Annotated in this window: 53 protein-coding genes, 2 tRNA genes and 4 pseudogenes (2 of these 59 cut by a window edge); 31 read left to right on the plus strand and 28 right to left on the minus strand. The window is 64.4% G+C overall.

From position 1 onward, the window contains the following. On the plus strand, positions 1-198 hold the end of the coding sequence (locus SCLO_RS06590) for a hypothetical protein (protein WP_066515705.1). Its footprint begins 270 nt before the window's first position; only the last 198 of its 468 coding nucleotides appear in the window; its start codon lies off the left edge, out of view; it ends in the stop codon at positions 196-198. Between the two features lie 101 nt (positions 199-299). Here the strand turns inward: SCLO_RS06590 and recG are convergent, their stop codons facing one another. Beyond that, positions 300-2,363 carry an ATP-dependent DNA helicase RecG gene (gene recG, locus SCLO_RS06595; protein ID WP_066515500.1) on the minus strand — a complete coding sequence of 688 codons (2,064 nt, stop codon included), beginning with the start codon at positions 2,361-2,363 and terminating at the stop codon, positions 300-302. A 99-nt stretch (positions 2,364-2,462) separates the two neighbouring features. Here recG and SCLO_RS06600 point away from each other — a divergent pair, with 99 nt between their 5' ends. The 4 genes from SCLO_RS06600 (at position 2,463) to SCLO_RS06615 (ending at position 7,512) form a co-directional block, all read left to right on the plus strand. Continuing rightward, on the plus strand, positions 2,463-2,726 hold the full coding sequence (locus tag SCLO_RS06600) for an FAD assembly factor SdhE (protein WP_066515499.1): 264 nt from the start codon (positions 2,463-2,465) through the stop codon (positions 2,724-2,726). A gap of 66 nt (positions 2,727-2,792) precedes the next feature. Next, a complete protein-coding gene (gene mfd / locus SCLO_RS06605) occupies positions 2,793-6,269 on the plus strand; it encodes a transcription-repair coupling factor (protein ID WP_066515497.1) in 3,477 nt (1,158 codons plus the stop codon). Positions 6,270-6,377: 108 nt separating this feature from the next. Next, positions 6,378-6,788: a hypothetical protein gene (locus SCLO_RS06610; protein WP_066515496.1), complete on the plus strand. Its 411-nt coding sequence runs from the start codon at positions 6,378-6,380 to the stop codon at positions 6,786-6,788. Then, complete coding sequence (locus SCLO_RS06615; protein WP_066515495.1) at positions 6,760-7,512, plus strand: TorF family putative porin; 753 nt, start codon at positions 6,760-6,762, stop codon at positions 7,510-7,512. The genes SCLO_RS06610 and SCLO_RS06615 overlap by 29 nt, the downstream gene beginning before the upstream one ends. On the opposite strand, the gene SCLO_RS06620 is transcribed toward SCLO_RS06615, so the two are convergent. Next, positions 7,501-9,516: a putative bifunctional diguanylate cyclase/phosphodiesterase gene (locus SCLO_RS06620; RefSeq protein ID WP_066515493.1), complete on the minus strand. Its 2,016-nt coding sequence runs from the start codon at positions 9,514-9,516 to the stop codon at positions 7,501-7,503. The genes SCLO_RS06615 and SCLO_RS06620 overlap by 12 nt on opposite strands. 120 nt (positions 9,517-9,636) lie before the next feature. Between SCLO_RS06620 and moaA the strand changes: the two genes are divergently transcribed. The 3 genes from moaA to SCLO_RS06635 all read left to right on the plus strand — a co-directional run bounded on the left by moaA (position 9,637) and on the right by SCLO_RS06635 (position 11,577). Next, a complete protein-coding gene (gene moaA, locus SCLO_RS06625; protein ID WP_066515491.1) occupies positions 9,637-10,650 on the plus strand; it encodes a GTP 3',8-cyclase MoaA in 1,014 nt (337 codons plus the stop codon). Beyond that, positions 10,647-11,423, plus strand: coding sequence for an NAD kinase (locus SCLO_RS06630; protein WP_066515489.1), 777 nt, complete (start codon positions 10,647-10,649; stop codon positions 11,421-11,423). The genes moaA and SCLO_RS06630 overlap by 4 nt, the downstream gene beginning before the upstream one ends. A gap of 79 nt (positions 11,424-11,502) precedes the next feature. Then, a tRNA-Asn gene (locus SCLO_RS06635) sits at positions 11,503-11,577 on the plus strand. 590 nt (positions 11,578-12,167) lie between these two features. Here the strand turns inward: SCLO_RS06635 and istB (SCLO_RS06640) are convergent. Beyond that, on the minus strand, positions 12,168-13,028 hold the full coding sequence (gene istB / locus SCLO_RS06640) for an IS21-like element helper ATPase IstB (RefSeq protein ID WP_066522470.1): 861 nt from the start codon (positions 13,026-13,028) through the stop codon (positions 12,168-12,170). Beyond that, the gene (istA, locus tag SCLO_RS06645; RefSeq protein ID WP_096362064.1) at positions 13,025-14,287 is read right to left on the minus strand and encodes an IS21 family transposase; all 1,263 of its coding nucleotides are present in this window, start codon (positions 14,285-14,287) and stop codon (positions 13,025-13,027) included. The genes istB (SCLO_RS06640) and istA (SCLO_RS06645) overlap by 4 nt, the downstream gene beginning before the upstream one ends. 326 nt (positions 14,288-14,613) lie before the next feature. On the opposite strand from istA (SCLO_RS06645), the gene SCLO_RS06650 reads away from it, so the two are divergent. Further along, entirely contained in the window at positions 14,614-15,429 is an 816-nt protein-coding gene (locus SCLO_RS06650; protein WP_096362100.1) for a DNA-directed RNA polymerase subunit alpha C-terminal domain-containing protein, read from the plus strand. Here the strand turns inward: SCLO_RS06650 and SCLO_RS06655 are convergent. Then, positions 15,370-16,041 (minus strand): annotated as a pseudogene (locus SCLO_RS06655) (DDE-type integrase/transposase/recombinase); the annotation flags it as partial. The gene SCLO_RS06650 and the pseudogene SCLO_RS06655 overlap by 60 nt on opposite strands. On the opposite strand from SCLO_RS06655, the gene SCLO_RS06660 reads away from it, so the two are divergent. Then, positions 15,980-16,687, plus strand: coding sequence for a HipA domain-containing protein (locus SCLO_RS06660; protein WP_096362101.1), 708 nt, complete (start codon positions 15,980-15,982; stop codon positions 16,685-16,687). The pseudogene SCLO_RS06655 and the gene SCLO_RS06660 overlap by 62 nt on opposite strands. A gap of 9 nt (positions 16,688-16,696) precedes the next feature. Here SCLO_RS06660 and SCLO_RS23585 read toward each other — a convergent pair whose 3' ends face one another. Together SCLO_RS23585 and SCLO_RS06670 are read right to left on the minus strand one after the other, a co-directional pair. Continuing rightward, positions 16,697-16,915, minus strand: a complete 219-nt coding sequence (locus tag SCLO_RS23585; protein WP_231923367.1) for a hypothetical protein — start codon at positions 16,913-16,915, stop codon at positions 16,697-16,699. Continuing rightward, positions 16,881-17,486 carry a hypothetical protein gene (locus tag SCLO_RS06670; RefSeq protein WP_231923368.1) on the minus strand — a complete coding sequence of 202 codons (606 nt, stop codon included), beginning with the start codon at positions 17,484-17,486 and terminating at the stop codon, positions 16,881-16,883. Before SCLO_RS06670 ends, SCLO_RS23585 begins: the two co-directional genes overlap by 35 nt. Before the next feature lie 1,165 nt (positions 17,487-18,651). On the opposite strand from SCLO_RS06670, the gene SCLO_RS06675 reads away from it, so the two are divergent. Together SCLO_RS06675 and SCLO_RS24385 are read left to right on the plus strand one after the other, a co-directional pair. Next, a complete protein-coding gene (locus SCLO_RS06675; protein ID WP_083949208.1) occupies positions 18,652-18,945 on the plus strand; it encodes an Arm DNA-binding domain-containing protein in 294 nt (97 codons plus the stop codon). A gap of 57 nt (positions 18,946-19,002) precedes the next feature. Beyond that, positions 19,003-19,086 (plus strand): annotated as a pseudogene (locus SCLO_RS24385) (hypothetical protein); the annotation flags it as partial. A gap of 82 nt (positions 19,087-19,168) precedes the next feature. On the opposite strand, the gene SCLO_RS06680 reads toward SCLO_RS24385, so the two are convergent. Further along, positions 19,169-19,244: transfer RNA gene (locus tag SCLO_RS06680), tRNA-Ala, on the minus strand. A 246-nt stretch (positions 19,245-19,490) separates the two neighbouring features. Between SCLO_RS06680 and SCLO_RS06685 the strand changes: the two genes are divergently transcribed. Beyond that, on the plus strand, positions 19,491-20,417 hold the full coding sequence (locus SCLO_RS06685) for a DUF2171 domain-containing protein (RefSeq protein WP_083949207.1): 927 nt from the start codon (positions 19,491-19,493) through the stop codon (positions 20,415-20,417). Between the two features lie 137 nt (positions 20,418-20,554). Then, complete coding sequence (locus SCLO_RS06690) at positions 20,555-20,893, plus strand: DMT family protein (protein ID WP_066521389.1); 339 nt, start codon at positions 20,555-20,557, stop codon at positions 20,891-20,893. Between the two features lie 30 nt (positions 20,894-20,923). On the opposite strand, the gene queA is transcribed toward SCLO_RS06690, so the two are convergent. The 5 genes from queA to SCLO_RS06715 all read right to left on the minus strand — a co-directional run bounded on the left by queA (position 20,924) and on the right by SCLO_RS06715 (position 24,508). Further along, positions 20,924-21,958, minus strand: coding sequence for a tRNA preQ1(34) S-adenosylmethionine ribosyltransferase-isomerase QueA (queA, locus tag SCLO_RS06695; protein ID WP_066521387.1), 1,035 nt, complete (start codon positions 21,956-21,958; stop codon positions 20,924-20,926). Between the two features lie 25 nt (positions 21,959-21,983). Then, the gene (locus SCLO_RS06700; RefSeq protein WP_066521385.1) at positions 21,984-22,736 is read right to left on the minus strand and encodes a peptidylprolyl isomerase; all 753 of its coding nucleotides are present in this window, start codon (positions 22,734-22,736) and stop codon (positions 21,984-21,986) included. Between the two features lie 97 nt (positions 22,737-22,833). Beyond that, entirely contained in the window at positions 22,834-23,340 is a 507-nt protein-coding gene (gene coaD, locus SCLO_RS06705; RefSeq protein ID WP_066521379.1) for a pantetheine-phosphate adenylyltransferase, read from the minus strand. 1 nt (position 23,341) lies between these two features. Next, entirely contained in the window at positions 23,342-24,241 is a 900-nt protein-coding gene (locus tag SCLO_RS06710) for a polyprenyl synthetase family protein (RefSeq protein WP_066521376.1), read from the minus strand. Positions 24,242-24,247: 6 nt separating this feature from the next. Continuing rightward, positions 24,248-24,508 (minus strand): exodeoxyribonuclease VII small subunit, encoded by a 261-nt coding sequence (locus SCLO_RS06715; RefSeq protein WP_066521373.1) that lies wholly within the window; start codon positions 24,506-24,508, stop codon positions 24,248-24,250. A 166-nt stretch (positions 24,509-24,674) separates the two neighbouring features. Here SCLO_RS06715 and SCLO_RS06720 point away from each other — a divergent pair, with 166 nt between their 5' ends. Then, on the plus strand, positions 24,675-25,058 hold the full coding sequence (locus SCLO_RS06720) for a hypothetical protein (protein ID WP_066521371.1): 384 nt from the start codon (positions 24,675-24,677) through the stop codon (positions 25,056-25,058). 138 nt (positions 25,059-25,196) lie between these two features. After that, positions 25,197-27,371 (plus strand): phosphoribosylformylglycinamidine synthase subunit PurL, encoded by a 2,175-nt coding sequence (gene purL / locus SCLO_RS06725; protein ID WP_066521369.1) that lies wholly within the window; start codon positions 25,197-25,199, stop codon positions 27,369-27,371. Between the two features lie 79 nt (positions 27,372-27,450). Here purL and SCLO_RS06730 read toward each other — a convergent pair whose 3' ends face one another. Continuing rightward, positions 27,451-27,906, minus strand: a complete 456-nt coding sequence (locus tag SCLO_RS06730; protein ID WP_066521367.1) for a vgr related protein — start codon at positions 27,904-27,906, stop codon at positions 27,451-27,453. 64 nt (positions 27,907-27,970) lie between these two features. After that, entirely contained in the window at positions 27,971-28,441 is a 471-nt protein-coding gene (locus tag SCLO_RS06735) for a copper chaperone PCu(A)C (RefSeq protein ID WP_066521363.1), read from the minus strand. 176 nt (positions 28,442-28,617) lie between these two features. Here SCLO_RS06735 and dnaK point away from each other — a divergent pair, with 176 nt between their 5' ends. Together dnaK and dnaJ are read left to right on the plus strand one after the other, a co-directional pair. Next, positions 28,618-30,519, plus strand: a complete 1,902-nt coding sequence (dnaK, locus tag SCLO_RS06740; protein WP_066521399.1) for a molecular chaperone DnaK — start codon at positions 28,618-28,620, stop codon at positions 30,517-30,519. Positions 30,520-30,622: 103 nt separating this feature from the next. After that, positions 30,623-31,759: a molecular chaperone DnaJ gene (dnaJ, locus tag SCLO_RS06745; RefSeq protein WP_066521396.1), complete on the plus strand. Its 1,137-nt coding sequence runs from the start codon at positions 30,623-30,625 to the stop codon at positions 31,757-31,759. Between the two features lie 291 nt (positions 31,760-32,050). Here dnaJ and SCLO_RS06750 read toward each other — a convergent pair whose 3' ends face one another. Together SCLO_RS06750 and SCLO_RS06755 are read right to left on the minus strand one after the other, a co-directional pair. Then, positions 32,051-32,776: an extensin-like domain-containing protein gene (locus SCLO_RS06750; RefSeq protein ID WP_066521361.1), complete on the minus strand. Its 726-nt coding sequence runs from the start codon at positions 32,774-32,776 to the stop codon at positions 32,051-32,053. Position 32,777: 1 nt separating this feature from the next. Further along, entirely contained in the window at positions 32,778-33,542 is a 765-nt protein-coding gene (locus tag SCLO_RS06755) for an NUDIX hydrolase (RefSeq protein WP_066521360.1), read from the minus strand. 98 nt (positions 33,543-33,640) lie between these two features. On the opposite strand from SCLO_RS06755, the gene ku reads away from it, so the two are divergent. From ku to SCLO_RS06795, 7 genes and pseudogenes are all read left to right on the plus strand, one after another. Next, entirely contained in the window at positions 33,641-34,528 is an 888-nt protein-coding gene (ku, locus tag SCLO_RS06760) for a non-homologous end joining protein Ku (RefSeq protein WP_066521355.1), read from the plus strand. Next, positions 34,528-35,001, plus strand: coding sequence for an MgtC/SapB family protein (locus tag SCLO_RS06765; protein ID WP_066521354.1), 474 nt, complete (start codon positions 34,528-34,530; stop codon positions 34,999-35,001). The genes ku and SCLO_RS06765 overlap by 1 nt, the downstream gene beginning before the upstream one ends. Then, positions 35,001-35,834, plus strand: a pseudogene (locus SCLO_RS06770) (DNA polymerase ligase N-terminal domain-containing protein); the annotation flags it as partial. The gene SCLO_RS06765 and the pseudogene SCLO_RS06770, both read left to right, overlap by 1 nt. Positions 35,835-35,935: 101 nt before the next feature. After that, entirely contained in the window at positions 35,936-37,450 is a 1,515-nt protein-coding gene (istA, locus tag SCLO_RS06775; protein ID WP_096362065.1) for an IS21 family transposase, read from the plus strand. Continuing rightward, positions 37,437-38,165 carry an IS21-like element helper ATPase IstB gene (istB, locus tag SCLO_RS06780; RefSeq protein ID WP_096362194.1) on the plus strand — a complete coding sequence of 243 codons (729 nt, stop codon included), beginning with the start codon at positions 37,437-37,439 and terminating at the stop codon, positions 38,163-38,165. Before istA (SCLO_RS06775) ends, istB (SCLO_RS06780) begins: the two co-directional genes overlap by 14 nt. A 180-nt stretch (positions 38,166-38,345) precedes the next feature. Further along, positions 38,346-38,474 carry a serpin family protein gene (locus SCLO_RS06785; RefSeq protein ID WP_083949236.1) on the plus strand — a complete coding sequence of 43 codons (129 nt, stop codon included), beginning with the start codon at positions 38,346-38,348 and terminating at the stop codon, positions 38,472-38,474. Between the two features lie 225 nt (positions 38,475-38,699). Further along, positions 38,700-38,972 carry a hypothetical protein gene (locus SCLO_RS06795; protein WP_231923369.1) on the plus strand — a complete coding sequence of 91 codons (273 nt, stop codon included), beginning with the start codon at positions 38,700-38,702 and terminating at the stop codon, positions 38,970-38,972. On the opposite strand, the gene SCLO_RS06800 is transcribed toward SCLO_RS06795, so the two are convergent. From SCLO_RS06800 to trxC, 5 genes are all read right to left on the minus strand, one after another. Beyond that, positions 38,950-40,305: a PepSY-associated TM helix domain-containing protein gene (locus SCLO_RS06800; RefSeq protein WP_066522012.1), complete on the minus strand. Its 1,356-nt coding sequence runs from the start codon at positions 40,303-40,305 to the stop codon at positions 38,950-38,952. The genes SCLO_RS06795 and SCLO_RS06800 overlap by 23 nt on opposite strands. Positions 40,306-40,665: 360 nt before the next feature. Further along, entirely contained in the window at positions 40,666-40,872 is a 207-nt protein-coding gene (locus SCLO_RS06805; RefSeq protein ID WP_066522009.1) for a hypothetical protein, read from the minus strand. 461 nt (positions 40,873-41,333) lie between these two features. Further along, a complete protein-coding gene (locus SCLO_RS06810) occupies positions 41,334-41,540 on the minus strand; it encodes a cold-shock protein (protein WP_066522008.1) in 207 nt (68 codons plus the stop codon). Between the two features lie 261 nt (positions 41,541-41,801). Beyond that, entirely contained in the window at positions 41,802-42,116 is a 315-nt protein-coding gene (locus SCLO_RS06815; protein ID WP_066522006.1) for a DUF3817 domain-containing protein, read from the minus strand. Positions 42,117-42,377: 261 nt separating this feature from the next. Next, on the minus strand, positions 42,378-42,818 hold the full coding sequence (trxC, locus tag SCLO_RS06820; protein WP_066522000.1) for a thioredoxin TrxC: 441 nt from the start codon (positions 42,816-42,818) through the stop codon (positions 42,378-42,380). A 191-nt stretch (positions 42,819-43,009) separates the two neighbouring features. Between trxC and SCLO_RS06825 the strand changes: the two genes are divergently transcribed. Further along, the gene (locus SCLO_RS06825) at positions 43,010-43,591 is read left to right on the plus strand and encodes a peroxiredoxin (protein ID WP_407695327.1); all 582 of its coding nucleotides are present in this window, start codon (positions 43,010-43,012) and stop codon (positions 43,589-43,591) included. Further along, complete coding sequence (locus SCLO_RS06830) at positions 43,588-43,962, plus strand: ArsR/SmtB family transcription factor (protein ID WP_066521992.1); 375 nt, start codon at positions 43,588-43,590, stop codon at positions 43,960-43,962. The genes SCLO_RS06825 and SCLO_RS06830 overlap by 4 nt, the downstream gene beginning before the upstream one ends. A gap of 50 nt (positions 43,963-44,012) precedes the next feature. On the opposite strand, the gene SCLO_RS06835 is transcribed toward SCLO_RS06830, so the two are convergent. Next, positions 44,013-45,623: an ATP-binding cassette domain-containing protein gene (locus SCLO_RS06835; protein WP_066521991.1), complete on the minus strand. Its 1,611-nt coding sequence runs from the start codon at positions 45,621-45,623 to the stop codon at positions 44,013-44,015. Beyond that, positions 45,620-47,200, minus strand: a complete 1,581-nt coding sequence (cydD, locus tag SCLO_RS06840; protein WP_066521990.1) for a thiol reductant ABC exporter subunit CydD — start codon at positions 47,198-47,200, stop codon at positions 45,620-45,622. The genes SCLO_RS06835 and cydD overlap by 4 nt, the downstream gene beginning before the upstream one ends. A 90-nt stretch (positions 47,201-47,290) precedes the next feature. Here cydD and SCLO_RS06845 point away from each other — a divergent pair, with 90 nt between their 5' ends. From SCLO_RS06845 to cydX, 3 genes are read left to right on the plus strand one after another with little or no spacing between them, the layout of a single operon-like run. Then, positions 47,291-48,877, plus strand: coding sequence for a cytochrome ubiquinol oxidase subunit I (locus SCLO_RS06845; RefSeq protein WP_066521989.1), 1,587 nt, complete (start codon positions 47,291-47,293; stop codon positions 48,875-48,877). A 12-nt stretch (positions 48,878-48,889) separates the two neighbouring features. Further along, the gene (gene cydB, locus SCLO_RS06850) at positions 48,890-50,038 is read left to right on the plus strand and encodes a cytochrome d ubiquinol oxidase subunit II (protein ID WP_096362104.1); all 1,149 of its coding nucleotides are present in this window, start codon (positions 48,890-48,892) and stop codon (positions 50,036-50,038) included. A gap of 12 nt (positions 50,039-50,050) precedes the next feature. Further along, on the plus strand, positions 50,051-50,161 hold the full coding sequence (gene cydX / locus SCLO_RS06855; protein WP_083949071.1) for a cytochrome bd-I oxidase subunit CydX: 111 nt from the start codon (positions 50,051-50,053) through the stop codon (positions 50,159-50,161). Between the two features lie 93 nt (positions 50,162-50,254). Here the strand turns inward: cydX and SCLO_RS06860 are convergent, their stop codons facing one another. Genes SCLO_RS06860 through SCLO_RS06875 form a run of 4 tightly spaced genes read right to left on the minus strand, consistent with a single transcriptional unit; the run spans position 50,255 to position 55,190 of the window. Beyond that, positions 50,255-50,578 carry an ArsR/SmtB family transcription factor gene (locus SCLO_RS06860; RefSeq protein ID WP_066517033.1) on the minus strand — a complete coding sequence of 108 codons (324 nt, stop codon included), beginning with the start codon at positions 50,576-50,578 and terminating at the stop codon, positions 50,255-50,257. Further along, entirely contained in the window at positions 50,575-53,775 is a 3,201-nt protein-coding gene (locus SCLO_RS06865) for an efflux RND transporter permease subunit (RefSeq protein WP_066517032.1), read from the minus strand. The genes SCLO_RS06860 and SCLO_RS06865 overlap by 4 nt, the downstream gene beginning before the upstream one ends. Continuing rightward, positions 53,772-54,824: an efflux RND transporter periplasmic adaptor subunit gene (locus SCLO_RS06870; RefSeq protein ID WP_066517031.1), complete on the minus strand. Its 1,053-nt coding sequence runs from the start codon at positions 54,822-54,824 to the stop codon at positions 53,772-53,774. The genes SCLO_RS06865 and SCLO_RS06870 overlap by 4 nt, the downstream gene beginning before the upstream one ends. A gap of 27 nt (positions 54,825-54,851) precedes the next feature. Continuing rightward, positions 54,852-55,190: a rhodanese-like domain-containing protein gene (locus SCLO_RS06875; RefSeq protein ID WP_066517053.1), complete on the minus strand. Its 339-nt coding sequence runs from the start codon at positions 55,188-55,190 to the stop codon at positions 54,852-54,854. Positions 55,191-55,272: 82 nt separating this feature from the next. Between SCLO_RS06875 and SCLO_RS06880 the strand changes: the two are divergent. Beyond that, positions 55,273-55,960 (plus strand): annotated as a pseudogene (locus SCLO_RS06880) (NAD(P)/FAD-dependent oxidoreductase); its annotated part runs 179 nt beyond the window's last position; the annotation flags it as partial.

Genomic DNA, 55,960 nt, shown 5'->3' on the forward strand with positions numbered 1-55,960 from the left:
GCCAACGACCCCGGGATGGAAGTGTCGGTGGACGGCGGCGCGCATTGGGGACGGCTCGACCGGCTATGGCTGCCGACGCCGCTGGGCGGCGTGCGCCGCGCCGTCGCGGAAGACGTGACCCATGTGCGCTGGACCTTGCCCCCAGGCGCCTTTCCCGGCGCAACCGGACGCCTGAGCTACCGCGCCGTGGCGCGATGAAGGGCCAGCGATAGCCGAGGGGATTGCAGCCATTCGATCCCCCTCTGTCGGGGGGAGGATCGGCAGGTCCGCTTCCACCGCAAAGCGCCGAACCGGCCCCATCACCCGCTCCGCAGCAAGCCCACCGCCGCGTCCCGCTCGAACAAATAAAGGCAGGTCCGCGCCGCCTCTCCCCGCGCCTGCGTCAATCCGCCGTCCCGCTCCATCAGCAGGCGCGCGTCATCCCGCGCCGCGTCGATGAGGGCGGAGAGATGCTCCGGCGTCGCCAGTTTCAACTGCGCCTCGCCCGACTGGCGCGTGCCCAAAATCTCGCCCGCGCCGCGCAGCCGCAAATCCTCCTCGGCAATGCGGAACCCGTCATTCGTCTCGCGCATCAGGGCCAGCCGCGCCCGCGCCGTCTCGGAAAGCGCCCCGCCGCGCAGCAGCAGACAGACCGAAGCCTTGTCCCCCCGCCCCACGCGCCCGCGCAACTGGTGTAACTGGGCCAGCCCGAAACGATCCGCCCCTTCGATGATGATGAGGCTGGCATTGGGCACATCCACCCCCACCTCGATCACCGTGGTCGCCACGAGGATCTGCGTCCGGTTGCCCGCAAAGGCCTCCATCGCCGCGTCCTTCTCCGTCCCCTTCATCCGCCCGTGGACCAGGCCGACCCGATCCCCGAAGCGCATCCGCAGGGCTTCCGCCCGCGCTTCCGCCGCCGCCTGGTCGCTCGTCTCGCTTTCCTCGACCAGCGGACACACCCAGTAAGCCTGCCCCCCGCCCTCGACATGCCGGGCGAGCGCGTCCACCACCTCGTCCAGCCGCTGCGATGACATGACAAGCGTCTGGATCGGTTGCCGCCCCGGCGGCATCTCGTCCAGCCGCGACACGTCCATCTCGCCATAATAAGTGAGCGTCAGGGTGCGCGGGATCGGCGTCGCCGTCATGACCAGCAGATGCGGCGTCCGCTCCGCCTTCGCCGCCAGCATCATCCGCTGCGCCACGCCGAACCGATGCTGCTCGTCGATCACCGCCAGCGCCAGATTGCGATAGCGCACCGCCTCCTGGAAGATCGCGTGGGTGCCGACCAATATGTCGATGCTCCCGTCCGCCAGCCCCATCAGCGTGGCCTCGCGCACCTTCCCCTTCTCGCGCCCCGTCAGGATGGCGATCTCCACGGGAAGCCCCGCCACCATCCTGCGCAGCCCCTCATAATGCTGCCGCGCCAGGATTTCCGTGGGCGCCAGCAAGGCCCCCTGCGCCCCCGCCTCCACCGCGTTCAGCAGCGCCATCAACGCCACCAGCGTTTTCCCCGACCCCACATCGCCCTGCAACAGCCGCAGCATCGGCACGCCCTGCGCCATGTCGCCCTCGATCTCGCCAAAGGCCCGCCTCTGCGCGCCCGTCGGCGCGAAGGGCAGCTTCAGCATCGCCCGCAGCCGCCCGTCCCCCGCGATCGGCACGCCCCGCCGCTTGCGCGAGCTTTGCCGCACCAGCATCAGCGCCAGTTGCCCCGCGAAAATCTCGTCATAGGCCAACCGCTCCCGCGCCATGGCGTCGGACGGATCGGCATGGGCGCGGCCCAGCGCCTCGCGCCACGCCGGCCACCCCTTGCGCGCCAGCAGGCTGGGCTCGATCCATTCGGGCAGCTCCGGCGCGCGCTCCAGCGCCTGCCCCGCCAGATCGCGCATCCGGTTGTTGGTCAGCCCTTCGGACAGGCCATAGACGCTCTCCCGCGCAGGCACCGTCCCGGCCTCCTCGACCGGCAGCACATAGTCGGGATGCACCATCTGGAGATTGTCGCCATAGCTCTCCAGCTTGCCCGACACGAATCGCGGCTCGTTCAACGGCAGCAGCTTGCGCGGCCAGGCGCTGTTCCGCCCGAAATAGACCAGGCTCACCGCATGGCCGTGCGCATCCACCGCCTGCACCCGGAAAGGCGCGCGCGCGCTCCCGCTCGCCCGATAATCCACCGGCGTCAGCGTGATGCCGATCACCCGCCCCGCATCCGCCATGCTCAGTTCATCGGTCAGCCGCCGGTCGATGAAGCTCACCGGCAGGTGAAAGGCCGCATCCACCGCCCGCGCCAGCCCCAGCCGCTCCAACGGCTTCGCCAGCGCCGGGCCGACGCCTTTCAGGGCCGATATTTCGGCAAAGAGCGGATTGAGAATATCGGGTCGCATGTCTATCAGCTTGCCCTCTACCCCAGCCGGGGCGGTGGCACAAACACCCGATTTGCCACCCGATCGGCGCATTTGCCCTGCCCGCCAAAGGAACACATCATGAACGACAATCCCCGGATGCGCCGCATCAAGTTCCGGGCATGGCATCGCGGCACGCGGGAAGCGGACTATACGGTCGGCGGCTTCTTCGACCGCCATCATGCTGCATGGAGCGAAGAGGATATCGACTGGTTCGAACGCTTCATGGAAGAACAGGACGCCGACATCATGGGCTGGGCGCTCGGCACCATCCCGGTGCCCGATGAATGGAAGGGCCCGATGATGGACAACTTCCTCAAGCTCGATTTCGTGAAGATCGTCTAGGCAAGGCACATCGACGTGCTCCTGAGAAGGCAAGCACACGACCGAACCGGAACAATGCAAGCTGAAATGACTGATCTCCCCAAAATCCTGAAGGCCCAAACGCCCCTCACCCTTTCCGGCGTCCCGGCGGGTTTCCAGCCCTGGCTGCTGGCCGACATGGCGCGCGCCGCCTTCGGCTCCAATGGAGGCCGCGCCCTGTTCGTCGCGCCCGACGACGCCCTGATGCGCGCCGTGGCCGACACCGCCATCTACTTCGCGCCGGAAATCGAGATCGTCGAAATCCCGGCATGGGATTGCCTGCCCTATGACCGGGCCAGCCCCTCGCTGCGCAGCGCATCGGCCCGCCTCGCCGGGCTTCACGCGCTGCAAGCCGCTCCTGCGGGACCGCAACTCGCCGTCACCACGCTCAACGCCCTGACGCAGCGCACCCTCACCCCCTTCCGCGTCCGCCAGCTCGTCGCGAAGCTCGCCCCCAAGGAACGGATCGCGATCCAGCGCCTCGCCGACATGCTGCAAGCGAACGGCTATGTCCGCACCGACACGGTGCATGACCGGGGCGAATTTGCCATTCGCGGCGGCATCGTGGACCTTTTCCCCGGCGGCGAGGAGCAGCCCCTGCGCCTCGACTTCTTCGGCGACGAGATCGAGACGGTCCGCCGTTTCGACCCCGCTGACCAGCGCACGACAGGGAGCATCGACGGCTTCACCCTCCTCCCCGCCTCCGAAGCCCTGCTGGACGAGGACACGATCAAGCGTTTCCGCGGCCGCTACCGCGAAACCTTCGGCGCGACCGCGACCGGCGACCCGCTCTATCAGGCGGTGAGCGAAGGGCGGCGTCTCGCGGGCATGGAGCATTGGCTTCCCCTGTTCGAGGAGAAGCTGGTCCCCCTCACCGACCATATCGGCGCGAATACCGTCATCATCCTCGACCATGGCGTCGCGGGCGCGGCGGAGGCCCGTTTCGAGGCGATCCGCGACTATCACGCCAACCGCATCGCCGCGAAATCCTCCGACCCCGGCGCCTACCGCCCGCTGGACCCCAAGGCGCTCTATCTCGATGCGGGGGAATGGGAAGCCGTCGCCCGCGACTGGCCGATGCACGCCACCACGCCCTTCCACGAACCGGAAAGCGCAGCCGTCATCGACTTCGCCGTGGACGGTCCCCGCGACTTCGCCCCCGAACGCGCCCAGAACGCGAACGTCTACGAGGCTGTAGGAAAACATATCGCCGCCCTCCAGCGAGGGAAGAAGCGGGTCATCATCGCCTCCTATTCCAACGGCGCGCGCGAACGGCTCTCCGGCCTCCTCGCGGACCATGGCGTCAAAAGGCTCGCCGCCGCCGACGACTGGCAGGAGGCGCTGGGCCTCGCCGCCACCGGCGCCACAGTGCTTTCGGTTCTTCATCTCGATCATGGTTTCACCGCGCCCGATGTCGCCGTCCTCACCGAACAGGACATGCTGGGCGACCGCCTCGTCCGCCGCGCCCGCCGCAAGAAGAACGCCGACGCCTTCCTCCAGGAACTGGCCACCCTCTCCCCCGGCGACCTCGTGGTCCACCGCGACCACGGCATCGGCCGCTATGAAGGGCTGACCCAGATTCCCGTCGCCAAGGCCGCGCACGACTGCGTGGCGCTCGAATATGCGGGCGGCGACAAGCTCTACGTGCCCGTAGAAAATCTCGAAGTCCTCTCCCGCTACGGCTCGGAAAGCGAAGGCGTCGCGCTCGACCGCCTCGGCGGCGAAGCGTGGCAGCGGCGCAAGGCTCGGATGAAGGAACGCATCCGCGAGATCGCGGGCGAACTCCTCAAGACCGCCGCCGAACGCGCCCTGCGCCCCGCGACCGTCGCGGAGCCGGACGCGGCGGGCTATCCCGCTTTCGTCGACCGCTTCCCCTATCAGGAAACGGACGATCAGGACCGCGCCATCGGCGACGTGATCGAAGACCTCGGCGCGGGCAAGCCGATGGACCGCCTGGTCTGCGGCGACGTGGGCTTCGGCAAGACGGAGGTCGCCCTGCGCGCCGCCTTCGTCGCGGCGATGGCGGGGATGCAGGTCGCGCTGATCTGCCCCACCACCCTGCTCGCCCGCCAGCATCATATGAATTTCGTCGAGCGCTTCCGGGGCTTCCCGATCAACATCGGCCGCCTCTCGCGCCTCGTCCCCGACAAGGAGGCGAAGGCGGTGAAGGCGGGGCTGGCCGACGGCAGCGTCGACATCGTGGTCGGCACCCACGCGCTGCTCGCCAAGGGGTTGGAGTTCAAGCGCCTCGGCCTCGTCATCGTGGATGAGGAACAGCGGTTCGGCGTCACGCACAAGGAACGATTGAAGAACCTCAAGACCGATGTGCATGTCCTGACGCTGACCGCCACGCCGATCCCGCGCACGCTGCAAATGGCGATGTCGGGCCTGCGCGAGTTGTCCGTCATCCAGACGCCGCCGGTCGACCGCCTGGCCGTGCGCACCTATGTCATGCCGTGGGACGGCGTGGTCATCCGCGAGGCGCTGCTGCGCGAGCATTATCGCGGCGGGCAGAGCTTCTTCGTGGTGCCGCGCATTTCCGACCTCCCCGATATCGAAGAGTTTCTCCGCACAGAAGTCCCAGAAGTCCGTCCCGTCGTCGCCCACGGCCAGATGGCGGCGGGCGAAGTGGAAGAGCGCATGTCGGCCTTCTACGACAAGCGTTATGACGTGCTGCTCTCCACCACCATCGTCGAAAGCGGCCTCGACATCCCCAGCGCCAACACGCTCGTCATCCACCGGGCCGATCGTTTCGGCCTTGCCCAGCTTTACCAGCTACGCGGGCGCGTGGGCCGTTCGAAGACGCGCGCCTATGCATATTTCACGACCCCCGCCAACCGCGTCATCACCGAAACGGCGGAAAAGCGGCTGAAGGTGCTGTCCGACCTCGACACGCTGGGCGCGGGGTTCCAGTTGGCCAGCCACGATCTCGACATTCGCGGCGCGGGCAATCTGGTCGGCGACGAGCAATCCGGTCACATCAAGGAAGTCGGCTTCGAACTCTACCAGTCGATGCTGGAGGATGCGATCATGGAAGCGAAGGCGGGCGGCGTCGGCCTCGAACGCCCGCGCGACAGCTTCTCGCCCCAGATCACCGTCGATGCGCCGATCATGATCCCCGAAGATTACGTCCCCGACCTCGACCTGCGCATGGGCCTCTACCGCCGGATCAACGAACTGGAGGACCGGCAGGCGCTGGAATCCTTCGCCGCCGAACTGATCGACCGCTTCGGCAAGCTGCCCGCGCCGACACAGAACCTGCTCAAGATCATAGAGATCAAGCAGAACTGCCTTACCGCCAACATCGCCAAGATCGACGTGGGCGCGAAAGGCGCGCTGGTCAGCTTCCACGAGGACCGCTTCCCCAATCCGGCGGGGCTCGTCAGCTATATCCAGCGGCTGAACGGTGTGGCGCGGCTGCGCCCGGACAGCAAGGTCGTGGTCAATCGCGCATGGGCCGATCCCGGCGCGCGGCTGAACGGCGCGCTGCAACTGTCGAAGGGGCTGGCGAAGGCGGCGGGCTGACCCTTGCAGCCATTTGTCATGGCCCGGCAAAAAAGCAGAAACACATTCTTCCTAAATCCCGCAGGAACGACCGGGCGGCACAGCCAGGCTTCACCGCAGGAGAATGACATGAGTTTGACGCTTATCGCGCTGGCCGCCGCCGCCGCGACCCACACGGTTCAGATCGACCATGGCGGCACGCCGGTCGAGGCCACCTATACCGCCCGCGCGGACATCAGGACGCGCACCGTGGGCGCCCATACCCCCAACCGCACCGACATGCGCCGTTGCCACTGGAAGGCGACGATCATGATCGATCGGCAGTTGAGCCACAGTCCTTCGCTCGCCCGCGCCATTCCGGCCGACCGTGAATTTTCGGGCAGCGAAGCCGGCGCCTGCACGCCCGGCCGAGACATCGGCGTCCGCCAGATCGCGCAGCATCAGGAGAAAATCCACGCTCATCTCATGACGGTTGCACAGCGGGACCGGGGACCGCTATTGGCCGAACTCGATGCTATTCGGAATCTCGCCTCGAACTGACCGGACCTTTTGGGCGGCGCTCGCCTGCTGCGTCCTTGCCGCGGCGAACGCCGCTCCGGCTCATGCCCAATATGCCAGCGGCCTGTCCGCCACGGTGGAAGTCGCCAGCGACGAACGCCGTCGAGGCATAAGCTGGAGCGACGGCGATCCCGTCGTGCGTGGCACGCTGTCCCTGCCCGTCGCCGAGGGATTGAGCCTGGACGCCGCCGCCGTCTCCCTGTGGGGCAGCGACCGGCATGGCGGCGCGGATGCCGTCGCCGATCTGGGCGTGACCTATGCGCGGCAGGTCGGAGGCTGGCGGTTGTCGGCGGAGGGACGCTATCACCTGTTTCCCGGCGCATCCCATCAGGGCTATGGCGAACTGGGCGCGGGAGCGGGCTTCCTGATCGGTCCGGCCAGCATCGATCTCTCCGCCCACTATGCGCCCGACCAATCGGCCGTCGGCGGGGACAATCTCTATCTGGCGGCTTCGGCGGCGGTGGCCGTGCCCGGAACGCCCCTCACTATTTCGGCGCGCATCGGGCGCTCCTCGGGCGATGCCGACCATCCCGTCCGCGCCGCGCGGCTGCGCCCGGACGGCACTTATTGGGACCATGGCGTCAGCCTGGACTATCTGAAAGGCCGCTGGTTCGCCGGCCTGCGCTATGCCAACAGCAGCATCGACGGCCCGGACAGCGCCCACACCGGCGCCAGCCTGATCGCCCGCTTCGGCCTAAGCCTTTAGCACCAGCGCCAGCAATTCGTCGGACGACACGCCCGCCGACCGCAGGAAGCCCTGATAATAATCGCAGCCTTCATGGGCGAGCAGGTCCAGTTGCTGCTGCGTTTCCACGCCCTCCGCGATCACGCGCAGGCCAAGGGATTTCGCCATGTGGATCACCCCGCGCACGATGATCCGGTCCCGCGCCGTGCCCGAAATATCCTGCGCCAGTCCACTGTCGATCTTCAGATAATCGAGCGGCAGACTCTTGAGATAGGCCAGGCTGGAATAGCCGGTGCCGAAATCGTCGATCGCCACGGCCAGCCCCTCCGCCCGCAAGGCGGTGAGCAGCGCCGCGGCGGCGTCTACATCCTGAATGAGGCCGCTTTCGGTGATCTCCACCGTCAGGCGGGACCGGGGGAAACCCGCCCGGTCCACCAGATCGAGGAAATCCGACAGGAAACCGGGCTGGGAAATGTCCGCCGCCGTGACGTTGAGCGAAAGGCGCAGGTCCGACAGGGCGGGCGGCCATGCGGCGGCCTGCCGCAAAGCTTCCCCCTGAATATGCGCGGACAGCGGCAGCATATAGTCGGACCGCTCCGCCGTCGTGAACAGGATGCCCGCGCCCAGCGGCCCATATTGCGGGTGATTCCAGCGGGCGAGCGCTTCCACGCCGATGATCCGTTCTTCCGCCACCGGATATTGCGGCTGAAAGACGATGCCGATCTCTCCCCGGTCCAGCGCCAGGCGCAGATCGGTTTCCAACTGATCGGAATCGACCTGGCGGCTGCGCTTTTCGGCAGAGAGGATGCGTATCCCCTCCCCATCCGTGCGCCGCGCATCGGCCAGTGCCGTGCCCGCGCGCTTGAGCAACTGGGTCGCGTCATCCTCCAGCCGGGACTGGGCGATGCCGCAACGGGCGGTCAGCCGGATCAAATGATCGCCCGCGCTGAAGGGCCTGCCGATCGCGCCGATGATCTGCCGCGCCAGGAAGGTCGCCCGCTCGCATTCCGCCGCTTCGCCCGTCAGTCCGATCAGGAATTCCGTCCCCGCGATGCGCGCCACGGTGGCGCCATGCGCCACATCGTCCACCACGCGCTCGATCCGGCGCGCTATGCGGCCCAGCAAGGCGTCGCCGACCATTTGACCATAGGCCGCGTTCATCCGGTCGAACTGGCTGATCGAAAGCAGCAGCACCGTCGTCGCCAGCCCCGCCCGGCCCTCCAGCCAGTCCAGCGCGGCCTGCCGCGATCGCAAGCCCGTCAGATAATCGCGACCGACGCCATCCTGCTCCTGCCCGCCGTGCAGCCATTCGACATCCGCCACCGGGACGCCGTCGGCATAACGCAGATGATGGACCAGCCTGTCGCCCGCCCGCCCCGGCACGTCATGGGCGAAAGCAGCCGAGCGGCCGGACCGCCTCAGCTTCTGCAAGGCAGCCAGCGCCGCGCGCCGCTCCGGCCGCGCCAGACGACGCAGCAATCCGGAGGGCGCCATATGATCGCCGGGCAGATCCAGCTGCCGCGCCAGGTTCTCGCTCAGCCGCAATTCGCCGCGCTGGCGGTCCATCTCCCAGTAAAGCGCGTCGCCCCGCCTGATCCGCTGGGCGCGGCGGCTGTGCATCGCGCCGCCGCCGAGCCGCTCGACCAGACGGTCCGCAGACCATAAGGTCGCATCGAGCGCCGCCTGCGTGAACGGCCCGGTCAGGAAATGCGTGGCGCCGGCCGTCAGCAAGGCGGGTATCCTCGCCGTCTCGGCGGCATCCACCAGCACTACCAATGCTCCGCCGCCCGCCTCTATCGCGGGCACCAGCGTCGCCAGCAGTTTGCCGGCGTCCGGCCCATGGCGCATGTCGATCAGCGCGATTTGCGCGTCGCTCCGCAAATAGCGCTGGGATGCATCGGATGCGCGCCGCGCGCCGATGGCCTTCCATCCGGCCGCCTGCACGGCATGGCACAGCCTGTCCCGATCGCGCGGGGAAAGAATGAAAACGCTGCGCTGCCCCTCGGGCGCGGCTGTCCCGCTCACACAATCGACTCCTTGGGGATCGGCATCGCTCCCCCTTAACAGCCATCGGTTACCGACCTCTTGACCGTCCCGCAACCGGCAGTGCTTGCACCCGTCCGGTCCATCGCCTAGCTAGACGACATGGCCATGGTCGATCTTTCCCGCGCGCCCATGACCGACGGCCTTGGCCGCCGGATCGATTATCTGCGGATCTCCGTGACGGATCGCTGCGATCTGCGTTGCCGCTATTGCATGGCCGAGCGGATGCGCTTCCTGCCCAGGAACCAGGTGCTGACGCTGGAGGAAATCGCCCTGCTGGCCGATCTTTTCATCGCGCGCGGCGTCCGGAAGATCAGACTGACCGGGGGTGAGCCGCTGGTGCGCCGGGACATGCCCGATCTGGTGCGGCGGATCGGGCGGCATCTGGGCGATGGGCTGGACGAGCTGACGCTGACCACCAACGGCACCCGACTGGCCGAGCATGCCGAAGCCCTGCGCGACGCGGGCATGGGGCGGATCAACCTCAGCCTGGACAGCCTTTCGCCCGAACGCTTCGCCCATATCACGCGCGGCGGCGATATCGCCAGGGTGCTCCACGGCCTCGACGCGGCGCATGAGGCGGGTCTGGCCGTCAAGATCAACATGGTCGCGCTCAAGGGCGTGAACGAGGACGAAATCCTCCCCATGCTCCATTGGTGCGATGGCCGCGGCTTCGATCTGACGCTGATCGAAACCATGCCGCTCGGGGATACCGGCCAGGATCGCACCGATCATTATCTGCCGTTGACCCGGGTGGTCGAGCATATCCGGCGACATCGGGCTCTGACGCCCCTCGCCGATCGGACAGGCGGACCCGCGCGTTATCACGCTGTCGAGGGGATGGGTATCCGGCTGGGTCTCATCACGCCCCTCACCCGGAATTTCTGCGCCGACTGCAACCGGATGCGCATGACCTGCGAGGGCAAGATCTTCATGTGTCTGGGCCATGAGGATCATGTCGATTTCCGCGCCGCGCTACGCGAAGGCGGCCTCGCGGCAGTTCATCCCCTGATCGACCGTGCCCTGCGCCTGAAGCCCGCGCGGCATGATTTCCGCATCGGAATTGGCGCTCCCGCAGCCGCCATTCACCGTCATATGAGCGTTACGGGCGGATGAACGGCGAAGCCCGGCGCGCCCTCGTCGCCTCCCCCACTCCGGCAGCGAAGGCGGCGGAAGAAAGACTTCGCGCCGCCTATGATTTCGTGCCGTTGGAGGAAGCGAACATGATCGTCGCCCTGGGCGGGGACGGCTTCATGTTGCAAACGCTCCATTCCATGCTCGAAAGCCGTCGGATCCTGCCGATCTTCGGCATGAATCTGGGAACGGTGGGTTTCCTGATGAACGAATGGCGGCTGGAGCGGCTGGAGCAACGGATGCAATCCGCCAAGCCGTTCAAGGTCACGCCGCTGCGGATGACCGTGGACACGGTGGATGGCGAGAGCTTTTCCATTCCCGCCATCAACGAAGTGTCGCTGCTGCGCGAAACCCGCCAGACCGCCAGGCTGGAAGTGGAGGTCAACGATCGCACGGTGCTGCCCGAACTGGTATGCGACGGCGTTCTGGTCGCGACCCCGGCCGGATCGACCGCCTATAATCTGTCGGCGCACGGGCCGATCCTTCCTCTCGGTTCGGGCCTTGTCGCCCTGACGCCGATCAGCCCCTTTCGTCCCCGGCGCTGGCGGGGGGCGATCCTGCCGGAAAACACCGCGATCCGCTTCACCGTGCTCGATCCGGTCAAGCGCCCGGTCAGCGCCGTGGCCGACCAGCGCGAGGTCCGCGACGTGGCGCGCGTGGAGGTCGGCATCGATCGCGCGACCCCTTTGACGCTGCTTTTCGACCCGGAACATACGCTGGACGACCGCATCGCCGCAGAGCAGTTCATAGCCTGAAATTTTCCTCGGATTAGCGCTTGCCATTCCGCAAATCCCGCTGCTATAGGCGCGGCCTGCCCGGTGAAAGCCGGGCTGCTCCCCGATAGCTCAGCGGTAGAGCATTCGACTGTTAATCGAATGGCCGTAGGTTCGAATCCTACTCGGGGAGCCAACGCCTTTTCAGGTGGCTTTGTCGTGCTTTTTCAGCACCTTAGCGTTCGACACCTCCTTTTGTTCTTATCACCATAGCTCGTAAGTCGCTGATTTCCTTGACTATCTCATTGCTTACTTGGTTCGAATTCGACTTGGGTTCACCATGGGTGAGAAGAGGTCACGGGGTTGCCGAACAATGCTCCCACTTCTCGTGACATATTGACGGACCTGCACTCAGCATAGGTGCCACTTCCTTCGCTTTGGGCCAGTGCAAGTAGAGTATCGGGCTACAGCTTCTTGCTCCCCCACATATTTGCCTTGCACATTTCTATCCCGCAATAGGCAAGGCACCACAGATGCCGGTCGAGGCACTGGTGGCGCCGCTTGCGGCTCCACCAGTGCCGGTTAGATCGAGAAGTGTGTATTGAGAGCAATTCTCAAAGGCTTCCGCCGGGCGCAAACGCCCTTTGCCTGCCTCCAAAGCGAATCACAGAAACAGGTCTCACCAACCGTGCCTGAAAGGCAAAGGGGCTGTCAACGGGCACCGAAGATTCCGCAAAAGTGGGCATCTAAAATTCCCTAGTTTGGCGGGAGGGTTTGTGTCGGTGATCAGCCGTGATGGAGATCGGGCTTTTCCTTTGCTGGCGGGCGGCCGCGCCGTTTCGGCAAGGGCGGCGGGTTGATGGACGGTGCCATGCGCGCATGCTCGGGCAGGAGGTCGGCGTGCTGTCGCATGCGATAGCTGGAGCCCTCGATCTGGATGACCACAGCGTGGTGAAGAAGGCGGTCGAGCAGCGCGGTGGCCACCACCGGATCGCCAAAGACATCACCCCATTCGGCGAAGCCGCGGTTGGATGTCAGGATCATGGCACCCTTTTCGTATCGGGCGTTGACGAGCTGGAAGAAGAGATTGCCGCCGCCGGGCGTGACGGGAAGATACCCGATCTCGTCGACGACGAGCAGGGAGGATCGGCATAGGAAGCGGATCTTCTCGCGCAACGTGCCCTCGCGTTCAGCCTTGGTCAGTGAAGCGATCAGATCGGCGAGCGGGATGAAGTAGACGCTCTTGCCCGCCTTCACGGCCTCGACGGCAAGGGCCGTGGCGATATGGCTTTTCCCGGTACCGGGCGGGCCCAGCAGATGCACCACCTCGGCCCGGTTGATGAAGTCCAGGCCAGCGAGCGCCAGGATGCGGTTCCTGTCGAGCGATGGCTGGAAGGAGAAGTCATATCCGTCCAGCGTCTTGATGATCGGCAGCCTTGCCATGCGCAGGGCTGCCTTGATCCTGCGGTTCTCCCGGAGCGACAGTTCTTCGTTCAGCAATATGTCGATGGCCTCGATGCCATCGATTTTGCCCTGCTCTATGCCGCGCAGGGTGGCGTCGAGCATCTCCAGGGCGCGTGGCATTTTGAGATGGACGAGGCTGCGGCGGATATTATCGACGCGGGATGCGGCACCCCCATGGTTCATGGCCGGTCTCCCCGCGCCAGTTGGCTGCCGATCGCCTGATAGATGGCCAGGGAGCGCACGGCGACATGCTCGCCTACACGACCGATGGCGATTACCTCTTTGCCATGGATACGGCGCTTGGCGCCGCTGCTGCCTGTCCGATGCGCAGGATCGATCCTGTACTGCCGACGCCCCTCAAGAACCGGGTGCTCGGCAATGACCTGGCCCAGGTCTACGATCCGGATCTTGTCGGGTAACTGCTGGATTTCGACGACGCGCCGGGTGCGATCGGGAACGCTGTAGTAATTGCCGCCGACCGAGACCATCCCATCGTGGCTGACGCGGCGCTCCAGCTTCAGAACAGCGTCAAAGCGGCCCGCCGGGAGCAGCTGCAACTCAGGCTGCTCGGCGGCGAAGGCTTCAGCAATAATCCGCTGCGTCGTGCCGTGGACACGGACGTTGGCGACGGTATCGAGCCAGTCGATCAGCTGGACATTGAGATCGTCCAGATTGCGGAAGCTCCGGCCCAGGAAGAAGTCCTTGCGGATATAGCTGAATGGCCGCTCGACCTTTCCCTTGGTCTTGGCCCGATAGGGACGGCAGGCGCGCGGCACGAAGCGATAATGCCCGGCCAGAGCCAGCAATGATCGATTGTAGATGATGTGGCCCTGATCATCTTCCCCGGTCACAGCGGTTTTCATGCGATCGTAGAGGATCTCGATCGGGACGCCGCCGAGCGCTTCAAAGGCCTGCATATGACAGCGCAACAGGCTTTGGAGATCCTGATGCATGACGTAGCGCGCAAACAGGAAGCGCGAATGTCCCAGCACCAGGCTGAACAGCCAGACGATCCGGCTGACGCCGGGCTCATCGGTAAATTCGACGACGAACCGGGCAAAGTCGACCTGTGCCTGCACGCCAGGCGGCGTCTCGAACCGAACCTCAAAGGGCTTGGGGCCGTTTTCCGGCCGGATCGCTGCCAGGAACCGCTTTACCGCGGTATAGGCGCCCATATATCCCAGCTCACGGATTTCCCGCGTCAGGCGCGCCGCAGTCAGATCGGGAAAGGCCGTCACTCGCTCACGCAAAAATTCCAGATAGGGTGCCAGTTTGTTCGGTCGACCCAGCATGCGAGGGCCGTAAACCGGGGCCTCGATGCCCCGTTCGATATATTTTCGGATGGTCTTGGGATCGCGACCAGTGCGTCGGGCAATGGCGGATATCGATACGCCCTGCCGATGTAGTTCGAGGATCATCATCAATTCTCCAAGTCGGATCATCGGCCCCGTCTCCGCGTCTGCAAAGGAGATGAGGACAATGTCGGCTCATCTCATTCTGCCGGGGCTAGCCCCGGCAGAATGAGATGAAGGGGCCACCAACTAGGGAATTTTCAAAGCCCACTTTTGCGGAGAATTGCACGACCGATGACAGGGGCCATCATCTGTCGTCCGGGAGGTCCCGGAGGGTGCCTGCGGTTTAGCTGTCGTTCGTCAGTTCTCGACGCGGCCGACGACGATCCTTTGTCGCCGTTCAGCATAAATTTTTCGAGCCTTAGGTGCTGACGGTCCGCTTTTCGATTTGTGCCGATAGCGGTGGTACCGATAGTATGCCGGAGATGAGATCGAAGCAGCAAATCATTGCAACGTATGACACACTTCCCGCTGATCGCTCGCCGATGGACAGTGTGATGGCGGCCATCAATGGGTTGAGCGAAGGTCCGCCGCCGGTATTTGTCGCTGTAGATCTCTTGCGACCGTATCCGATCCGGGACTTAGGTCCTCCAGACTGGTTGATCGTTTCAGTGGGTTCGGAACAGTCCTCGTCCTTTCAGGCTAATTGGCGCGACGTGATAAGGGTGGCTCCGCAAGAGGCCTCAGTCGTGCTGCTGTCTCAAGGAAATATTTTGGATGTCCCACACGAGGTGGCTCAACACGTTGATCTCACCGGATGGCACGGCAACGGATTAGACCGTCGTATCGATTCGGTTGCGCGCCGGATTGCAGGGGGGACATCGATATGGCGCCAAGACGATGTGGAGGGCGATGCTTTACGAAGAGGTGCGCTGATCCACGTCGGCGATGGCACCACGATGCTCAACCCGAAGCTGCTTGTTAAGATCGTCGACCTTAGTCTGTCGAAGGGCGCGCAACGCGTGATACGACAACAGAACATTATCTATGTCGGCGACCTCGTTCAGATGACGGAGGCCGAGCTTCTAAGAATACCCGATTTTGGTCGTAAGAGGTTGGGAGAGATCAAAGCCGCACTCCAAAATCTCGGGCTTATGCTTGGTGCCATCATACCCAGCTGGCCACCCGAAAATTTCGAAGCACTGTTAGGTGATCGCGATGCGGCAGAGAAACTAGTTGTTCAGTCCCGGCATCTGGTGGATTGGGTTGACGATGAACCGTTCTGGCTCTGACGTCCAGATCTTGGCGATGTATTCGTAGGGTGTGAGCCCGCTGAGCGTTTTGAGCCTTCGGGCGAAGTTGTAGGCGGCCATGAAGTCAGCGAGGTGCGTCCGGAGTTGCTGATGGCTGTCGTAGTGGAAGCGTTTGACGGTCGCCTCCTTGATGGTCCGGTTCATCCGCTCGACCTGGCCGTTGGTCCACGGGTGGTTCGGTTTGGTGAGACGATGCTCGATGTCGTTTGCCTCGCAGATCATGTCGAAGCGCATCTGGCGTGACCATGCGGTGTTACGGTTGCGCGGCTGCTCGGCGAACTGGATGCCATTGTCCGTCAGGATCGTGTGGATGCGGTAGGGCACCGCTTTCAGCAGGTGTTCGAGGAACTCCCACGCCGTTCGGCGATCCGCCTTGTCGACGAGTTGCGTGACGGCGAACTTGCTGGTGCGGTCGATGCCGACGAACAGGTACAGCTTGCCTTCTGCAGTTTGCACTTCGGCAATATCGATGTGGAAGAAGCCGATCGGATAGCGTTTGAAGCGTTGTCGCTTTGGCTTGTCACCTTCGATGTCGGGCAGGCGAGAGATCGTAAAATTCTGGGAAGGCGAATATCCCGAGCTCGCCGCCAATGAGTATTTCTGCCTGCGAGCAGCCGAGCGCTGTGGCCTGGAACTGCCGCGCTTCCGATTGTCGGATGATGGCCGCGCTCTTGTGGTCGATCGGTTTGATCTGCGCGCCGACGGCCACTATCAGGGCTTCGAAGACTTTTGCGTTCTGAACGCGCGTTCGACCGCCGATAAATATCGCGGCTCCTACGAAACCGCGATCCTCAAGCGCTTCCGTGACTTTGCGTCGGCCGATACCGTCGCCGATGGCTCGGAACGGTTGTTCATGCTGATCGCACTCAATTGCATGGTGCGCAACGGCGACGCTCACCTGAAGAATTTCGGCATGCTCTATGATGACATCGATGGACCGGTGCGTTTGGCACCCGTCTATGATATCGTGACGACCACTGCCTATCTCCCGGCTGATGCCATGGCGCTTACGCTCAACGGATCGACACGCTGGCCGGCCCGATCCCAGCTCCAGGCTTTCGGTGAGACGCGGCAGATCGGCACGCCGGCAGCCATTCGCGCCATCCTCGAGCGCGTGGAAACCGCGATCGCGGAAACAATCCCTGAGATCGAGACCTATGGCGGCGACCATCCCAGCTTCGCCCAGATTGGCGCGCGCATGATCGCGGCCTGGCATGAAGGGCTGGCAAAGCACTGAGCTTATTTCTCACCTTCGTAGGTCATGACGACATCTGCCAATGTTTGCGGACGTGCCGCCGGAGAAGATCGGCGTGATCTGGGCGGCGCCTGAATCGACAAGCCCCGCGATCGCCTGAACGACGAACCAATCTTTTTCGACAAAGGCCTCGTCGACCGCAAGCGCGCCGGCAACACGACCGAGCGTCCATGCGTCAGATGCGCTCGAGAACGACATAATTGCCATCATAGCCGATGCGGCGGCTGATACGGTCCTTGACCGCCAAGGTTCGGCCGGTTGGCACCTGGGTGGAACGGCCGCTATTATAGGCACGATCGAAGCTCGATGGGTCGACCGATTTGCCGAGCCGCCCGAGCGCCTCAGCGGCAAGGCGCTTGATCCCTACGACCGGGACCGGCTTGCCGCTGAAAGGCGAAACCGCTGCCTTGGCATAGAGGCCGTAGTCGATCTGGATGAGTTTGCCGGTTCTGGTCGCCTGGCGTAGCGCGCGTCCGACCGCATCGTAGCTTCCAAACTCGCCAAAGTCGCGACGCAGGAACACGTTGCGCCTGGAACGACGCACACGATGCTCGACAAGGTCCGCGATCGATGCCGACGATTTCGTAGCGCCGCTCCGCGCCAATCGGTAACGCCCGCGGCCGACCCGCACGATCTTACGCGTCTTGACCAGATCGCCGAGTGCACGGCCGATCGAGTCATAGTTCGCGTCGAGCGGCAAATCGGTGCGCGCAACGGTGCCGCCATCGGCCATACGCTCCAGAATCTGATCGGTCAGGGTCGACATAGCGGCTACCAACATACGACGTTTCCGACATTCGGAAGCGTCGAAAGTTCCATAATTCAAGAGGCGCTTCGCCATATGCCGATCGCAGAACGCTGGTGGCGCACCATAACCTATTAGTATTCGCAGCATTGGTGAAGCCGCTGCGCCAGCACCCGAAGCAGCGGACCTTTTCCTCCTTTGGTTTCGACGCATCAAGCGCCGCTCGCAAGACGCGACGACCGCCCTCCAAAAAACTGCTTCCTTTGCGGGACAGCTCGAAGTTGGCTTCGACTGAGGCAGAACTCCGGCCGATGCTCGCATGTGAATGCGAGTCGCGAGCATAGTGCGGTCGCCCAAGCTGCAGACGCAGCTACGGCAGCTATCAGGAACCACCAAAAGCGGCACTGGAGTGCCGAAAGCGGAACCACCAGTGCCTCAACCGGCTCCGGGAATGCCCTACCTGTTGCGCGCCATCTCAATTCGAATCATCTTGAGCTTGATCGAACGCGGACCGAAGGCGCTACACACTTCAATGAGCGATGAACCCTTCGATCCGGTGCCACGATCAAAAGTTGATGAAGGAAGCTCCCGGCTCAGCGCCAGAGTGTTGGATGAACGAACCAGGAAGCAGGCGGTGCTACATGCCCGTCGGGGTCTTTGAACCCGCCTGCCAATGCGCCACGGAATTCCAATGCACCAGCCTGAGCCGGGAGCGACACATAAGCTCATGACCAAACGTCACGGGCGTTGGATGAACGAACCGGGAAGCACGCAGTGCTACATGCCCTTTCAGGGTCCTTGAACCTGCGCGCCAACGAGCCACGGAATTCCACTGTCTGAAAGCGCACGGCCGGAGCAAATGATGACAGGCGACCGCTCGCAATGGAGAGGCCGCCTGGAGGATACCCCATGCCCATGATGGGGACGGGATCAAAACTCTACGACCTCTGCATTCTTGAATGCGGAGCGATAGATCGCGACTAATTGTCTTGTCTTTACTGTGGGATTCTTGAAGAAGTTCGAAATGTGATCTATTTGGGGAGCCAAATCCTTGTTTCTGGCGGTATCAGCCAGTGCCCAAACCCTTGCAAATCCGTTCCTTTCCCCTCTAGCATAGTCTCATGCGGAATCATCGGGGATCATCTGAGCGCCCCCATTACGGAGGCACTACGGGGGGCATCGGGGCACGACATGTTGACAGATGTTCGATGCCGAAGGAGAAGCCTTACAAGCTCTCCGACGCGCACGGCCTCATCTCTATGTCATGCCATCTGGCACCCGCTCTTGGCGATTGAAATATCGCTTTGGCGGCAAGGAACATCGGCTGACATTCGGCACCTACCCCGACATGACCTTGGTCGAAGCGCGCGGGGCTCGCGAGGCGGCGCGCAAACTCCTGCGGGAAGGCACCAATCCCAAGGTCGACAAGAAGCAACGCCAGGCTGTTGCCGCTATAGAGAACGGCAACACGTCCGAAGCGATCGCGCGCCAATAGCATGCCCAACAGGAGAAAATCCGGGCGCAGCGCTATGCGGGACAGATTCTCGATCGACTGGAAGCAGACGCGTTCCCGGCGATCGGAGCGCTACCCATCAAAGCCATTACGCCCGCACTGCTATTGGCGCTTATCCGCGCCCATCTGGTTCAACAGCCTTTGCGCAACTGTCAGCTCATGCTGGCGCGGATCAGCGCGGTTAATCAAGGCGTTAGAAGGAAAATGGTGGAGCCGAGGGGGATCGAACCCCTGACCTCGTCATTGCGAACGACGCGCTCTCCCAGCTGAGCTACGGCCCCAAGAGGCGCTGCCTATAAGCGAGGCCTTCGTGCCATGCAACGATCTTTTTTCAGCGTGTATCCGCCGCCGTCCTGATCTCGATCAAGCCTGCGGAGCGCGCGGTTCGCCGCCGCTTCGACAGGGTGGTGGAAACAAGGGATATTACCCCCGCGTAACGCCCGGAACGAAGGACAGGGTCGCTCATTGGAAGAGGGACGAAGGCGGCGCACTGGTCGCCGACGCAACAGCAGACAAGGAGAAGGACCATGGGTTACCAGGGCGGACGCCGCTATGGTGATGATTTCTATGCCGGACAACCGCGCTACGGCGGTTCGGGCCACTGGCGCGAGGATCGCGGTTATCGCTATGGCACGCGAGGGCAGTTCGGCGGCGGACGGGCCTATCGATCGCCGCCGCCCGATTACGATCCGGACGAGCGCGGCTTTTTCGACCGCGCAGGCGATGAGGTGCGCAGCTGGTTCGGCGATGAAGAGGCCGAACGCCGCCGCGAATATGACGATTATTACAACCGCCCCTATGGCGATCCGCGCGACCAGAGCAGCCGGGTAGGCTATGCCTCCGCTTCGGGGAGCGAGCGCTATCTGCCGAACCGGGGATACGCGCCCTTCACCGGGGAACGTAGCGGTTATGGCGCCGAGGATCATGGCTATCGCACCCGCTCATATGGTCCGCAGCATGACTATGGCGAACATCATGACGCCAATTATCATGCGTGGCGCCAGCAGCGGATCAGCGAACTGGACCGCGACTATGCCGAATATCAGCGCGAAAATCGCGAGCGCTTCGACAATGAGTTCGCAAGCTGGCGAACCCGGCGCGGCGAACAGCGGCAGGCGCTGTCGCAGGTGCGCGAGCATATGGAAGTGGTCGGCAGCGACGGCGAGCATGTCGGCACCGTCGACAAGCTGCGTGGCGACCGCATCGTGCTGACCAGGAGTGACGAGGATGCAGGCGGGATGCATCATTCCGTCCCCTGCTCCTGGATCAAGGCGATAGACGCGCAAAGGGTGACGTTGGAAAAGACGGCCGACGAGGCGCAATCCGCCTGGCGCACGGAACGGGAGCGTTCGGTGTTGAGCGGCGATCTGGGCGACGATGCCTCTTCATGGAATGACGATGATGGATATGGCGGCGGGCGAAGCGGCGCCGCTGCGAAAAGCCGTTATCGCTGAACAGGCGACAGGGTCGCGAAGGGAAGGGTCCGGTCCTTGACCGGGCCCTTTTTCATGAGCGCACAAAAGCAGGGGCTTGCTTTTTCGGTTAAGGATGCCACGGGCGGTATCGAGCCCCTTTTCCATATAGGCCGCCCATGCCGACCGTCCTGCTGCTCCTCCTGTCCAATGTCTTCATGACCGTCGCCTGGTATTGGCATCTCAAGGGCGGGATGAACAAGCCGCTGCTGCTGGTGATCCTCATCAGCTGGGGGATCGCGCTGGTCGAATATTGCTTCGCGGTTCCCGCGAACCGCCTTGGCTATGCCCATGGCTGGAGCGCGGGGCAGCTCAAGATCACGCAGGAGGCGATCGCCCTGCTCATCTTCGGCGGGTTCATGGTGACGGTATTGGGCGAACCGCTGCACTGGCGGCATCTGGCCGCCTTCCTCTGCATCATGGCCGCGGTCGGTTTTCTGTTCGTGGGACGAAACTGAGCCGACGGCCCTGCGGGGATTTCCTTTCGGTTATTCGCCCGGCAGCAACAAGGACGAATCGCCATAGCTGTAGAACCGATAGCCCTGCGCTATGGCATGGGCATAGGCAGCCTGCATCCGATCCCGCCCCATCAGCGCGCTGACCAGCATGAACAGCGTCGATCGGGGCAAATGGAAATTGGTCATCAGGCCGTCCACCGCCCGGAACCGATAGCCCGGCGTGATGAAGATGCGCGTTTCATCCTCGAAGGGACGGATGACGCCATCTTCGCCGGACGCGCTTTCCAGCAGGCGCAGGCTGGTGGTGCCGACCGCTATCAGGCGACCGCCAGCCGCCCGCGCCGCGTTCAGGCGGTCAGCGGCGGCCGCATCGATCCGTCCCCATTCGGCATGCATCCGGTGGTCGTCCGTATCGTCCGCCTTCACCGGCAGGAAGGTGCCCGCGCCGACATGCAGGGTCAGCGTTTCCGTCACGATTCCGGCGGACGCCAGCCCGGCCATCAGGTCCGGCGTGAAATGGAGCGCGGCGGTGGGCGCGGCGACGGCGCCGTCCTCGCGGGCGAATATGGTTTGATAGTCTGACTTGTCGCGCTCGTCGGTGGAACGCTTGCTGGCGATATAGGGGGGAAGCGGCATCCGGCCCGCCCGCTCCAGCAGCAATTCGACCGGCTCCTCCCCCTCGAAGTGCAGCGTGACGCCGCCATCCTCGTCGCGCGGCCCGGCGATGGCGGTGACTCCTGCGCCAAAGTCGATCCGGTCGCCATCGCGCACGCGCTTCGCGTTGCGCAGGAACGCCTGCCATTGCCGCAGACCAAGCCGCTTGTGCAGGGTCGCGCCGATCTTCGCCGCGCCCCGCATCCCTTCAAGCTGGGCGGGGATCACGCGCGTGTCGTTGAACACCAACACATCCCCTGCACGCAGCAGACCGGGCAGGTCACGCACGATTCGATCCTCAATGGGCGCGTTGCCCGCCACCAGCATCAGCCGCGCCGAATCGCGCGGAGACGCAGGCCGCAGCGCGATGCGCTCCGCCGGCAGGTCGAAATCGAACAGGTCTACGCGCATGATGGTCCGTCGCGCAGCCCAGCGCTTATTGCCGGGGCTGGGCCGAGGTGGGCGACGGGTCGGCAGGCACGCTGGCCGAAGGCTGCGCCGGAGAGATCGGCGCGGTCACTGGCGCCCTGCCGTCGCTTTCGATCGACGCCTGAAGGATGGTCGAGGGATTGGCGGGCGGCTCGCCCGGCACGATGGCGTCCACATATTGCATCCCTTCGATCACGCGGCCGAAGACGGTATATTTCTTGTCGAGCTGAAGCCGGGGCAGCAGCACGATGAAGAACTGGCTGTTCGCGCTGTCCTCCGACTGGGCGCGCGCCATGGACACCGCGCCGCGCACATGGGGCAGCCAGTTGAACTCCTGTTTGAGGTCCGGCAGCGTCGAGCCGCCCGTCCCATCACCCTTGGGATCGCCCCCCTGCGCCATGAAGCCGGGAATCACGCGGTGGAATTTGAGACCGTTATAGAAGCCCTGCCGCGTCAGTTCCTTGATCCGCTCCACATGGTTAGGCGCAACGTCGGGACGGAGCTGGATGCGAACGCGCCCGCCGGTGGACAGGTCCAGATCCCACACATTCTGCGGATCGACCGGGATACTGGCGGCCGGAAGCTGCGGCGTGCCGGACTGTTCCAGCGCCTTGGCGTTCTTTTCCGCGACGGCGGACCTCTCCGCCTTCTTGAGTTCCTCGGCCTGTCCCTGTCCGCCGCCCTGGGCCAGGGCGGCACCGCTGGACGCATAGAGGGCGAAGCCGATCGCCACGGTCTTGAGCGCCGAAATGAAACGCATGGATGAGCTTTCCTGACTGACTGATGCCCCAATGGCGAAGTTGCCCCTGATAGCGCGCTCTTCGCGATTGGCAACTGAACGAAAGCTGAGTCGAGCCTTATCCGCCCTTGCGCCCCAGTCTGGCCACGCGTGCCTCCACGTCGTCGCGCACGGCGGGGCTGACGAATTTGTGGATCGGGCCGCCGTAAAGCGCGATTTCCTTGACCAGGCGCGAGGCGATGGGCTGCAAGGACACGTCCGCCATCAGGAAGACGGTTTCGACGCGCCCGTTGATCTGCTGGTTCATGCCCGCCATCTGATATTCATATTCGAAGTCCGCAACGGCCCGCAGGCCCCGGATGATGACGCTGGCCCCCTGCGATTCGGCGAAGTCCATCAGCAGCGAATTGAATCCGGTGACGACGATCTCCGTATCGATGTCCGCGCATTCGCGACGGACCATCTCCAGCCGCTCCTCGTCAGTGAACATGGGCGATTTGGAGATGTTGGTCGTGACGCCGATCACCAGCTTGTCGACCAGCTTCGCCCCCCGCCGGATGATGTCCATATGGCCCAGCGTGATCGGATCGAACGTGCCGGGATAGACCCCCACCCTCTGTTTCATGCTAACGGTCCCTCTCCACGATATAATCCGCGATGGCGCGCAGCAGGTCCGCGCGCGCGCCAAAGCCGTGCAGATGCGCCTTGGCCTGATCGACCAGCAGCCGTGCCTGCTCCCTCGCCCGCGGCGCGCCCAGCAGGGAAACGAAGGTTTCCTTGCCCGCCGCCGCATCCTTCCCCGTCGCCTTGCCCGCGGTGGCCGCGTCGCCTTCGACGTCGAGCAGGTCGTCCGCGATCTGGAAGGCGAGGCCGATGTCGCGCGCATAGCCGTGCAATCCCTTGCGCCCGTCCGGCGGGATGCGCGCCGCTATAGCTGCCGCCTCGACGGAGAAGCCGATCAGCGCCCCGGTCTTGAGGTTCTGGAGCCGCGTCACGGTGGCCAGGTCGAAGCGGCTCTTTTCCGCCTCCAGATCCATCATCTGGCCGCCCGCCATGCCCCCTGCCCCGCTCGCGACCGCCAGCGCCTTCATCAGTTCCACGCGGACGAAGGGATCGGGATGGGTCTGCTCGTCCGCCAATATCTCAAAGGCGAAACTCTGGAGGCAATCGCCCACGAGGATGGCGGTGGCTTCATCATACGCCTTGTGGACGGTCGGCTTGCCGCGCCGCATGTCGTCGTCGTCCATGGCGGGCAGATCGTCATGCACCAGCGAATAGACATGGATGCACTCGACCGCGAGTCCCACGCGCAGCGCCGTTTCGGGCGAGATGTTGAACAGGTCGCAGGCCGCGTGCACCAGGAGCGGACGCAGCCGCTTGCCCCCGCCGATGGCGGCATGGCGCATCGCTTCGTAAAGCCGCCGCCGCGCATCCTGCGGCACGGCGAGCAGCATGTCGAACGCACGGTCGATCGCCGCCGAAACCTGCGCGGCCCGTTCGACAACCAGCGCGGCCGATGCCGTCATGCCCCGTCAGTCCGCACCGAAGGATTGCGCGCCGGTCACCGCACCGCTCGCGTCGAGCGTCAGCTTGCGAATGCGCGCTTCGGCCGCCTGCAACCGTTCCATGCACTGCTTCCGCAGGGCTTCGCCCTCGCCATAGAGGGAAATCGACTCGTCCAGAGGCACATCCCCATTTTCCAGCCGCCGCACGATGGATTCGAGCGCACGGAGCGCCTCCTCGAACGAAAGCGCGTTGGGGTCGGTCGGCTGCGTCATGCTATCTTCGGCCATGTTTCTGCATTGGCCCCCGCCGCCCGCGCGGTCAAGTACGCATGGCATCCATGGCGCCATCGCCCGCCTGTCATGGTCCGGTCATGCTGCCGCGCAAGAACATAACAAGGAAGTTACCATTTTTGCGTTGACGCCGCTTGTTGCAAGTGCACATAGAAGGGCCGCTATGAAATATTATCTCCCCCTGACCGCCGTCGCTGCGCTGACCCTGCTGTCGGCTTGCAACAATAATGACGAACCCGAAGTCGTGGGCGGCCCCGCCGACCCGATGGCTTCGCAGCTTGCGAATGCCGCGCCGGTCGAGCTGCCGCCGTCGGTCAAGAACAGCTTCCAGTTCCGCTGCAAGGACAATAGCCTCGTCTTCGTCGACTTCCTGAGCGATGACAAGACCGCGAACCTGCGCACCGAAAAGGACGGCACGCCCACCAAGCTGACCGCCGCCGAAGCGGGCCAGCCCTTCGAAGCCGAAGGCGGCTACAAGGTCGAAGGCAATGGCAAGCAGGTCACCATCACCCTGCCGGGCAAGAGCGCGTTGAGCTGCAAGGCCTGATCCTTTCCAGTAACCCATGGCGACAGGCCGGGCTTCTTCACGGAAGTCCGGCCTTTTTCATGGGTGGTGCCGCCATTCGTCCTCCCCGCCGCGCCGCAAGGATTGTCTATCCCGCCCCACGCGGCTAAAGGCGCGCTCATGTCCAGCACCGCCGCATCCATCACGCCCCAGATCGTCGCCGAACATGGTCTGTCCCCCGAAGAATATGACCGCGTTCTGAACGCGCTCGGCCGGGAGCCGAATCTCACCGAACTGGGGATTTTCTCGGTCATGTGGTCGGAGCATTGCTCCTACAAGTCGAGCCGTATCCACCTGAAGAAGCTCCCCACGCAAGGCCCGCAGGTCATCTGCGGCCCCGGCGAGAATGCGGGCGTGGTCGACATCGGCGACGGGCAGGCGGCGATCTTCAAGATGGAGAGCCACAACCATCCCTCCTACATCGAACCCTATCAGGGCGCGGCGACAGGCGTGGGCGGCATTTTGCGCGACGTGTTCACCATGGGGGCGCGGCCAGTGGCGAACATGAACGCGCTGCGCTTCGGGCGGCCGGATCATCCGAAGATGAAGCATCTCATTTCCGGCGTGGTGCATGGCATCGGCGGCTACGGCAATTGCGTGGGCGTGCCGACCGTGGGCGGGGAAGTCAATTTCCACCCGGCCTATGACGGTAACATCCTGGTCAACGCCATGACCGTGGGCGTCGCGGACACGGACAAGATTTTCTATTCGGCGGCTTCAGGCGTCGGCAATCCGATCGTCTATGTAGGGTCCAAGACCGGCAGGGACGGCATCCATGGCGCGACCATGGCTTCGGCGGATTTCGGCGAGGACAGCGAGGAAAAGCGTCCCACGGTGCAGGTCGGCGACCCCTTTACCGAGAAGCTGCTGATCGAAGCCTGCCTGGAACTCATGGCGTCGGACGCCATCGTCGCGATTCAGGACATGGGCGCTGCGGGCCTTACCTCTTCCAGCGTGGAGATGGCGTCCAAGGGCGGCGTCGGCATCCGGCTGGACATGGACAAGGTTCCGCAGCGCGAAACCGGCATGACGGCTTATGAAATGATGCTGTCGGAGAGCCAGGAGCGGATGCTGATGGTGCTCCAGCCGGGCAAGGAAGCCTTTGCCGAAGCGATCTTCCGCAAATGGGAACTGGACTTTGCCGTCATCGGCGAAGTCACCGACACGGGCCGCATGGTGCTTGTCCACCATGGCGAGACGGTATGCGACATTCCGCTCGCCCCGCTGGCGGACGACGCGCCGCTCTACGATCGCCCGGCGATGCCGAAAGAAGAATATAAGCGCTGGTCCGGCGTCCAGCCGACCGGCGACATCCCGGCGTCCGACATCGGCGCGGACCTGGTGAAACTGATGGGCAGCCCCGACATCGCCAGCCGCCGCTGGATCTGGGAGCAGTATGACCATGTGGTCGGCGCGGACACGGTGCAGCGTCCCGGCGGCGACGCGGCGGTGGTGCGCGTCCACGGATCGCAAAAGGGCATCGCGATCAGCACCGATTGCACGCCGCGCTATTGCTATGCCGATCCCTATGAGGGCGGGAAGCAGGCCATTGCGGAATGTTATCGCAATATCAGCGCGGTCGGCGCGACGCCGCTCGCCGTCACCAATTGCCTCAACTTCGCCAATCCGCAGCGGCCGGAGATCATGGCTCAGTTCACCGGCTGCCTCGAAGGCATGGGCGACGCCTGCCGCGCGCTCGACTTCCCGATCGTGAGCGGCAATGTCTCGCTCTATAACGAATCCAAGGCGACAGGCGGCGGCTCCGCCATCCTGCCCACGCCCGCCATCGGCGGCATCGGGCTGCTCCAGGACATCGACGTGATGGCGACCGTCGCTTTCAAGGCGGAAGGCGAAGCCATCTGGTTGATCGGTGGCGAGGGGTCGCATCTGGGCCAGTCCATCTGGCTGCGCGAGATCGCGGGCCGCGAGGCGGGTGAAGCGCCGAAGGTTGATCTGGCCGCCGAGCGCGCCCATGCCGAAACCGTCCGCGCGCTGATCGCGGAGGGCCAAGTCACGGCGGTCCACGATATTTCCGACGGGGGCCTGCTGGTCGCGGTGGCGGAAATGGCGCTGGCTGGCGGGATCGGCGCGGAACTGAACAGGACGCTCACCACCGCCAGCGCGTTCGGCGAGGATCAGGGGCGCTATCTGGTTTCCGCGCCCGAAGGCATTGCCATCCCCGGCGCGACCCGTATCGGCACGACCGGCGGCGGCAAGGTCGCGGGCGTGGCGCTCGATGCGTTGCGCTCGGCCCATGAAGGCTTCTTCCCGAACCTCATGGATGCGGAGTTGTAAATCCGGCCTTTAACATAAGCCGTGCTCCTGCACAGGCAGGAGCACGGCGCCGCTTGAAATGAACGGGTTTCACCTTTCCTCACCGGAAAATAGCGAGCAGGCTTTCATATTGTTCCAGCTCCGGCGCGCCGGGCACCACCGCGCCTTCCCGCAGAAGATAGGCGTGGCGCACGATTTCGGCCTGTTGCTCCAGCCCATATTGCGGCAGGCGCAGGCCGGGTTTCAGGCTGTAGCTGTATCGGCAGAAGGGATGCCGCCTGATCGGCAGGAAAATGCCGCTCTGGCTTTGCCAGACATGACAGAGTTCATGCAGGAACAGGCCCCGCAACATCAGGTCGGCGCGACTGAAATCCTCGCACCAGAAGGGGCAGGCGGGATGGAAATGGATGTGCCCGGTCGGCGCCATGACCGTCCTGCGCGGCTGGAAGGGGAACCATTTCCGCCGCCGGACCTCGACGACCGACAGGTCGATGCTGTCATGATAGATCGACCGCGCCAACGCGATTTCACCACGGGTCAGGAGTCTGGCCGTCATCGGTAGAATCTAGGCGCTCCCCCCGCCGGGGACAAGCGCCGCACTCGTCCCCGCACCGTCCGGATCAATGCTGCCGATGCGCGTCCGTTTTCGCTGCCGCCGTCGCCGCTTCGGGTTTGCGGATCACCGCGTCCGCCAGCAGGCGGTCGCCGTTCGAAAGCAGGAAGGTAAGCTGCATCTTGCCCCGGCTGATCGCGGTGTCGTTGACGCCCCACAGCATCAGATGCTTGCCGCCCGGCGCGAAGGCGACCTTGCCCTTGGCCGGAATATCGACGCTGGAGATCGGCTTCATCGACATCATGCCGTTCTCGCTGACGCTTTCATGCATCTCCACCTTCAGCGCATAGTCGGTCAGCACGCCGCGCAACTGCACGTCGCTCGCCCCGCCATGGGCCACGAAATATCCGGCCGACGGCGTGTCCTTGTTGGGGCTGAGACGCACCCATGCCTGGTCGATATAGGTCGGCGCGGGGTCGCCGCACGCGCCGAGGGTCAAAGGCGCTGCAAGGGCCAGGAGGGGAAGGATCGCGCGCATTGGAAGGCCCTTTCGAACTGTCTCGTTTCCGGTCGCCCGCATAGGTAATCGCCGCAGCTTCTTGTGCCAAGAAAAAGCGCGCCTATATCCGACACGCAAACGGCCTTGCCTTGGCGCTTTCGTGAGGTATGGGGCCGTCAACCGCTGAATATGATTTGGGGTTCAAAGAGGAAAAGATGACAAAAGTAATCGGTATCGATCTGGGCACCACCAACAGCTGCGTGGCTGTAATGGACGGCGGCAAGCCTAAGGTGATTGAAAATGCGGAAGGTGCGCGCACCACGCCCTCCATCGTCGCCTTCGCCAAGGACGGCGAGCGACTGATCGGCCAGCCCGCGAAGCGGCAGGCCGTCACCAATCCGGACAACACGGTTTTCGCGGTGAAGCGCCTGATCGGCCGCCGGTTCGACGATCCCACGACGAAGAAGGACATGGAACTGGTCCCCTATTCGATCGTGAAGGGCCCCAATGGCGACGCATGGGTCAATGCGGGCGGCAAGGATTACAGCCCGTCGCAGATCTCCGCCTTCACGCTCCAGAAGATGAAGGAAACCGCCGAAGCCTATCTGGGCGAGACGGTGACGCAGGCCGTCATCACGGTTCCCGCCTACTTCAACGACGCCCAGCGTCAGGCGACCAAGGACGCGGGCCAGATCGCGGGCCTCGAAGTTCTGCGCATCATCAACGAACCGACCGCGGCCGCGCTCGCCTACGGGCTTGAGAAGCAGGACGGCAAGACCATCGCGGTCTACGACCTGGGCGGCGGCACCTTCGATATTTCCATCCTCGAAATCGGCGACGGCGTGTTCGAAGTGAAGTCGACCAACGGCGACACGTTCCTGGGCGGCGAGGATTTCGACTCGAAGCTGGTCGAATATCTGGCCGAGGATTTCAAGAAGGCGGAAGGCATCGACCTCACCAAGGACAAGCTGGCGCTTCAGCGTCTGAAGGAAGCCGCCGAAAAGGCGAAGATCGAGCTGTCCTCGGCCCAGTCGACCGAAGTCAACCTGCCCTTCATCACGGCCGACCAGAACGGTCCCAAGCATCTGGTGAAGACCATCACCCGCGCCGATCTGGAGCGCCTGGTGGCCGACCTCATCAAGCGGACGATGGAGCCATGCAAGAAGGCGCTGGCCGACGCCGGCATTTCGGCGAGCGAGATCAGCGAAGTGGTGCTGGTGGGCGGCATGACCCGCATGCCCAAGGTGCGCGAGGCCGTGAAGGACTTCTTCGGCAAGGAACCCCACACCGGCGTCAACCCAGACGAAGTCGTCGCCATGGGCGCGGCGATCCAGGCGGGCGTGCTACAGGGCGACGTCAAGGATGTGCTGCTGCTCGACGTGACCCCGCTGTCGCTGGGCATCGAGACGCTGGGCGGCGTGTTCACCCGCATGATCGACCGCAACACGACGATCCCCGCCAAGAAGTCGCAGGTCTATTCGACCGCCGACGACAATCAGCAGGCGGTGACGATCCGCGTGTTCCAGGGCGAGCGTGAGATGGCGGCGGACAACAAGCTGCTGGGCCAGTTCGACCTGGTCGGCATCCCGCCCGCGCCGCGCGGCGTGCCGCAGATCGAGGTGACGTTCGACATCGACGCCAACGGCCTCGTCAACGTCTCCGCGAAGGACAAGGGCACCGGCAAGGAGCAGCAGATCCGCATCCAGGCTTCGGGCGGCCTGTCCGACGCCGACATCGACCAGATGGTGAAGGACGCCGAACGCTTCGCCGAAGAAGACAAGAAGCGCCGTGAGGCGGCCGAGGCGAAGAACAACGCCGAAAGCCTGATCCACACCACCGAACAGCAGCTTGCCGAGCATGGCGACAAGGTGGACGCAGCCCTCAAGTCCGAGATCGAAACCGCCATCGCGGCTGCCAAATCGGCGGTCGAGGGCGGCGACGCCGAAGCCATGCAGTCCAAGGCGCAGGAACTCGCCACGGTCGCCATGAAGCTGGGCCAGGCGATCTACGAGAAGGAGCAGGCCGCTGCGGCTTCTCCGGACGCCGAAGCGCCGAAGGCCGACGACGACGTGGTCGACGCCGAATTTTCGGAAGTGGACGAGAACAACAAGGCGTAAGCCCGATGAAACGCTTCTCGACTTCGCCCTGCGCGGACGGCATGGTGCCTGACCAGCGCGACCGTTCGGGGCGAAGCCGGGGAACGTGCGCGCCGGGGGCGAGATGACTACCGAAATCGACTATTATTCCCTGCTCGAAGTGGAACGCACGGCGGACGCCACCACCATCAAGAGCGCCTATCGCAAGCTGGCGATGAAATATCACCCCGACAAGACCGGGGGATGCAGCGACGGCGAGGCGAAATTCAAGGCCGTCTCCGAAGCCTATGAGTGCCTGAAGGACCCGCAGAAGCGCGCGGCCTATGACCGCTACGGCCATGCGGCCTATACCAATGCCCAAAATGGCGGCGGCGGTTTCAGCGGTGGGCGCGGCGCGGGCGGCTTTTCCGATCTGGGCGATATTTTCGAAACGATCTTCGGCCAGGCCGGGTTCGGCGGAGGCGGCGGGCGTCAGGCCCAGCGGCGCGGCGCCGACCTGCGCTACGACATGGAGATCACGCTCGACGAAGCCTATCACGGCAAGCAGAGCGAGATCGAGATCGAAGTCTCCGCCCCCTGCGACGCCTGCGAGGGATCGGGCGCGCAGCCGGGCACCGGTGTCAAGACATGCCACACCTGCGGCGGCCATGGACAGGTCCGGGCGCAGCAGGGTTTCTTCGTGGTCGAACGGACCTGTCCGTCCTGCCATGGCGCGGGGCAGGTGATCGAAAGCCCCTGTCGCTCCTGCCGGGGCGAAGGGCGCGTGGACAAGCCCAAGACACTTTCCGTCAATATCCCGGCGGGCGTCGACGAAGGCACCCGCATCCGCCTGTCGGGCGAAGGCGAATGCGGCGCGCGGGGCGCGCCATGCGGCGACCTCTACATCTTCCTGCACGTGAAGCGGCATCCGATCTTCGAACGTGACGGCACGACGCTGTTCTGCCGCGCGCCGGTGAGTTTCACCACGGCTGCGCTGGGCGGCGTCATCGAAGTGCCGGGTCTCGACGGCAACCGGCATGAAATCAGGATTCCAAGCGGCATCCAGTCCGGCAAGCAAATCCGACAGCGCGGCGCGGGCATGCCCGTGCTGAACGGACGCGGGCAAGGCGACCTGGTGATACAGGTCGATGTGGAGACCCCCACCAAACTATCCGCCCGCCAGCGCGATCTGCTCGAAGCCTTTCGGGAAACGGAAACGGGAGAGGAATGCCCTCAATCCACGGGGTTCTTTAGCAAACTCAAGGAATTGTGGGGCGATTGAGGTTTTGCATTATGGTCGGTTTCGGCCAATTGCGGACACTCCTTCATCCGTCCGGGCTGAGCGAACCCTTCGACTGCCTGCCAAGGCAGGCGCTCAGGACAGGCTTCGACAAGTTCAGGGCGAACGAGAGGAAGTGTCTGGAATCACTCAAATTGAAGTGTTCCGTGCTCCTGAAGGCCGGAGCCCAGATCAGATGGCAGAACTGGGCTCCTGCCTTCGCAGGAGCACGGTGCATGTTAGAAGCAGGCATGTCCGCTCCCCACCCAATCCGAACCCCACAGAAGCTTCGTTTCAACGGCAGGCCCGCCAGCCCATTTCTCCCCGCTCCGCCTGATCGAGATGGAGATGATCGCGGTGGGCGGCGTTATAATCGGGTGACAGCACAGTGGAGAACAGGTCACAGGCCCCGTCCCGCACGGCACGCAGGAAAACCGCGTCCTTATCGTCCCCCTCCCAGTCGTCCACCACACTGATGCGCCGGCCATCCTCCAGTATGAAACCCGATATGTCGATCGCATCGGCGGTGGCATGTTCGCTGAAATCGCCGCTGTCCCGTCCGTACATGCGACGGCAGCTATGGGCGCCGAAATGGGTGATCTTCCGCACCGCTTGCCCCAGCAGGCGCTGCGCGGCAGGCTGGACCACTTGCCATTCCCACAGCTTGAGCGCCGCCGCGACGGGACAGGAAGTGGCGACCGATTGGGGCGACAACGCCACGGCTTCGCCATCAGACTTCAACTTCACCCCGTCGCGAAAGGCGCAGCGCCCCTCCCCGCGCGGCGGCATGGCGTCATAGGCGATCCCCGCCTTGTCCAGCAGCGCCCGGCAGGCCAGCGGATCGCCGGTCAACCCCGCCAGCTTGCGCCCGGTGAACAGTCCGACAGACTGGGCAAGGTCCAGCTTCGTCCATGGCAGATCCTGCGGTCGTTGCCGCAGGAGGGCCCAACCGACCAGCAGGAGCGCCAGCAGCGCGGCCAACAGGATCGACCATCGCAAAAGACGGAAGAAGGAGCGCATCCTATCGCCGGATGGCGGTCGCGACCGGCTCCGAGGTAATCGGATAGCCCAGATGGGTGGGAATGCAGATATGAGGCACGCCGTCGCGATCCTCGATCCATGGCGTCACCTTTTCCGGCGGCGTGGCGGCGGCGTGGGCAGCGAGCGCTTCGAAACTGTCGAATTGCGCCAACCGCTCCAGATTGCGGCGAGTGGGGAAGATGATAAAGCCCTCCCCCGATGCACACCGAGCCAGCGTTTCGCGAGCACTGCTCCAGAACAGGCGGGTGTTTTCAGTGCCATCCACGCTAGCCTCCTGCCCGCCAGGCGCCTTCGCCAGATAGAAGCGGGCATCGAATATCCGCGATGTCGGGCGACTGGGCAGCCAGCGGGTGAAGGGCAGCAGGGCGTCGAGCGCCAGTTCCAGTCGATGCGCCTCGACCAGCGCGGACAATTCCGCCCCTTCCGCGAGCGCGCGGCGCATCTTCGCCAGCAGGGCCGGCTCGGGCGGCGCGGCAAAGCCGATGCCGATCCCGCTTTCCTCCAGCGTTTCGCGAATAGCGGCGACCCGCGCCGCCGCGTCGTCGGGCTCCAGCCGCGGCGCGAAAGCCGCTGCCAGCGCCCGGTCCCCCTCGTCCACCGCGCCGCCCGGGAAAACCAGCGCGCCCCCGGCAAAGGCCATGCTGCGCGCGCGCTCCATCATCAATATGTCTGCCGGGCCATGGGGCTTGTCCCGTACGATCACGACCGTCGCCGCCGGTCGGACCAGATTATCGGTATCGGTCATGCCATCTGCTCTACGCCCCTGGGCCAACGGCAGTAAAGACCCGCCCCCATGGGAACTTCCCGCGCCTTCGCACGCTGATAGGCGCGAAAGGTTCGTCCATGGCTGCGCGCGCATATTGGCAGGGCCAGATCAGGCTGGCGCTGGTGTCCATTCCGGTCGAAATCTATCCGGCCACGCGGTCGGGCGCGGCGGTGTCCTTCCGCCAGATCCACGAGCCTTCGGGCAAGCCCATCCGCTATGAGAAGGTCGTGACCGGCATCGGGCCGGTGGACCGCGACGAGATATTGAAGGGCTATGAGGTTTCGAAGGGCAATTATGTCCTGCTCGACGATGAGGAGATCGAGGCGGTCAGGATCGAGAGCCGCAAGACGCTGGACCTGGTGCAATTCGTCGATGCAGACGCCATCGACGTGCTCTATTATGAAAAGCCCTATTTCGTGCTGCCCGCCGACGATCTGGCGGAGGAAGCCTATGCGGTGCTGCGCGATGCGCTGCGGCAGACGAAGAAGGTGGGGCTGGGCCAATTGTCGGTGCGGGGACGGGAACAGCTCGTGTCGCTCAAGCCTTGCGGGCGCGGACTGGTGCTGGAACTGTTGCGCTATGCCGATGAGGTGACGAAGGCGCAAAGCTATTTTCGAGGACTGCCCGATGAAAAGGCCGATCCCGACATGCTCGACCTTGCCACGACGATCATCGAGAAGAAGACCGCGCCCTTCAAGCCGGAGGAATTTCACGACCGCTATGTCGATGCGCTACGCGCGCTGATCGAGAAGAAGAAAAAGGCCAAGGGCAAGCGCATCATCGAGGATGTGGAGGAACCGGGCACGCAGCGGGGCGGCAATGTGATCGACCTGATGGCCGCGCTCAAGAAATCGGTGGAAGGCGGCAAGCGCACGCCCGCGGCGCGTAAGGCCGCGGCTGCGCCCAAGGCGAAGGCGAAAGCACCGGCCAAACGGGCGGCCCCGGCGAAACGCAAGAAGGCGTGATGGAACTCAATCCCGCCATCCCGCTCCATGTCATCGACTGGCCGGTCCTCACGCGGCTGGGTGTGGCGGCCCTGCTGGGTCTGCTGCTGGGCCTGGACCGGGAACTCAGGGGCCATGCCGCCGGGATGCGGACGCATGGCATCATCTGCTTCACCTGCGCGCTGATGACGATCAGCGCCATCGCCCTGCACAAGCAGCTTCATGGCGAGGGCAATATCGACCCGCTGCGCGTGTTCGAGGCGTCCGCCGCCTTCACCGGCATCATTGCGGCGGGCCTCATCATGTTCAACAAGGGAGAGATCAGGAACCTCGCCACCGCCGCCCACATCTGGCTGGCGGGCATGATCGGCATCGCCAGCGGTGCGGGGCAATGGCCGCTGGTGGCGAGCGCGGCCATCGTCGCGGTGGTCATGCTGACGCTGCTGCGGGTGGCCGAGGACCGCTGGCTCGATGCGGAGAAACGGAACGACTGATGGCCCGCAAGAACGCCCTCGCCCCCTATAACGCCAAGCGCGATTTCGCCCGCACGCATGAGCCCAAGGGCGTGATGGCGAAGAAGGGAGGCAACAGCTTCGTGGTGCAGAAGCATGAGGCGACGCGGCTTCACTGGGATTTCCGGCTGGAGGTGGACGGCGTGCTCAAAAGCTGGGCCGTGACCAAGGGACCGAGCCTGAATCCCGCTGACCGACGGCTGGCGGTTCGAACGGAGGACCATCCGCTGAGCTATGGCGATTTCGAAGGGACCATTCCCAAGGGCGAATATGGCGGCGGCACGGTGATGCTGTGGGACCGGGGCAGATGGGAGCCGGTCGAGGGCAAGAGCGCGGCCGACATCGACAAGGGGCATCTGCATTTCATCCTGCATGGCGAGCGGATGAAGGGCGAATGGCTGCTGGTGAGGATGAAGGGACGGCCGGGCGAGAAGCGCGAGAACTGGCTGCTCCGCAAGATCGAGGATGGCGAGGCGGACACGGATCGCGTTCTAGTCGACCGGGCGCTGACCAGCGTGCTGACCGGGCGTTCGATGGCGGAGATCGCCGCCGACAGGGAGGGGACACAATCGCTGGCCGGGGCCAAAGGCCAGGCCTTCGCGCAGAAGATGCAGGCGGCGCGGGAACATAATGCGGCGCTGAAGCCTGAGGGACGCAAGGGCACGCGACCGAAAACAGGGGCGCTGCCGCGCTTCGTCAAGCCGCAGCTTGCGACGCTGGTGGACGCGGTGCCGGAGGGCCATGACTGGCTGCATGAGATCAAGTTCGACGGCTATCGCGCGCTGATCGCCGTGGCGGGGGTGAGGATCAGCGTGCAATAGGCACCCCCTTCGTGGGGTGATCGGCGTGCAAAAAGGACCCCTTCATCCCGGGGATTTAGTCGGCCGACTGGTTTTGATCAGTTGGCGAGAACGGGATGTTGATCGTGGAGACAGTGGTTCGGATTCGGCGTGAGCATGCAGGGGGGAAGGCGATCAAGGCGATCGCGCGCGACCTTCGTTTGTCGCGGAAGGTAGTCCGCAAGGCGATCCGGTCGCCGGAGGCGGCGTTCAACTATCAGCGCAAAGTCCAGCCGCTGCCGCGGATCGGTCCTTATCAGGATCGTCTCGATGCGCTGCTTGAGGAGAACGAGGGGCGCGGCCGCCGCGATCGGCTACGGATGACGCGTATCCATGACCTGCTGGTGCGCGAGGGGTTCGATGGATCCTATGATGCGGTGCGCCGCTATGCGGCGCGCTGGCGTGCTGCGCGGCGGAAGGATGCTGGCGAAGGCGCACCGGCGTTCATCCCGATGACCTTCCAGCCGGGTGAGGCCTACCAGTTCGACTGGAGCCACGAGGATGTGGAGATCGCCGGCAAGCCGATGCGGGTGAAGGTGGCGCATATGCGTCTCTGCGACTCGCGCGCACCCTATGTCCGGGCCTATCCGCGCGAGGGCCAGGAGATGCTGTTCGATGCCCATGCCCGGGCGTTCGCGTTCTTCGGCGGTGTGCCGCGACGCGGTATCTACGATAATATGAAGACGGCGGTGACGGCCGTGTTCACCGGCAAGGAGCGTGTGTTCAACCGCCGCTTCCTGATCATGACCGATCATTACATGGTCGAGCCGACCGCCTGCTCGCCGGCGGCGGGATGGGAGAAGGGCCAGGTCGAGCAGCAGGTCCAGACGATCCGAGGCCGCTTCTTCCAGCCGCGACTCCGGTTCGCCAGCCTGGCCGAGCTCAACGGGTGGCTGGAGGCCGAGTGCCGGCGCTGGGCCGAGCATCATGCCCATCCCGAACGCGGGGATATTACCGTCGCCGAGGCGCTGGATATGGAGCGACCGGCCCTGCAGCCGATCCTGGCACCGTTCGACGGCTTCCATGAGAGCGAGCATGCCGTCACCGGCACCTGCCTCATCAGCTTCGATCGCAACCGCTACTCGGTCATGTCGACGGCCGCACGCCGGACCGTTCAGGTGCGCTCCTATGCCGATCGCATCGTCATACGCTGCGGCGATGCGATCGTCGGGGAGCATGAGCGCCACTTCGGTCGGAACCGCACGATATACGATCCCTGGCATTATCTGCCGGTCCTCGCGCACAAGCCCGGCGCGCTGCGTAACGGCGCACCGTTCCAGGACTGGGATCTGCCGCCCGCCCTGCACCGATTACGGCGAAGGCTCGGCACCGGGGACGAGGCCGATCGCAGGTTCGTGCGGGTCCTCTCGGCGGTGCTCACCGATGGCCTGGAGCCGGTAGAGGCTGCCGTGCGCGAAGCGTTGGCGAACGGAACGGCCAGCGACGAGCTGATCCTCAACATCCTCTCCCGGCGCCGCGAGCCGGCGACACCCCACAGCATCGTCACTTCGGAAGACCGGATGCTGCAGCATCCTCCGCTCGCCGACTGTGCCCGCTATGATCTGCTGCGAGGCTATGATGCAGCGGCATGATATGATCGACACGATGCGCGGCCTCGGACTCAAGGGCATGGCGGCGGCGTTCGACGAGGCGGTCACCACCGGCCTCCAGCGCAAGCGCACCACCATGGAGATACTGACCGACCTGCTCCGTGCTGAGGCGACCCACCGGGATGCAGCCTCCATCCGCTATCGGATGACGGCTGCGAGGCTGCCCGTGGTGAAGGACCTGGAGCGGTTCAGCTTCGAGGGCACACCGATCAATGAGGAGATGATCCGCTCCCTTCACGATGGCTCCTTCCTCCCGCCTCGCCGCAATATCGTGCTGGTCGGCGGCACGGGGACAGGCAAGACCCACCTCGCCATCGCGATCACCGCCAATGTCGTGCGAAGGGGCGCTCGCGCCCGCTACTTCAACACCGTCGATCTGGTGACACGCCTCGAAGAGGAGACCCGGATCGGCAAAGGCGGGACCCTGGCGGCGCAGCTGTCGCGGCTCGATCTGATCGTGCTCGACGAGCTTGGATATCTGCCGTTCGCACGCTCGGGAGGGCAGTTGCTGTTCCACCTCATCAGCAAGCTTTATGAGCGCACCAGCGTCATCATCACCACCAACCTTGCCTTCGGCGAGTGGCCTACCGTCTTCGGGGATCCCAAGATGACTACGGCGCTGCTCGACCGCGTCACCCACCACTGCGATATCATCGAGACGGGCAACGACAGCTGGCGCTTCAAAAACCGCAGCTGACCGCTACCTTCGGCGCCTTCAAAAATCTATCTTGCGCTGCGCGCGCCTCCGGTCGGGCTACGCCCGCCCTCCGCCGCACGCAGCGCAAGGCCATCTTCAACAAACCAACATCATATCCGAAAAAGGGGGTCCCTCTTCGACGCCGATCGGGGGTCCCTTTTGAACGCCGTTTGACACGAAGTGACGAGCGCGCCGATCGTACCGCCGCCGACATTCCGCGCCGATCACCCGTTCATCATCCTGATCCGCGATCACAGGACTGGCGTCATCCTGTTCCTCGGCCGGGTGGAGAATCCCGAACTGCGATGAACAGGCGCATCTGGCGCCCCGATTAGCCGCCTGACTGCTTCTATCCGCTATCCTGAAGCAGCGCCCTCGCGGTCAAGCCAGACTTGAACGCAGCATCCAGGCCGTCTCCTCGTGCACGCCGATGCGTGCGACGAGCATGTCATGGCTGAACAGGTCGCCCGCCTCATCGGCCCACTCCGCGAACTCGCTCATGCAGCGCGCGATGGTCTCGTTGTCGCGAGCATCTTGGAGGCGGCGGGCTTCACCGACATCGCCTTTATGTCCTTTGACCATCCGTTGCCCTTCGGCATGGGTGATACGCGCGAGGCCGCGGTCGAGGATGCGCTGGAGATGGCATTCGAGGTCGGCCCGCTGTCGCGCGTGCTGGCGGATCAGTCGGAGGACATCCGCGCCCGCGCCGCCGATGCGGTGCGCGCCGCCTTTGCCGCCAGCCCGGGCGAACGATCGGTCACGATAGACGGTGCGGCCTGGATCGTCACCGCTTGCAATCCGGCCTGAGCGGAGCGGGCGTCACTATGCCGGCGTTCCCAGCCATGCCGCTCGACGCCGCAAGCGGCGCGCGGGCCTTGGGCTTGCGCGCCTTGCGCCTGCGCCACCACAGCAGCAGCCCGGTCGCGGACATCCCCGCGACCAGTATTCCGAATGCGGACACCGCAACCTGCCAGGGGCGGCCGCCGATCGCCGTCACATGCAGCGCCATCAGCCAGCTCGTTACCGTGTTCGCCGCGCGCTGCCCGGTCGGCAGTTGCAGCCCCAGGAAGCGCCCGTCGCGGGCATCGATGGCAATCGTCGCAGCTGTCGCAGGGGAATCCGTCTCCGTCGGAGTGCCCTGACGGTCCAGCAGATCGCGGGAAGTATGCATCAGGAAGAAATAGATGCCGAGGTCGCGCCGATATTCGATAGCAGCGGGTTTCCCCAGGGTGAAACCTTCCTTCTCCGCTTCTTGTGCAAAGTAGCGCTGGCCCAGTGCCGCCGCCTCGAACCAATCGACAGGCGGATTGATGAGCGGTTGCTTCAACGGCGGACGGGGCGGCTGTTCCTGGAAATGCGCATAGTCGGCAAAAATATGGACGACGCCTGCGTAGATTCCGCCCAGATTGAGGGCGAAACCCGTCACCGCGAAGATGAGCAGCAGCGGCCAGAGCCATAGGCCGGACGCGCGATGCAGGTCAAGCAGCCGCCGCGCCGGGGGGGCCCCGCGACTGATCTTCCAGGATGTCGACCAGCGCTGCATGAAGGAACGCTGCTTCGCGCCGGTTTTGCTTGGCTTCAGCTTCAGGGGCAGCGTCAGATAGAGGCCGATGATGCTCTCTATCGCCCAGAACAGGGCAAGAAACCCCATCAGCAGAATACCGATCCCCAGCGGGAACAGCAGCGCATAGTGAAGATAATAGATAAAGGAAAAGAAGCCCGATCCCTTGAGGGAAGGCTGGCCGATCATGCGCTGGCCCAGCCGCTCGCCCGTGTAGGGATCGGCGAACACCTCGTCATAACCGATCGCATGGGGCTGGCCCGATACGGGATCGATCGCGGGCATCACCCGCGAGAACAGCGACTGGTCGGGTTGCTGGGGTAATTGCAGGGAAAAAAGATGGGAATGGGGGTCTTGCGCTTCCAGCCGCGCGCGGATCACGAGCGCGTCGTGCAGCGTCCAGCCCTGCGGCTGAGGCGTAACGACACGCATCGGAGCGTTGAAGGCCCGTTCCAGGTCGTCATACCAGGCGATGATGCTGCCGGTGCCGGCGATGAGGATCATGAAGAGGGCCAGCGCGATTCCCAGATAGCGGTGCACCTTCACATGAAATTCGTGAAACCGCGTCGGCTTGCTCAACGTCCATCTCCACGACGCACCGCCCGATCCGCGTGGATCTAGGCCGCGCCTCTCCGCCTGGCTGCGGGGCTTGATGCGGCAAGGCTCGCCCCATTGATCCATCTGTCATTGACCAAGCGAGGGCCGAACAGAATTGCTCCGCCGCCAGGATATTGTGCAATTTCGGCCAGTGCAGGCCATGCCCCGACAGCCGAAAAGAGCCGCTATCCCGGCTTCCCGCGCATCAGATCAAACCGCTCGCTCTCGAATTTCGCGAGCAACAAAGTGCGAGCCATCGGCCGTTGCGGGTTCGGATTGGCGCTCCGCCGCATCAACCCTGGGGGTGCAAGACGGAAATCGCTATGCCATTTGCGCGATCACTCAGCCCAATGAGCGCTCCTGAAGAGCGGCCTTGTCAGCCATTTGTTGCTGGCGATCCGTCTCGCTCTTCAAAACCCGGTCGGCCATCGCCTGCCAGGCCGCTTTCGCCCGCAGGCAGCGCTCGCGCACATTGACCAGATCGGCCGCTTCCGCCTCGAGGCCGCATTGGGCGGCACGTGCCAGATAGAAACTGCTGGTAGCGGACATGGCGATCTCCGATCGGGTGGCAAGTGGGCTTCAGCCCAGCATTTCGGCAACGATGCGACGTAGGTCCTGGGTGGACAGGATACCCGTCAGCGCGGGTAGTTCCCGGGGCCGGGAAAGCCGCCGAAGCAAAGATTTCGGATTGGAATGGGTGGTCGTGGTGAATGTCTTGAAATTCATTATTGTCCTGGCGTGTTCGAAACGCTCGAATGGTTGGGGGGAAGTGAGCCGCACTCATATGGGCGGCCGCATGCAGTCCGATCGGGAACAGGATGGATTATCCGTTCACCCGCGCCCTTGTGGAGAAGACATCTCCCATGGCGCCGGACATGGTTCCTGAAAGCCGCCCCACATCCTTGTCCGCCGTGCGGACATGAATGCGGGGAACAACTCGTCCAGTGAAGCGCTGGCTTCATCCGGATAATCCTGCCCTAGGGAGATCATACCCCCGCGGGCGCTGGGCCTCAGGCCGCTTCGAGGCTGACGGCGGACTGTTTGCCACGACGATCGGTTTCGATCTCGTAGCTCAGCCGCTGGTCCTTGTGCAGCGTCGCCATACCAGCGCGCTCGACGGCGGAGATATGGACGAAGCTGTCATTGCCGCCATCTTCGGGCGCAATGAAGCCATAGCCTTTGTCGGAATTGAAAAATTTGACGGTGCCGATGGGCATGGATGTTTCCTTTCACGAAAACAGGTTATCCGCCCGCAAAAGCACGGGCGAAGCTGGTAGCGCGAGAAAGGAAGGAGGCCCCGAAGGGATCAAGTTCCGTCGCTGGCGACGTTAGCCAGCACGATATGGGCCATAAGCGACAAAAAGTCAAATCCGGACCTTTTCCCGCTCTGCCCCGCGCATCACCCGGTTTCCAATTTCCCGGAGAAGATGCACCGATGAAGACGGCCATCTGCAAGACCGGAAGCACCCGGCAGGCCCCTATCTTGCCGACAAAATCCGTCGCGGTTCCAGTTGCTTCACCCAGCGGTCGTTGAGAAAGGTACCGAATGGCACCAATGCAGCGGCAAATGTCCTGAGCCAGCCGAAGACGCCGGTTCGCCGGCCAGGCAACGCCAGCATCATCGTCACAACATAGGCGATGAAGGCAAGGCCGTGCATCCACCCGACCGGCGGCACGAGCAAAGGTTGCCCGGCGAGATATTTGAGCGGCATCGCCACAAGGAACAGCAGAACGGTGGTGATGCCTTCGATCAGCGCAACTATGCGGAACAGGCCCAAGAGCATTTCCGTCATCCTCCTTTCAATCTCCGTACGCCGCAACGCCAACCGCGCCACATGCCTATGTTTCCCGAAAACCCGGCTGGCAACCGGCATGTTTTTGGGTCCAGGCCATTACTGCTGCAACCCCCATCCATCCCGGGCGGGTGGCCTCCGATTTTCGATTTCCAATACTGCCCCTCAGCTTTCACGTCGCGACGAAGACCCCGTGCCGAGCAGCGGGAAGGATATTCCTCTCCTTATATCGATCTATTGCGCTTCCCGACCCAGATCCGGTCAGGTCGCAAAAGCCTCTTTTGCCCACGCAATCAGCCGCGCGCGATCCATCGCTCCGGCCTGCCGGGCGATCTCGCGGCCGCCCCTGAACATAATCAGCGTCGGGATGGACCGTATGCCGTAGCGCCCGGCAATGCCCTGCTCCGCTTCCGTGTCGACCTTCAGAAGCCGGACCTGCGGCTCCAGTTCGGAGGCGGCGGCCTTGAACGCAGGCGCCATCGCCCGGCAGGGGCCGCACCAGCTTGCCCAGAAATCGACGAGGACCGGAAGGCTTCCGCGGCCCACATGGCGATCGAATGCGGCCTGATCGACATCGACGGGCCGCCCCTGGAACAACGGTGCCCCGCACCGCCCGCAATGGGGAACCGAGCCGATCTTCGCGGCGGGCACACGATTGATGCTCGCGCAGTCGGGGCAGACTATCAGCAGGGAATCGGACATGGCAGCTTCTCTTCCGTGAAACGCGACCCCGCTTAATCGTTTACCCGTATGATGTAACCGTGTAAAAGAGAAGTTCAACCCTTGTCCCTTTTTCAGGAGTAGGAAATTTGGATTCGAGCGCGGACGACACCGCCATCTGTTCCCCTGTCCATCTCGGCGATGCCGCGCCCAATTTTCAGGCGCGCACGACGATGGGCGACATGAGCCTGTCCGACTATCGCGGCCGCTGGGTAGTGCTGTTCTCGCATCCCGCGGATTTCACGCCGGTCTGCACCAGCGAATTCGTCGCGCTGTCGCGCGCCCATGATCGCTTCAAAGCCCTCGACTGCGATCTGGTCGCGATCTCGGTCGACAGCCTTTATGCCCATCTGGGCTGGATACGCGCGATCCATGAGCATTTCGGCGTGGCCGTCACCTTCCCGATCGTCGAAGATCCCTCGATGGTCATCGGCCGCGCCTACGGGATGCTCGCGGACAATGCGCCCGATGCCGCCACGGTGCGCGCGACCTTCTTCATCGATCCCGAAGGCATCGTGCGTGCCAAGCTCTGCTATCCCGCGACCATCGGGCGATCGGTGGAGGAACTGTTGCGCGTCGTGGCCGCGCTGCAACGGGTCGACAGCGACAATGTGGTGACGCCCGAAGGCTGGCATCCCGGCGACGACGTGCTTCTTCCGCCCCATCAGGATCAGGTCGGCGCGCTCGACGCGACGCAGGATGGCTGCTGGTTCCACCGCACGCGCCCCGACAAGCAAAGCGAGGCGGGCAAATGACGACCTTCACCGATGCCCAGCTCGATGAGATCACCGATATCCTCAAGGCGATAGCCCATGACGTTCGCCTGAAGCTGCTGCGCACCTTGCTTGAGAATGGCGAAAAGTCGGTGGGCGAACTCGAAGCGCTGACGGGGGTCGGCCAACCGGGCCTGTCGCAGCAACTCGCGATCTTGCGCAAGGCGGAACTGGTGCAGACGCGCCGCGATGCGAAGCTGGTCTTCTACAGACTCGTGCCGGAATCGCTGGAAAATGCAGGCAAGCTGCTCGGCGCCCTGTCGGGCCTTTCCTCGAAGGAAGCGCGTCCGGCACCAAAAAGCACCGACAGGCGCATCCGGGGATCGGCAGCGACATTCGCAAGGATATTGTGACCCGTGGCAGCAAGCACCGCGGCCATTTGGTGCCGGAAAACGAAAGCCGGTCAGTCCCCGAGCCCGACCGTCCGGTCTTCGCCGGCGAGCGCCAGCGAAGCCTTGCGATGACTGACGACGACCAGCCCGGTCCCCGTTTCGCGCAGCCAGGCATCGATCCGACGCACGAGCCGCGCTTCCGTCGCCATGTCCAGCCCTTCGCTCGGCTCATCGAGCAACAGCCATGGTCTGGCCGCAAGGATGGCGCGCGCGATCGACAGGCGCTTGCGCTGTCCGCCCGACAGGCGCGCGCCGCCGTCGCCGACCCACTGGTCCAGCCCGCCCGGCATCGCGCGGACATCGGCTGCCAAACAGGCGACCTCCAGCGCGGTCCAAAGCTGCCCGTCGCTGAGGCCCGCGCGCGCGAGACGCAGATTGTCGCGGACCGTTCCCGACAATAGCTGGGCGTCCTGCGGCGACAGGGCGAATGCCCCGCGCACGATCTCGGGCGGCAACATGTCAAGAGGCTGGCCATCAAGACGGATGCCGCACTGCCTGTCGGCGGAACGGATGCCGGCGAGCGTTTCGAGAAGGCTGGTCTTGCCGCTGCCGGACCGTCCCGCAATGCCGAGGCGCTCTCCCGCCCCAAGCCGGAGATGCAGTCCGTCTCGATCAAGGACGATCGTCCGTGCGACGGGGTGGGATAGCTGCCCTGGCCGGTCTGGGATGGAAGGCCGGCCCGCCACATCCTCCAGGCGTAACCAGGCGGCCGCAACCGACGCGCCGCGCGATACGCCGCGCACATAGCCTGAAAGCGCTTCGATCGCACCTGCCGCCGCCAGCACGGCGAGGACCGTCATCGGCAGGGCCGCATGAGAGAGGAACAGCATCGCGCCCATGGCGACGGCCCCGCCCAGGACGAAGCCGGCGTCGATGGTCGCTTCGCCTCGCGCGAACCGCCGCCGTGCGCTGTCCAGTTTGGCCGTCTCCACCGCAAGGCTCCGCCCGATCGCCGGTGCGAGGCCGTAGGCAAGGATTTCGGGCGAAGCGGAAGCATAGTCCACCATGTTCTTTTTCAGCCTCGCCAGCGCCGCCGCCATGCCGGTCGCGGGCGTTACGAGCAGCCGGGGAGTCGCCAGATGCGCCCAGAGAACAAGTCCGGCGAGCAGCAGCAGCAACGCGAGGCTCGCAAGCGGATTGACGAGCCACGCAAGGCCGAGGCCGATGGCGGCGCCGGCGAGCGCGGCTGGCCATGCGGGCTTGCGAACCAGATTGTCTTCGAGCGCGCCGATGTCCTGCACGAGCCGGGTCACGGCGTCGCCCGCTGATAGCTCGCGCACGTCGCGCGCGGCCAGGATACGGTCGAACAGGCGCGCCCGGACCATGGCCAGCGCCATCAGGGCCGCACGGTGCCCATAAAGCCGTTCGCCATAGCGCGCGCCCGTCCGCACGATAGCCAGCACCCGGATCATCGCGCTCGGCACGAGATAGTTGAAGCCCTGCACCGCCAGCGCGCCGCCCAGCCCCGCAAGCGCGGTGGCGGTGATGAACCATCCCGACAGGCCCAGCAACAGGACCGCCGCGACCGTCGCCGCCGCGGCAAGCAGGCCCGCGATGCGAAAGGCGCGCCGTTCCGGGCCGATGGCGTCGGCCAATAATCGCTCCATGTCCGCGCGGCTCATGCCAGCACCATTTCGCGGTCGGCGATCGCGGCCAGTTCGGCGCTGTGCGTCGCCATGATGACCGTGCGGCCTTTGGCGGCCGACGCCAATATGCTGGCGATGCCGGCCGCCGATCCCGCATCGAGATCGGCCGTGGGTTCGTCGAGCAGCCAGAGCGGCGCGTCCTTCAGCAGCACGCGCGCTATTCCCACCCTGCGTCGCTCGCCCCCCGAAAGCCCCGACCCTTGATGGTCGAGCGGCAAGGCCAGTCCTTGTCCCCGAGCCTCGATCATCGGTCCCAGGCCGGCGCGCAGGGCTGCGGCTTCGACCGCCGCGTCATCGGCATCGGGGCGCGCGAGACGGATATTGTCGGCCAGCGTGCCCGGCACGAACGCGACCGATTGGCCCGCCCAGCCGATATGGCCGGGGAGCGCCACGTCAGCCACGTCCCGGCCATCGACCAGAATGCGACCCTTGCCGATGGGAGCCAGCCCCAGCACCGCATGGAGCAGGCTCGACTTGCCGATGCCGGTGCTCCCGCGCAGGGCGAGGCTGGTGCCTGCGGCCACGTCCAATGTGAAGGGTCCGATGGCCGTCTCGCCATAATCGATGACCACGCCGTCGAAGCGCAGCGCGGGCGGTCCTGCGATCGGGCTTCGGGATACGGACGGCGAAGGGCGCGCAAGCGCTGCAAGACGTTCCACCGCCGCCTCCCCGACCTGCTTGTCATGATAGGCGGCGGCGAGACGGCGCATGGGGAGGTAGAATTCGGGCGCGAGGACGAGGACGAACAGGGCCTCGCCCAAACCCAGCCTTTCGGGCGCAGGAAAGGGCAGGATGCCGAGCAGGTTGAATCCGCAATAGAGCGCGACCAGCGCCACCGACAGCGCCGCGAAGAATTCGATGATCGCACTCGATACGAACGCGATCTTCAGCACGTCGATCGTGCGCGAAGCGACGTCTCGCGTCGCGTCGGCCAGATGACGGCCTATGCGGTCTTGCGCGCCGAAGCTCACGATCACGGGAAGCGCGCGCACGCGATCGACGAACAGACCCGACAGCCGGCTGAGCGCGTCGAGCTGGCGCGCGGCGGCGCGGGCAGCGGCCGTTCCGGCCAGCGCCATGCCCAGGGCGAAAGGGACCAGCGTCGCGAGCATGATCGCGCCCGCCATCCCACTTCCGAAGCTGGCCGCAATCGCGATGATCAGAGGAGACAGGATCGCGGCGCGGCTTAGCGGCAAATAACGGGCATGGAAGCCGCCCAGATCCTCGATCCGATCGACGGCATCGGCTACCGCCTCGCCCAGCATCCTGCGATCTCCCGGCGCAGCGACCAGGACATGCGGGAACACCTGCTGGCGCCAGCCCCCTTTCGCGCGCACGGCTGCGGCCTCGCCTGCATCGGTCGCGCCGATCTGAATTCCCGCGCGAAGCAAGGCTGCGCCTATCAATCCGCCGACGGCGAGCAGAAGATCGCGATCATCGCCCTGCCCGGCCGACGCCACCGCACCGGCGAGCGCCGTCGCCATGAGGATCGCCGCGCCGCTATCGCCGATCCAGAAAAGGGCCGGGGCATGCCTGTCTATTGGCTTGATCATATACTCAGTTACGCGTAATGGCTAAACATCATCTTTTCAACCGACTCATGGGCTGGAACAGGCCGGGCCGGAATGCAAGGAGTCCAAGCCATGGACATGGCCGTGATCGAGCTCTCACGCCTCCAGTTCGCCCTGACCGCGCTCTACCATTTCCTGTTCGTGCCCCTGACCCTCGGCCTCTCCTTCATTCTCGTCATCATGGAGAGCATCTATGTGATGACGGGGCGCGAAATCTGGCGGACGGTCACGCGCTTTTGGGGCAAGCTGTTCGGCATCAACTTCGTACTGGGCGTCGCCACCGGCATCACCATGGAATTCCAGTTCGGCACGAACTGGTCCTATTTTTCACATTATGTCGGCGACATCTTTGGCGCGCCGCTCGCCATCGAAGGGTTGATGGCCTTTTTCCTCGAGGCGACCTTCGTCGGGCTGATGTTCTTCGGGTGGGACAAATTGTCGAAGATCGGGCACCTGTTCACCACGTTCATGGTCGCGCTCGGCTCCAATCTCTCGGCGCTGTGGATTCTGGTCGCCAATGGCTGGATGCAGCATCCGGTCGGGTCGCGCTTCAACCCTGAAACGATGCGCATGGAAGTCTCGGACTTCATGGCCGTGCTGTTCAATCCTGTCGCGCAGGCCAAGTTCGTCCACACGGTGAGCGCGGGTTACGTCTGCGCCTCGGTCTTCGTGCTGGGTGTCTCGGCCTGGTATCTGCTCAAGGGCAAATGGGTCGCCGTGGCAAAGCGGAGCTTTACTGTCGCGGCCGCCTTCGGCCTCGCTTCGTCGCTATCGGTCGTCGTGCTGGGCGACGAGAGCGGCTATGCGCTGACCGACAACCAGAAGATGAAGCTCGCCGCACTCGAAGCGATGTGGCACACCGAACCTGCGCCTGCGGGGATCGCGGTCTTCGGCATCCCGAGCCTGAAAGGCCGCGACACCCGATATGAAGTGAAGATTCCCTATGTTCTGGGCCTCATTTCCACACGCAGCCTGACCGGCGAAGTCTCCGGCATCTTCGAACTGGTCGCCAAGGCACAGGACCGCATCGAGAACGGCATCAAGGCCTATGACGCGGTCGAGAAGCTGAAGGTGGACCAAAAGGACATGGCCGCTCGTGAGGCTTTCGAGCGCAGCAAGGCCGATCTCGGCTATGCGCTTCTCCTCAAGCGTTTCGTGGCCGATCCTCGGGCGGCCACGCCTCAGGATATCGAGAAGGCCGCATGGTCGACCGTGCCGAATGTCCCGGTCATGTTCTGGGTCTTCCGCGTGATGGCGGGCCTTGGCTTCTTCTTCATCGCCTTCTTCGGCGCCGCTTTCTGGATGGCGTCGGTCCGCGGGTTCGATTGTGACAATGGCTTTTGCCGTGTCTTGCTGCGCGCGGCCGTCTGGATCATTCCGCTGCCGTGGATCGCGATCGAATTCGGCTGGCTGCTCGCGGAGATCGGACGACAGCCCTGGGCGATCGAAGGCGTGCTGCCGACCTTCCTCGCCGCATCGAGCCTGACCGTCGCGCAGCTCTGGACGACGATCATCGGCTTCACCCTCATCTACGGCGCGCTGGCGGTCATCGAAGTACGCCTGATGCTGGCCGCGATCCGCAAGGGCCCCGACGAGCATCACGCGCCAGCGCCGGCACCGGCGGGCCCGAGCGGCTACGCGCCCATTCCCGCGGAATAAGGAGAACAGGTCATGGCCCCTCCCATCGACTATGAAACGCTCCGGCTCATCTGGTGGCTGCTGATGGGCGTCCTCCTGATCGGCTTCACCCTGACCGACGGCTTTGACCTCGGCACCGCCGCGCTCCTGCCCTTCGTCGCGAAGACCGATGCCGAACGGCGGCTCGTCATCAACTCGATCGGCGCGACGTGGGAAGGCAACCAGGTCTGGTTCATCCTTGGCGGCGGCGCGATCTTCGCGGCCTGGCCGTTCGTCTATGCGGTCAGCTTCTCCGGCTTCTACCTCGCGATGTTCCTTGTCCTCGCCGCGCTCATCCTGCGGCCCGTCGGCTTCAAATATCGCTCCAAGAAACCCGATGCGGCCTGGCGCGCGCGCTGGGACTGGGCGCTGTTCGTCGGCGGGTTCGTGCCCGCTCTGGTGTTCGGCGTCGCGGTCGGCAACGTACTGACCGGCATCCCCTTCCGCCTCGATAGCGACCTGCGTTCCTTCTACGAGGGGAGCCTGCTCGGCCTGTTCCATCCTTTCTCGCTGGTCGCGGGCCTGCTCTCGGTCGCGATGGTCGTGCTGCACGGGGCGAGCTGGCTCGCGATCAAGATCGAGCACGGCGTGGTGCATGATCGCGCCCGCGCCTTCGGTCAGGTCGCGGCGGTTGCATCGATCCTGTTGTTCGCGCTGGGCGGCGTGATGGTTACGACCATGGGCTATGGTTTCCGCCTGACGCACGCCGCCGATCCGCTTGGCCCCTCCAATCCGCTGCTCTCCGGCACGGTTGCGGCGCCGGGAGCATGGCTCGACAATTATGGCGCGCATCCCTGGATGCTGATCGCGCCCGTCCTCGGCTTCGCCGGACCGCTGCTGGCATGGCTCGGCATTCGTACGGGCCGCGAGCTTCTGGCCTTCGGCGGTTCGTCGCTCGGCGCGATCGGCATCATTGCGACCGTGGGCCTGTCGATGTTCCCGTTCATCCTGCCCAGCTCGATCGACCCGGCTTCGAGCCTGACGGTCTGGAATGCCTCGTCCAGCCATGTGACCTTGTTCATCATGCTGGCCGTGACGGTGCTGCTGCTGCCGATCGTGCTGCTCTACACCGCCTGGGTCTATAAAGTGCTGTTCGGCCGCATAACCCTGCGCGATGTCGACACCAATCCCGACTATTACTGAAGGAGGACACCGATGTGGTATTTCAGTTGGGTGCTGGGCGTGGGCCTCGCCGTTGGCTTCGGCATCATCAACGGCATGTGGCACGAATTTCATGCCGATCCCGATGACGACGCGGTGGTCTGAACGCCGCTTGCCCTGATCGGCATCGGCAATGGTCAGCTATCGCGGAGCCTCTTTCCGCGATCTCCTTTGCGCCTCGCCTTCACGGCATGTTCGTCAGGACTGCTCGACAGCCGGCCCGAAGCGGTCGCAGAGCATGTCGATCAGCTTGCGAACATCTTCGTCGGCGAGGCTGTAATAAATCGTCGTGCCGTCGCGGCGGGTCTTGAGGAGCCCTCCTTCGCGCAACCGCCCTAGATGCTGGGAGACGCTAGATTGCGATTGCCCGCACAGTTCCACCATCTGCCCGACGGAAAACTCTCCCTGGGTCAGTCGGCACAGGATCAGCAGGCGTTGCTCATTGGCGAGCAGCTTCAGCACGCTTGCCGCATGGGCGGCGTGCCGGGCGAGTTGCGCAAGGGGCGTATCGAGCGGTATCATCTGGTTGCGGGTTTCCCATCATCGCGAAGCAGGATGTAGATAGCCGGAATAACCAGCACGGTCAGCAGCGTCGAGGAGGCGAGGCCGAACAGCAGCGAAATGGCAAGCCCCTGAAAGATCGGGTCCGTGAGGATCACCGCCGCGCCGATCATGGCTGCGGCGGCCGTGAGGACGATCGGCTTGAACCGGATCGTCCCGGCTTCCAGCAGCACGTCGCGCAGCGATTTGTCCGGCGTCGTCGAATGGCGGATAAAATCGACCAGCAGGATGGAATTGCGCACGATGATGCCGGCAAGGGCGATGAAGCCGATCATCGATGTCGCCGTGAAGGGCGCGCCGAACAGCATGTGGCCGATGACGATCCCGACCAGCGTCAGCGGCACGGGGGTCAGGATGACCAGCGGCAGGCGGAAGCTCCTGAACTGCGCGACGACGAGGATATAGATGCCCAGCAGCGCGACCATGAACGCGCCGCCCATGTCGCGGAAGGTGACCCAGGTGATCTCCCATTCGCCGTCCCAGAGCAGGGACGACAGGCTCTCGTCCTCCGGTTGGCCGTTGAGGCGGATTTTCGGCTTTTGCAGGCCCTTGCCCGCCCAGTCATAATCTTCCACCGCGCGATCGACCGCCAGCATGCCGTAGATCGGCGCTTCATAGGCGCCCGCCAGTTCGGCTGTCACCATGTCGGCATAGCGGCCGTCGCGGCGGAAGATCATGGGGCTCCCCGTCTCGGTGCGGGCATCGACCACGGCGCCGAGATCGATAAGCTGGCCGCCCGGAGCCTGCGCGACCGGAGTGCTCGACAAGGCCTGCGTCCAGCTTCGGTCCTTCTGGGCGAGCGCGATGGTGATCGGCAGCGGCGCGCGCCCGTCTCCGCGCGGGGCGTAGCCGACCGTCTGGCTGCCCATCAGCATGCCGATGCTGTCCGCGACCTCGCGCTGCGACAGGCCGTAATAGTCGATGCGGTCGCGCTGGAGGACGAGGCGCAGCTTCGGGCGCGGCGTCCCGACACTGGTGTCGACATCGACGATGAAGGGGACGGACCGGAAGATTTTTTCCAATTCGCCCGCCATCTTCTGGCGCGTGGCGGCATCCGGCCCATAGACCTCGGCCAGCAGCGTCGCCAGCACCGGCGGCCCCGGCGGCGTCTCTACCACCTTGATCGACGCGCTATCCGGCAGCTTCAGCGTCTTCAGCCGCTGGCGCAGGTCCAGCGCGATCTGGTGGCTCGACCGGCTGCGGTCGCCCTTGGGCAGCAGCGTCACCATCACGTCGCCCTGCTCGGGCTGCGAGCGCAGGAAATAATGGCGGACGAGGCCGTTGAAGTTGAACGGCGCGGATGTGCCGACATAGACCTCCATCGCCATCGCTTCGGGCAGGCCGCGCACGACGCCCGCGACATCCTCCAGTACGCGGCCCGTCCCTTCGAGCGCGGTGCCTTCGGGCATGTCCACCACCACCTGCATCTCCGACTTGTTGTCGAACGGCAGCAGCTTCACGGTGACGGCCTTGAAGTAGAACATCGAACAGGCGAGCAGCGTCGCCACCCCGACAGCGATCAGGAAGTTGCGCGCGGACTGGCGCGTGCCGATGACGCGATGCGCGACGCGGGCATAAAGCTGGCCCAGCCTGCCGCCGCTTTCGTCATGGCCATGGGCAAGCGTCTTGCGCGCGAAACGGATCATCAGCCACGGCGCGATCACCACGGCGACGAAAAAGGAGAAGATCATCGCCGCCGATGCATTGACCGGGATCGGCGCCATATAAGGGCCCATAAGACCGGAGACGAACAGCATCGGCAGCAACGCGGCAACCACGGTGAGGGTCGCGACCACGGTCGGGTTGCCGACCTCGGCCACCGCCTCGATCGCGGCCTGCGTGCGGCTGCGGCCATCGTCCATCGCCCAATGACGGGCGATATTCTCGATCATGACGATGGCATCGTCGACAAGGATGCCGATGGAGAAGATCAGCGCGAACAGGCTGACCCGGTTGATCGTGTAGCCCATGAGGTTAGACGCGAACAGGGTGAGCAGGATCGTCGTCGGGATGACCACGGCGGTGACGCCCGCCTCGCGCCACCCGATCGCGAAGCCGATCAGCACGACGATGGAGACGGTCGCCAGCGCGAGATGAAACAGCAGTTCATTCGCCTTCTCGTTCGCCGTTTCGCCATAGTTGCGGGTGACGGCGACCGTCACATCATCGGGGATCAGCTGGCCTTTCAGGCTCTCGACGCGCTGGAGAATGGCGTCGGACACCAGCACGGCATTGGCCCCGGCGCGCTTGGCGAAGGCGATGCTGACGGCGGGAGCCGAATCCCACTTGCCATTCTCCGCCTTCGCCCAGCGCCACGCGCGCGCCTGATCCTCGCGCGGCCCCTGCGTAACGCTCGCGACATCGCGCAGATAAACGGGCGAGCCGGAAGCGGAGCGCACGGTCAAAAGCCCGACCTCCTGCGCCGAAAACAGCGTGCGACCCGCGGTCACCGCGACCGCCTTGCCGTCCTCACGAATATTGCCGAGCGGAAAACTGCGGTTGGCCTGGCCCGCCGCCTCGATCACGCTGCCGAGCGGCACGCCATATTGGCGCAGCCTGGCGGGATCGGGGGCGACGCGGATTTCCTCCGGCCGCCCGCCGACGAGGAAGCTGAGGCCCACATTGTCGACCTTAGCGATCTCCGTGCGCAATTTCGAGGCCAGTTCATAGAGGCTGGCGTCGTTCCACTGGTCCCCCCCCCCCGGCCTGGGCGTCAGGGTCAGGACGACGGCAGGCACGTCGTTGATGCCGCGCACCGTCACCTTGGGATCGGGAATGCCGACCGGCTTCCTGTCCCAATTGGCGCGCAGCTTTTCCTCTATGCGGATCGCCGCATCCTCGGGGTTCGATCCCACCAGGAAACGCGCCGTCACCATCACGCCGTCATCCTGCGCCTGGGTATAGACATGCTCCACCCCGTCGACGCTCTTGACGATGGTTTCGAGCGGTATGCCCACCAGCTCGGTCGCGTCGGCGGCGGAGAGGCCGGGCGCCATCAGCTGAATATCCACCATCGGCACGCTGATCTGCGGTTCCTCCTCCCGGGGGATGGAAAGCAGGGCCAGCAGACCGACGGCGATCGCCGCGAGCAGGAACAGCGGCGTCAGAGGCGAGGCAATGGTGGCCCTGGTCAGGCGACCGGAAATGCCGAGGTTCATTGGCCGGTGGCCTTGGCGGGATTGCCGGGGACGAACAGGGTGTCGCCGGCGGAAACGCCGCTCAATATCTCGACCATGCCGGGATCGGCCGTCGGCGCGATCTGAACCGGCACCATGCCGAGGCGCTTGCCTTCGGTCACGATCTGAACCTGGTCCATGCCGTAGCGGGTGGTGACGAACCGGCGCGGCACGACCAGCGCCTTGCGCGTGCCGATCTCGACCGATGCGCTCACGCGGCGGCCGACGAATTGGGTTGAGAGGCCAGGCAGCGTCGCATCGACGCGAACCTGGCCTCCGGTGATCGCAGGATAGACCTGCGTCACGCTGCCCTGGTGCGACCCGGCAGGCACCCCTGTATCAGTGAAGATTGTGTCATCGACGATCACGCGAGCACCGGGGCGGACCTGTCCGGCGACGGATTCGGGAAGCATCAGGCGCAGAACGGGCGGCCCCGCCGTCACGGTCGCGATCGACATGCCCGGCGCGACGGGAGAGCCCGCGGGAATATCGGCGCGAAGCACGCGGCCGCTTGCCGGAGCGATCACCGCGCCCTGCCCCGCGACGCTGGCACTGGCGCCCTGCTGCGCACGCGCGGCGGCAACCTGCGCGTCGGCCGCATGGGCGGCGGCAACCGCCTGATCGAGCCGCGCTTTTGCGTAGACGCCATTATTGTAGAGATCGCGGATGCGTGCGAGATCGGCACTGGCGCGCGCGGCTTCAGCCTGCGCAGCGGCAGCTTGCGCGCCATAGGCGCTCGCCTCGTAGCCGAGCCGGGAATCGACGATCAAGCCAATCCGCTGGCCCTTCTGCACAGAATCGCCGGGGCGGACGGAAAGCGCCGTCAGGATGCCGGGAATACGGGCCAGCACTTCGGCCTGGTCGCGGGTGGCGATCTCCGCGCCGACCGCCTTCATGTCGGCAATCTCCTTGGGGACAAGCCGCACCATGTCACCGGCAGGCAATGGTGCCAACGCCTGTTCTTGCCCCACCTCGCTACCGCACGCCGATAGCGCCAGCATAACGCCAGCCAACCAGAGCCACTTGCCCATGCCGCCTACACCCCCTCCCTTTCGCGCTTAGCCGCCAACCACCGGCAAGCCGGCGTCCTTCCAGGCGCCTATGCCTCCGGCCAGATGCGTATCGACCGCCGCTCGCGCCGCCGCGCACTGGTCAAGCGCCTGGCCCGATCGTCGTCCGCCCGCGCATTGCAGCACGACGGTCCGGCCTTCGGGATCAGGAATGTCATGCGGTGAAAATCCCGACAGCGGCATGTTTATGGCGCCGGAAATGTGGCCGGTGGCGAACTCGCCCGCTTCGCGCACGTCAATCAGAAGCGCTTTTCCGTCCTTCAACATCGCGTCCAACTCGGCGGGATCGATCTCACGGTGGGGATCACGTTTGTTGAATCCGAACATGGCAGCCTCCATAAGTTTATAGATTGCATATAACGTGTAATAGTTATATTAGTCAATGTCCTTGAAACAGGAGGGGTCGCAGATGGGCAAGCCATTGATCGTGGTGTTAGGAGCGGGTCTGGGAGGCACGATTGCCTCCTATGAGATCAAGGCGGCCGTGAAAGGCCGTGCCGACGTAATGACAGTGTCGGACACTGATACCTACAGCTTCGTCCCTTCCAATCCCTGGGTGGCGGTGCGCTGGCGTGAGCCCGAAGCCATCCAGATCGACCTCCCACCGGTGTTCGCGAAGAAGAAGATCGGCTTCACGTCGATCGGCGCAAGGCGCGTCCATGCCAGCAAAAAATGCCTCGAACTCAATGACGGTTCGTCTATCAATTACGATTATCTTGTAATTTCAACGGGTCCCGATCTGGCGTTCGACGAGATCGAAGGCTTGGGTCCGCATGGCGGCCATACCGTCTCCGTCTGCCAGACCGCGCACGCCGCTGCCGCCGCCGACAAGTTCGATGCGTTCGTGGAAAATCCCGGCCCGATCGTCATCGGTGCCGTCCAGGGCGCATCCTGCTACGGCCCGGCCTATGAGTTCGCGCTGATCCTCGATACCGAGCTGCGCAAGCGCAAGATCCGCGACAAGGTGCCGATGACCTTCGTCACCGCCGAACCCTATATCGGGCATCTCGGTCTCGACGGCGTGGGCGATACCAAGTCGCTGCTCGAAAGCGAACTGCGCGACCGGCATATCAAATGGATCACCAACGCGCGCGTGA

It is taken from the genome of Sphingobium cloacae (assembly GCF_002355855.1).
GTDB classification, from domain to species: Bacteria; Pseudomonadota; Alphaproteobacteria; order Sphingomonadales; family Sphingomonadaceae; genus Sphingobium; species Sphingobium cloacae.

Bases quoted from the DNA above. Each gene is read 5' to 3' on its own strand.
- recG (WP_066515500.1), bottom strand. From the start codon at position 2,363: ATGCGACCCGATATTCTCAATCCGCTCTTTGCCGAAATATCGGCCCTG.
- SCLO_RS06600 (WP_066515499.1), top strand. From the start codon at position 2,463: ATGAACGACAATCCCCGGATGCGCCGCATCAAGTTCCGGGCATGGCAT.
- mfd (WP_066515497.1), top strand. From the start codon at position 2,793: ATGACTGATCTCCCCAAAATCCTGAAGGCCCAAACGCCCCTCACCCTT.
- SCLO_RS06610 (WP_066515496.1), top strand. From the start codon at position 6,378: ATGAGTTTGACGCTTATCGCGCTGGCCGCCGCCGCCGCGACCCACACG.
- SCLO_RS06615 (WP_066515495.1), top strand. From the start codon at position 6,760: ATGCTATTCGGAATCTCGCCTCGAACTGACCGGACCTTTTGGGCGGCG.
- moaA (WP_066515491.1), top strand. From the start codon at position 9,637: ATGGCCATGGTCGATCTTTCCCGCGCGCCCATGACCGACGGCCTTGGC.
- SCLO_RS06630 (WP_066515489.1), top strand. From the start codon at position 10,647: ATGAACGGCGAAGCCCGGCGCGCCCTCGTCGCCTCCCCCACTCCGGCA.
- istB (WP_066522470.1), bottom strand. From the start codon at position 13,028: ATGAACCATGGGGGTGCCGCATCCCGCGTCGATAATATCCGCCGCAGC.
- istA (WP_096362064.1), bottom strand. From the start codon at position 14,287: ATGATCCGACTTGGAGAATTGATGATGATCCTCGAACTACATCGGCAG.
- SCLO_RS06650 (WP_096362100.1), top strand. From the start codon at position 14,614: ATGCCGGAGATGAGATCGAAGCAGCAAATCATTGCAACGTATGACACA.
- SCLO_RS06660 (WP_096362101.1), top strand. From the start codon at position 15,980: ATGTCGGGCAGGCGAGAGATCGTAAAATTCTGGGAAGGCGAATATCCC.
- SCLO_RS23585 (WP_231923367.1), bottom strand. From the start codon at position 16,915: ATGATGGCAATTATGTCGTTCTCGAGCGCATCTGACGCATGGACGCTC.
- SCLO_RS06670 (WP_231923368.1), bottom strand. From the start codon at position 17,486: ATGTTGGTAGCCGCTATGTCGACCCTGACCGATCAGATTCTGGAGCGT.
- SCLO_RS06675 (WP_083949208.1), top strand. From the start codon at position 18,652: ATGTTCGATGCCGAAGGAGAAGCCTTACAAGCTCTCCGACGCGCACGG.
- SCLO_RS06685 (WP_083949207.1), top strand. From the start codon at position 19,491: ATGGGTTACCAGGGCGGACGCCGCTATGGTGATGATTTCTATGCCGGA.
- SCLO_RS06690 (WP_066521389.1), top strand. From the start codon at position 20,555: ATGCCGACCGTCCTGCTGCTCCTCCTGTCCAATGTCTTCATGACCGTC.
- queA (WP_066521387.1), bottom strand. From the start codon at position 21,958: ATGCGCGTAGACCTGTTCGATTTCGACCTGCCGGCGGAGCGCATCGCG.
- SCLO_RS06700 (WP_066521385.1), bottom strand. From the start codon at position 22,736: ATGCGTTTCATTTCGGCGCTCAAGACCGTGGCGATCGGCTTCGCCCTC.
- coaD (WP_066521379.1), bottom strand. From the start codon at position 23,340: ATGAAACAGAGGGTGGGGGTCTATCCCGGCACGTTCGATCCGATCACG.
- SCLO_RS06710 (WP_066521376.1), bottom strand. From the start codon at position 24,241: ATGACGGCATCGGCCGCGCTGGTTGTCGAACGGGCCGCGCAGGTTTCG.
- SCLO_RS06715 (WP_066521373.1), bottom strand. From the start codon at position 24,508: ATGGCCGAAGATAGCATGACGCAGCCGACCGACCCCAACGCGCTTTCG.
- SCLO_RS06720 (WP_066521371.1), top strand. From the start codon at position 24,675: ATGAAATATTATCTCCCCCTGACCGCCGTCGCTGCGCTGACCCTGCTG.
- purL (WP_066521369.1), top strand. From the start codon at position 25,197: ATGTCCAGCACCGCCGCATCCATCACGCCCCAGATCGTCGCCGAACAT.
- SCLO_RS06730 (WP_066521367.1), bottom strand. From the start codon at position 27,906: ATGACGGCCAGACTCCTGACCCGTGGTGAAATCGCGTTGGCGCGGTCG.
- SCLO_RS06735 (WP_066521363.1), bottom strand. From the start codon at position 28,441: ATGCGCGCGATCCTTCCCCTCCTGGCCCTTGCAGCGCCTTTGACCCTC.
- dnaK (WP_066521399.1), top strand. From the start codon at position 28,618: ATGACAAAAGTAATCGGTATCGATCTGGGCACCACCAACAGCTGCGTG.
- dnaJ (WP_066521396.1), top strand. From the start codon at position 30,623: ATGACTACCGAAATCGACTATTATTCCCTGCTCGAAGTGGAACGCACG.
- SCLO_RS06750 (WP_066521361.1), bottom strand. From the start codon at position 32,776: ATGCGCTCCTTCTTCCGTCTTTTGCGATGGTCGATCCTGTTGGCCGCG.
- SCLO_RS06755 (WP_066521360.1), bottom strand. From the start codon at position 33,542: ATGACCGATACCGATAATCTGGTCCGACCGGCGGCGACGGTCGTGATC.
- ku (WP_066521355.1), top strand. From the start codon at position 33,641: ATGGCTGCGCGCGCATATTGGCAGGGCCAGATCAGGCTGGCGCTGGTG.
- SCLO_RS06765 (WP_066521354.1), top strand. From the start codon at position 34,528: ATGGAACTCAATCCCGCCATCCCGCTCCATGTCATCGACTGGCCGGTC.
- istA (WP_096362065.1), top strand. From the start codon at position 35,936: ATGTTGATCGTGGAGACAGTGGTTCGGATTCGGCGTGAGCATGCAGGG.
- istB (WP_096362194.1), top strand. From the start codon at position 37,437: ATGCAGCGGCATGATATGATCGACACGATGCGCGGCCTCGGACTCAAG.
- SCLO_RS06805 (WP_066522009.1), bottom strand. From the start codon at position 40,872: ATGTCCGCTACCAGCAGTTTCTATCTGGCACGTGCCGCCCAATGCGGC.
- SCLO_RS06810 (WP_066522008.1), bottom strand. From the start codon at position 41,540: ATGCCCATCGGCACCGTCAAATTTTTCAATTCCGACAAAGGCTATGGC.
- SCLO_RS06815 (WP_066522006.1), bottom strand. From the start codon at position 42,116: ATGACGGAAATGCTCTTGGGCCTGTTCCGCATAGTTGCGCTGATCGAA.
- trxC (WP_066522000.1), bottom strand. From the start codon at position 42,818: ATGTCCGATTCCCTGCTGATAGTCTGCCCCGACTGCGCGAGCATCAAT.
- SCLO_RS06825 (WP_407695327.1), top strand. From the start codon at position 43,010: ATGGGCGACATGAGCCTGTCCGACTATCGCGGCCGCTGGGTAGTGCTG.
- SCLO_RS06830 (WP_066521992.1), top strand. From the start codon at position 43,588: ATGACGACCTTCACCGATGCCCAGCTCGATGAGATCACCGATATCCTC.
- SCLO_RS06835 (WP_066521991.1), bottom strand. From the start codon at position 45,623: ATGAGCCGCGCGGACATGGAGCGATTATTGGCCGACGCCATCGGCCCG.
- cydD (WP_066521990.1), bottom strand. From the start codon at position 47,200: ATGATCAAGCCAATAGACAGGCATGCCCCGGCCCTTTTCTGGATCGGC.
- SCLO_RS06845 (WP_066521989.1), top strand. From the start codon at position 47,291: ATGGACATGGCCGTGATCGAGCTCTCACGCCTCCAGTTCGCCCTGACC.
- cydB (WP_096362104.1), top strand. From the start codon at position 48,890: ATGGCCCCTCCCATCGACTATGAAACGCTCCGGCTCATCTGGTGGCTG.
- cydX (WP_083949071.1), top strand. From the start codon at position 50,051: ATGTGGTATTTCAGTTGGGTGCTGGGCGTGGGCCTCGCCGTTGGCTTC.
- SCLO_RS06860 (WP_066517033.1), bottom strand. From the start codon at position 50,578: ATGATACCGCTCGATACGCCCCTTGCGCAACTCGCCCGGCACGCCGCC.
- SCLO_RS06865 (WP_066517032.1), bottom strand. From the start codon at position 53,775: ATGAACCTCGGCATTTCCGGTCGCCTGACCAGGGCCACCATTGCCTCG.
- SCLO_RS06870 (WP_066517031.1), bottom strand. From the start codon at position 54,824: ATGGGCAAGTGGCTCTGGTTGGCTGGCGTTATGCTGGCGCTATCGGCG.
- SCLO_RS06875 (WP_066517053.1), bottom strand. From the start codon at position 55,190: ATGTTCGGATTCAACAAACGTGATCCCCACCGTGAGATCGATCCCGCC.